The 55,380-nt window shown below is 66.6% G+C and carries 52 protein-coding genes, 3 tRNA genes and 2 riboswitches (1 of these 57 only partly in view); of the genes, 30 read left to right on the plus strand and 25 right to left on the minus strand.

All coding sequences use genetic code 11. The features are described 5' to 3' along the window. The first annotated feature begins 260 nt into the window (after positions 1–260). From J2T21_RS00005 to J2T21_RS00015, 3 genes are all read left to right on the plus strand, one after another. Positions 261–761: an SRPBCC domain-containing protein gene (locus J2T21_RS00005; protein WP_307577200.1), complete on the plus strand. Its 501-nt coding sequence runs from the start codon at positions 261–263 to the stop codon at positions 759–761. Between the two features lie 73 nt (positions 762–834). Beyond that, the gene (locus J2T21_RS00010; RefSeq protein WP_307577203.1) at positions 835–2,217 is read left to right on the plus strand and encodes an FAD-binding oxidoreductase; all 1,383 of its coding nucleotides are present in this window, start codon (positions 835–837) and stop codon (positions 2,215–2,217) included. A 71-nt stretch (positions 2,218–2,288) separates the two neighbouring features. Further along, a tRNA-Pro gene (locus J2T21_RS00015) sits at positions 2,289–2,365 on the plus strand. Between the two features lie 152 nt (positions 2,366–2,517). On the opposite strand, the gene J2T21_RS00020 is transcribed toward J2T21_RS00015, so the two are convergent. Then, complete coding sequence (locus J2T21_RS00020; RefSeq protein ID WP_444939665.1) at positions 2,518–3,552, minus strand: ABC transporter substrate-binding protein; 1,035 nt, start codon at positions 3,550–3,552, stop codon at positions 2,518–2,520. 103 nt (positions 3,553–3,655) lie between these two features. On the opposite strand from J2T21_RS00020, the gene J2T21_RS00025 reads away from it, so the two are divergent. Together J2T21_RS00025 and J2T21_RS00030 are read left to right on the plus strand one after the other, a co-directional pair. Next, positions 3,656–4,768, plus strand: a complete 1,113-nt coding sequence (locus J2T21_RS00025) for an iron chelate uptake ABC transporter family permease subunit (RefSeq protein ID WP_307577205.1) — start codon at positions 3,656–3,658, stop codon at positions 4,766–4,768. Then, entirely contained in the window at positions 4,765–5,817 is a 1,053-nt protein-coding gene (locus J2T21_RS00030; RefSeq protein ID WP_307577207.1) for a FecCD family ABC transporter permease, read from the plus strand. Before J2T21_RS00025 ends, J2T21_RS00030 begins: the two co-directional genes overlap by 4 nt. On the opposite strand, the gene J2T21_RS00035 is transcribed toward J2T21_RS00030, so the two are convergent. The 3 genes from J2T21_RS00035 to J2T21_RS00045 all read right to left on the minus strand — a co-directional run bounded on the left by J2T21_RS00035 (position 5,814) and on the right by J2T21_RS00045 (position 10,456). Continuing rightward, positions 5,814–7,568, minus strand: a complete 1,755-nt coding sequence (locus J2T21_RS00035) for a glycoside hydrolase family 13 protein (protein ID WP_307577209.1) — start codon at positions 7,566–7,568, stop codon at positions 5,814–5,816. The two genes, J2T21_RS00030 and J2T21_RS00035, sit on opposite strands and share 4 nt — an antisense overlap. Before the next feature lie 63 nt (positions 7,569–7,631). Continuing rightward, positions 7,632–8,657 (minus strand): LacI family DNA-binding transcriptional regulator, encoded by a 1,026-nt coding sequence (locus J2T21_RS00040; protein WP_307577211.1) that lies wholly within the window; start codon positions 8,655–8,657, stop codon positions 7,632–7,634. Positions 8,658–8,701: 44 nt separating this feature from the next. Next, a complete protein-coding gene (locus tag J2T21_RS00045; RefSeq protein ID WP_307577213.1) occupies positions 8,702–10,456 on the minus strand; it encodes a glycoside hydrolase family 13 protein in 1,755 nt (584 codons plus the stop codon). Between the two features lie 279 nt (positions 10,457–10,735). Between J2T21_RS00045 and J2T21_RS00050 the strand changes: the two genes are divergently transcribed. The 4 genes from J2T21_RS00050 (at position 10,736) to J2T21_RS00065 (ending at position 16,611) form a co-directional block, all read left to right on the plus strand. Next, on the plus strand, positions 10,736–12,052 hold the full coding sequence (locus J2T21_RS00050; RefSeq protein WP_307577215.1) for a sugar ABC transporter substrate-binding protein: 1,317 nt from the start codon (positions 10,736–10,738) through the stop codon (positions 12,050–12,052). Between the two features lie 123 nt (positions 12,053–12,175). Beyond that, on the plus strand, positions 12,176–13,792 hold the full coding sequence (locus tag J2T21_RS00055; RefSeq protein WP_307577217.1) for an ABC transporter permease subunit: 1,617 nt from the start codon (positions 12,176–12,178) through the stop codon (positions 13,790–13,792). Then, positions 13,789–14,697 (plus strand): sugar ABC transporter permease, encoded by a 909-nt coding sequence (locus J2T21_RS00060; RefSeq protein ID WP_307577219.1) that lies wholly within the window; start codon positions 13,789–13,791, stop codon positions 14,695–14,697. Before J2T21_RS00055 ends, J2T21_RS00060 begins: the two co-directional genes overlap by 4 nt. A gap of 6 nt (positions 14,698–14,703) precedes the next feature. Continuing rightward, positions 14,704–16,611: a glycoside hydrolase family 13 protein gene (locus tag J2T21_RS00065; RefSeq protein WP_307577221.1), complete on the plus strand. Its 1,908-nt coding sequence runs from the start codon at positions 14,704–14,706 to the stop codon at positions 16,609–16,611. Here the strand turns inward: J2T21_RS00065 and J2T21_RS00070 are convergent. The 5 genes from J2T21_RS00070 to J2T21_RS00090 form a co-directional block, all read right to left on the minus strand. After that, a complete protein-coding gene (locus J2T21_RS00070) occupies positions 16,608–16,817 on the minus strand; it encodes a hypothetical protein (protein ID WP_307577223.1) in 210 nt (69 codons plus the stop codon). The two genes, J2T21_RS00065 and J2T21_RS00070, sit on opposite strands and share 4 nt — an antisense overlap. A 47-nt stretch (positions 16,818–16,864) precedes the next feature. Beyond that, positions 16,865–18,196: a DUF4032 domain-containing protein gene (locus J2T21_RS00075; RefSeq protein ID WP_307577226.1), complete on the minus strand. Its 1,332-nt coding sequence runs from the start codon at positions 18,194–18,196 to the stop codon at positions 16,865–16,867. A gap of 132 nt (positions 18,197–18,328) precedes the next feature. Beyond that, positions 18,329–19,453 (minus strand): ABC transporter ATP-binding protein, encoded by a 1,125-nt coding sequence (locus tag J2T21_RS00080; RefSeq protein ID WP_307577228.1) that lies wholly within the window; start codon positions 19,451–19,453, stop codon positions 18,329–18,331. Between the two features lie 56 nt (positions 19,454–19,509). After that, a complete protein-coding gene (otsB, locus tag J2T21_RS00085) occupies positions 19,510–20,292 on the minus strand; it encodes a trehalose-phosphatase (protein ID WP_307577230.1) in 783 nt (260 codons plus the stop codon). Positions 20,293–20,453: 161 nt separating this feature from the next. After that, positions 20,454–21,929 carry an alpha,alpha-trehalose-phosphate synthase (UDP-forming) gene (locus J2T21_RS00090; RefSeq protein WP_307577232.1) on the minus strand — a complete coding sequence of 492 codons (1,476 nt, stop codon included), beginning with the start codon at positions 21,927–21,929 and terminating at the stop codon, positions 20,454–20,456. A gap of 153 nt (positions 21,930–22,082) precedes the next feature. Here J2T21_RS00090 and J2T21_RS00095 point away from each other — a divergent pair, with 153 nt between their 5' ends. Further along, on the plus strand, positions 22,083–22,946 hold the full coding sequence (locus J2T21_RS00095) for a DsbA family protein (RefSeq protein ID WP_307577235.1): 864 nt from the start codon (positions 22,083–22,085) through the stop codon (positions 22,944–22,946). A 167-nt stretch (positions 22,947–23,113) separates the two neighbouring features. Further along, positions 23,114–23,190 (plus strand) — tRNA-Thr (locus J2T21_RS00100). Positions 23,191–23,322: 132 nt separating this feature from the next. Here the strand turns inward: J2T21_RS00100 and J2T21_RS00105 are convergent. The 3 genes from J2T21_RS00105 to J2T21_RS00115 all read right to left on the minus strand — a co-directional run bounded on the left by J2T21_RS00105 (position 23,323) and on the right by J2T21_RS00115 (position 24,940). Then, positions 23,323–23,625, minus strand: coding sequence for a hypothetical protein (locus J2T21_RS00105; RefSeq protein WP_307577237.1), 303 nt, complete (start codon positions 23,623–23,625; stop codon positions 23,323–23,325). Between the two features lie 164 nt (positions 23,626–23,789). Then, positions 23,790–23,915, minus strand: coding sequence for a hypothetical protein (locus J2T21_RS00110; RefSeq protein WP_307577238.1), 126 nt, complete (start codon positions 23,913–23,915; stop codon positions 23,790–23,792). A gap of 116 nt (positions 23,916–24,031) precedes the next feature. Continuing rightward, entirely contained in the window at positions 24,032–24,940 is a 909-nt protein-coding gene (locus J2T21_RS00115; protein ID WP_307577240.1) for a dihydrodipicolinate synthase family protein, read from the minus strand. Between the two features lie 73 nt (positions 24,941–25,013). Between J2T21_RS00115 and J2T21_RS00120 the strand changes: the two genes are divergently transcribed. Next, positions 25,014–25,559: an RDD family protein gene (locus J2T21_RS00120; RefSeq protein WP_307577242.1), complete on the plus strand. Its 546-nt coding sequence runs from the start codon at positions 25,014–25,016 to the stop codon at positions 25,557–25,559. Positions 25,560–25,568: 9 nt separating this feature from the next. On the opposite strand, the gene J2T21_RS00125 is transcribed toward J2T21_RS00120, so the two are convergent. Continuing rightward, complete coding sequence (locus J2T21_RS00125; protein WP_307577244.1) at positions 25,569–26,612, minus strand: LacI family DNA-binding transcriptional regulator; 1,044 nt, start codon at positions 26,610–26,612, stop codon at positions 25,569–25,571. Positions 26,613–26,806: 194 nt separating this feature from the next. Between J2T21_RS00125 and uriH the strand changes: the two genes are divergently transcribed. The 3 genes from uriH to J2T21_RS00140 are packed head-to-tail and all read left to right on the plus strand — an operon-like array spanning position 26,807 to position 30,177. Continuing rightward, positions 26,807–27,787 (plus strand): uridine-preferring nucleoside hydrolase UriH, encoded by a 981-nt coding sequence (uriH, locus tag J2T21_RS00130; RefSeq protein WP_307577246.1) that lies wholly within the window; start codon positions 26,807–26,809, stop codon positions 27,785–27,787. After that, the gene (gene uriT, locus J2T21_RS00135) at positions 27,784–29,205 is read left to right on the plus strand and encodes a uridine transporter UriT (RefSeq protein ID WP_307577248.1); all 1,422 of its coding nucleotides are present in this window, start codon (positions 27,784–27,786) and stop codon (positions 29,203–29,205) included. The genes uriH and uriT overlap by 4 nt, the downstream gene beginning before the upstream one ends. Further along, positions 29,206–30,177, plus strand: coding sequence for a ribokinase (locus tag J2T21_RS00140; protein ID WP_307577251.1), 972 nt, complete (start codon positions 29,206–29,208; stop codon positions 30,175–30,177). A 129-nt stretch (positions 30,178–30,306) separates the two neighbouring features. Here the strand turns inward: J2T21_RS00140 and J2T21_RS00145 are convergent, their stop codons facing one another. Both J2T21_RS00145 and J2T21_RS00150 read right to left on the minus strand, forming a co-directional pair. Next, entirely contained in the window at positions 30,307–30,738 is a 432-nt protein-coding gene (locus tag J2T21_RS00145) for a hypothetical protein (RefSeq protein ID WP_307577253.1), read from the minus strand. A gap of 27 nt (positions 30,739–30,765) precedes the next feature. Continuing rightward, entirely contained in the window at positions 30,766–31,383 is a 618-nt protein-coding gene (locus tag J2T21_RS00150) for a hypothetical protein (RefSeq protein ID WP_307577256.1), read from the minus strand. Between the two features lie 147 nt (positions 31,384–31,530). On the opposite strand from J2T21_RS00150, the gene J2T21_RS00155 reads away from it, so the two are divergent. From J2T21_RS00155 to J2T21_RS00165, 3 genes are all read left to right on the plus strand, one after another. After that, a complete protein-coding gene (locus tag J2T21_RS00155) occupies positions 31,531–32,811 on the plus strand; it encodes a glycosyltransferase (protein ID WP_307577258.1) in 1,281 nt (426 codons plus the stop codon). A gap of 589 nt (positions 32,812–33,400) precedes the next feature. After that, a complete protein-coding gene (locus J2T21_RS00160; protein WP_307577259.1) occupies positions 33,401–33,541 on the plus strand; it encodes a hypothetical protein in 141 nt (46 codons plus the stop codon). Between the two features lie 237 nt (positions 33,542–33,778). Beyond that, on the plus strand, positions 33,779–34,336 hold the full coding sequence (locus J2T21_RS00165; RefSeq protein WP_307577260.1) for a GNAT family N-acetyltransferase: 558 nt from the start codon (positions 33,779–33,781) through the stop codon (positions 34,334–34,336). 39 nt (positions 34,337–34,375) lie between these two features. On the opposite strand, the gene J2T21_RS00170 is transcribed toward J2T21_RS00165, so the two are convergent. Further along, positions 34,376–35,110, minus strand: a complete 735-nt coding sequence (locus tag J2T21_RS00170) for a transglutaminase-like domain-containing protein (RefSeq protein WP_307577261.1) — start codon at positions 35,108–35,110, stop codon at positions 34,376–34,378. A 321-nt stretch (positions 35,111–35,431) separates the two neighbouring features. Between J2T21_RS00170 and J2T21_RS00175 the strand changes: the two genes are divergently transcribed. Then, the gene (locus J2T21_RS00175; RefSeq protein ID WP_307577262.1) at positions 35,432–36,958 is read left to right on the plus strand and encodes an acetyl-CoA hydrolase/transferase family protein; all 1,527 of its coding nucleotides are present in this window, start codon (positions 35,432–35,434) and stop codon (positions 36,956–36,958) included. Positions 36,959–36,989: 31 nt separating this feature from the next. Here J2T21_RS00175 and J2T21_RS00180 read toward each other — a convergent pair whose 3' ends face one another. Further along, entirely contained in the window at positions 36,990–37,574 is a 585-nt protein-coding gene (locus J2T21_RS00180) for a GNAT family N-acetyltransferase (RefSeq protein ID WP_307577263.1), read from the minus strand. A 474-nt stretch (positions 37,575–38,048) separates the two neighbouring features. Between J2T21_RS00180 and J2T21_RS00185 the strand changes: the two genes are divergently transcribed. Continuing rightward, positions 38,049–38,125 (plus strand) — tRNA-Val (locus J2T21_RS00185). Positions 38,126–38,206: 81 nt separating this feature from the next. Here J2T21_RS00185 and J2T21_RS00190 read toward each other — a convergent pair. Then, the gene (locus J2T21_RS00190; protein WP_307577264.1) at positions 38,207–39,265 is read right to left on the minus strand and encodes an LLM class flavin-dependent oxidoreductase; all 1,059 of its coding nucleotides are present in this window, start codon (positions 39,263–39,265) and stop codon (positions 38,207–38,209) included. A gap of 200 nt (positions 39,266–39,465) precedes the next feature. On the opposite strand from J2T21_RS00190, the gene J2T21_RS00195 reads away from it, so the two are divergent. Continuing rightward, positions 39,466–41,265, plus strand: a complete 1,800-nt coding sequence (locus J2T21_RS00195) for a threonine/serine exporter family protein (RefSeq protein WP_307577265.1) — start codon at positions 39,466–39,468, stop codon at positions 41,263–41,265. On the opposite strand, the gene J2T21_RS00200 is transcribed toward J2T21_RS00195, so the two are convergent. Next, positions 41,262–42,035, minus strand: a complete 774-nt coding sequence (locus J2T21_RS00200; protein ID WP_307577266.1) for a uracil-DNA glycosylase — start codon at positions 42,033–42,035, stop codon at positions 41,262–41,264. The two genes, J2T21_RS00195 and J2T21_RS00200, sit on opposite strands and share 4 nt — an antisense overlap. Before the next feature lie 135 nt (positions 42,036–42,170). On the opposite strand from J2T21_RS00200, the gene J2T21_RS00205 reads away from it, so the two are divergent. The 4 genes from J2T21_RS00205 to J2T21_RS00220 all read left to right on the plus strand — a co-directional run bounded on the left by J2T21_RS00205 (position 42,171) and on the right by J2T21_RS00220 (position 46,108). Beyond that, positions 42,171–42,467: a DUF3263 domain-containing protein gene (locus tag J2T21_RS00205; protein ID WP_307577267.1), complete on the plus strand. Its 297-nt coding sequence runs from the start codon at positions 42,171–42,173 to the stop codon at positions 42,465–42,467. Between the two features lie 94 nt (positions 42,468–42,561). After that, positions 42,562–43,230 carry a LytR C-terminal domain-containing protein gene (locus J2T21_RS00210; RefSeq protein WP_307577269.1) on the plus strand — a complete coding sequence of 223 codons (669 nt, stop codon included), beginning with the start codon at positions 42,562–42,564 and terminating at the stop codon, positions 43,228–43,230. A gap of 280 nt (positions 43,231–43,510) precedes the next feature. Further along, complete coding sequence (groL, locus tag J2T21_RS00215) at positions 43,511–45,148, plus strand: chaperonin GroEL (RefSeq protein WP_307577271.1); 1,638 nt, start codon at positions 43,511–43,513, stop codon at positions 45,146–45,148. 204 nt (positions 45,149–45,352) lie between these two features. Further along, a complete protein-coding gene (locus J2T21_RS00220) occupies positions 45,353–46,108 on the plus strand; it encodes a phosphotransferase (protein ID WP_307577273.1) in 756 nt (251 codons plus the stop codon). Positions 46,109–46,134: 26 nt separating this feature from the next. Here the strand turns inward: J2T21_RS00220 and J2T21_RS00225 are convergent, their stop codons facing one another. From J2T21_RS00225 to J2T21_RS00245, 5 genes are all read right to left on the minus strand, one after another. Further along, complete coding sequence (locus J2T21_RS00225; RefSeq protein ID WP_307577275.1) at positions 46,135–47,031, minus strand: DUF4031 domain-containing protein; 897 nt, start codon at positions 47,029–47,031, stop codon at positions 46,135–46,137. Positions 47,032–47,088: 57 nt separating this feature from the next. Beyond that, positions 47,089–47,379, minus strand: a complete 291-nt coding sequence (locus tag J2T21_RS00230; RefSeq protein ID WP_071216367.1) for a WXG100 family type VII secretion target — start codon at positions 47,377–47,379, stop codon at positions 47,089–47,091. 190 nt (positions 47,380–47,569) lie between these two features. Continuing rightward, entirely contained in the window at positions 47,570–49,069 is a 1,500-nt protein-coding gene (locus J2T21_RS00235) for a sensor histidine kinase (protein ID WP_307577280.1), read from the minus strand. A gap of 22 nt (positions 49,070–49,091) precedes the next feature. Further along, positions 49,092–49,802, minus strand: coding sequence for a response regulator transcription factor (locus J2T21_RS00240; protein ID WP_071216365.1), 711 nt, complete (start codon positions 49,800–49,802; stop codon positions 49,092–49,094). Between the two features lie 135 nt (positions 49,803–49,937). Then, on the minus strand, positions 49,938–50,168 hold the full coding sequence (locus J2T21_RS00245; protein ID WP_071216364.1) for a hypothetical protein: 231 nt from the start codon (positions 50,166–50,168) through the stop codon (positions 49,938–49,940). Between the two features lie 248 nt (positions 50,169–50,416). Between J2T21_RS00245 and J2T21_RS00250 the strand changes: the two genes are divergently transcribed. Together J2T21_RS00250 and J2T21_RS00255 are read left to right on the plus strand one after the other, a co-directional pair. Beyond that, positions 50,417–50,800: a cold-shock protein gene (locus J2T21_RS00250; protein ID WP_071216363.1), complete on the plus strand. Its 384-nt coding sequence runs from the start codon at positions 50,417–50,419 to the stop codon at positions 50,798–50,800. Positions 50,801–50,804: 4 nt separating this feature from the next. Continuing rightward, positions 50,805–51,302: a DUF3027 domain-containing protein gene (locus J2T21_RS00255; RefSeq protein WP_307577283.1), complete on the plus strand. Its 498-nt coding sequence runs from the start codon at positions 50,805–50,807 to the stop codon at positions 51,300–51,302. A gap of 201 nt (positions 51,303–51,503) precedes the next feature. On the opposite strand, the gene serC is transcribed toward J2T21_RS00255, so the two are convergent. Continuing rightward, positions 51,504–52,625: a phosphoserine transaminase gene (gene serC / locus J2T21_RS00260; protein WP_071216361.1), complete on the minus strand. Its 1,122-nt coding sequence runs from the start codon at positions 52,623–52,625 to the stop codon at positions 51,504–51,506. Positions 52,626–52,820: 195 nt separating this feature from the next. Here serC and J2T21_RS00265 point away from each other — a divergent pair, with 195 nt between their 5' ends. The 3 genes from J2T21_RS00265 to J2T21_RS00275 form a co-directional block, all read left to right on the plus strand. Next, complete coding sequence (locus J2T21_RS00265) at positions 52,821–53,516, plus strand: metal-dependent transcriptional regulator (RefSeq protein ID WP_307577286.1); 696 nt, start codon at positions 52,821–52,823, stop codon at positions 53,514–53,516. An 84-nt stretch (positions 53,517–53,600) separates the two neighbouring features. Continuing rightward, positions 53,601–53,784: riboswitch (cyclic di-AMP (ydaO/yuaA leader) on the plus strand. Between the two features lie 75 nt (positions 53,785–53,859). Next, positions 53,860–54,795: a M23 family metallopeptidase gene (locus J2T21_RS00270; RefSeq protein ID WP_307577288.1), complete on the plus strand. Its 936-nt coding sequence runs from the start codon at positions 53,860–53,862 to the stop codon at positions 54,793–54,795. A 127-nt stretch (positions 54,796–54,922) separates the two neighbouring features. After that, positions 54,923–55,077: riboswitch (cyclic di-AMP (ydaO/yuaA leader) on the plus strand. Positions 55,078–55,082: 5 nt separating this feature from the next. Next, positions 55,083–55,380: the 5' end (the start) of a C40 family peptidase gene (locus J2T21_RS00275; protein WP_307577290.1), read on the plus strand. Its footprint extends 539 nt past the window's final position; only the first 298 of its 837 coding nucleotides appear in the window; the start codon lies at positions 55,083–55,085; its stop codon lies beyond the right edge, outside the window.

Genomic DNA, 55,380 nt, shown 5'->3' on the forward strand with positions numbered 1-55,380 from the left:
GGAAGCTAAGACCCACCGCGCCGATGGTACTGCACTCGGGAGGGTGTGGGAGAGTAGGTCACCGCCGGACAACTTGTCCCGGAACCCCCAAGCCACTGGCTTGGGGGTTTCGATGCTTAACGCCCGTTCCCGGCCCCCGGCACCCGCCGGGGGCCGCACCCGCTTCAGGCGTGCCCCGCCGGCCGGCCGGCCACCGGCACCGGCACCGGGCCGGATGTCTCGCAAGCCACCTTCATGGCCAAAGCCGTTAGGGTTGAGGGATGGACGGACTATTTTCACACGCGGCATCAGCCAACGAGCCAAGCTCCCAAGACGGTTACCATTTGCCGGAGCATCGGCATACGGTGAATGTTCCGGTATCAGCAGACCAGGCATTTGAAGGCTTCTCCGAGTACATCCACCTCTGGTGGCCCGTAGGCAAATTCTCGCAGTTCGGCCCGGGTAGCCATGTGACCTTCGAACGGGGGAGTCTGCTTGAGGAGTCTGAAGACGGAGACCAGCACCTCTGGGGAAAGGTCGTTCACCTCGAAGCACCAGATAGCATCGTCCTGGACTTCACCCTCGGCATGGAAACAGCCCCGCCCACCCATGTGAGCCTGGAATTCCATGAACAAGGCAGCGGAACCGAAGTGGTCTTGACACATGACGGTTGGGCTTCCGGGGAGATCGGCCAGCAGCAATACGATCAGTACACGGACTGGCCAGAGGTCCTCGAGTATTATGCTCGCTTCATGGGAGCCGGCGGCCAGGCCGAGCGCTAAGCCCCCTGACACAGAGGGCTGTGCCCCCCCCAGCGGCGGCTCAGCCATATCCAAGATGCTTCGAAAGGGCGGCATGAGCCAGCAAATCGCAGATGTGGCGTTGATTGAAGACCTGGTCCAGCACATCGGTGAGGGAGCGGTATCAACCGACCCCACGGTGCTTCAGTCCCACAGCCACGACTTCGGGAAGATCGTCGACCACCAGCTGCCCTTGGCCGTGGTCTTTGCCGAGCGCGTGGAAGACGTCCAGGCGGCCCTGCGGCTCGCTTCGGCGGCCGGGGTCAAGGTTGTGCCGCGCGGGGCCGGGACGGGCGTCTCAGGCGGTGCCCATGCAGTGGCGCGCTGCATCGTGCTCTCACTCGAACGCATGAATCGGATCCTGGAGATCCGCGCGGAAGACGAAGTGGCCGTGGTGCAGCCCGGAGTCATCAATGCGGTACTGAACAGGGCCGTCGCCAAGCACGGTCTCATGTATGCGCCAGACCCGGCCAGCTACAGGGAATCGACCATCGGCGGAAACGTGGCCACCAACGCCGGGGGGCTGCGTTGCGCCAAATACGGGGTCACCACCGACTCGGTCCTTGGTCTGGAGGTCGTGCTGGCCGACGGCACCTTGATCAGCACCGGGCGAAACACCTTCAAGGGTGTCGCCGGTTACGATCTGACCTCGCTGTTGGTTGGTTCGGAAGGGACCCTGGCGGTGGTCGTCTCCGTGACCGTTCGCCTGCGTTACCTCAGTGAAAGTCCCTGCTCCATCGCCGCGGTGTTCACGGATGTCGTCCAGGCTGCGGCCGGGGTGGTGGCGATCGCCCGGGTGCGCGTGCAGCCGGCGATCCTGGAGTTGCTGGATATCGGGACCATGCGTGTGCTGGATGCGGCCTACGGCTCGGACCTCAGCGCCCGCGGCGGCGCGCTGCTGCTGGTTCGCACGGACGGCCACGGAGCGGAGATCGAGGCGGGTATCGTGCGCTCGGCGCTGGAGAGCCTCGGGGCCCAGGTGAGCGAACCCGACGACGAGGAAGCCGTGCGGTTGATCGAGATGCGCCGCGCCAGCCGCGGCGATGGCCAGGACGACCAGTACCGGGTTGGCGAGGACATCGCGGTGCCCCGGTCGGCCATGGTCGACTACATGGGGACCCTGGACAGGATTGCGGCCAGGAACAATGTCATGGTGCGCATCGTTGCCCACGCCGGTGACGGAAACCTGCATCCCACCTTCTGGGTGGACCCCGACGACGGAACCGAGGGCGTGGCCCGGCTCGATGCAGCCCTTGACGAGTCCATCCGCGCTGCGTTGGAGGTGGGCGGAACCATCACCGGCGAGCACGGCGTGGGCACCGTGAAGCGTGAATGGCTGGCGTGGGAGCAATCCGAGGAAGTGCTGGAACTGCAGCGAAAGATCAAGGCCGTTTTTGACCCGCAGGGCATCCTGAACCCCGGCAAGGCGATCCTGTGACGCAGGGCCCACTGCCTCGATTAGGTGTTGGAGTGAAAAGTCGGTAAACTTTTTATTCGTTGGTACAACACCGGGATATGGCGCAGCTTGGTAGCGCGCGTCGTTCGGGACGACGAGGTCGCAGGTTCAAATCCTGTTATCCCGACCAATGTGAGCCCCGCAAGAAACTTCGGTTTCCTGCGGGGCTCGTCCCATTTAACGGCCGTTTCGGTCGGGGTCCAGGCCTGACGGCTAAATGGCTGTGGGGCCCGGCATCGGCCGGGCCCCACACAAAGCAGGAATCAATCAGGAAGTGCGAAGCTACTTCACCAGGTAGCCGCGCAGGTCGTCGAGCACGATCGAGGCGCCTGTCGGGCCCAGGCCCAGGAACCAGACGTCGTCGTTCACGCGCTGCACGTTCCCGGCCTTGACGGCCTCGAGCTTGTCCCAGATCGGGCCCTCGAGCGCGGCCTTCTCGCCGGTGGCCTCCGGGGTGCCGTAGGAGGTATAGAAGATCCAGTCCGAATCGGCCTCGGCCAGGTTCTCGGCGGAAATCTCCTTGGCCAGGTCATCGATGTCCTGGTTGGCCGGACGGGAGAACCCTGCGTCGTCCAGGATGACGCCGATCAGCGAGGCATTGCCGTACAGCCGGATCTTCTCGGGCATGAAGCGCAGCAACGAGATCTTCGGATCGCCCGTCACGTCCTCGCCCAGGGCGGTGGCCTTGTCCTGGTAGCCGTTGAGCACCTCGACAGCCTTGGTCTCCTCACCAAGTGCGGCGGCGGCAAGGCGGAAGTTTTCCTTCCACGGGAAACCCGGGCGGATCGAGAAGACGGTCGGGGCGATCTGCGAAAGCTGCGGGTAGAGCTTGTCGGCGCGCAGCTGCGAGCCGATGATCAGATCCGGCTTCAGCGCGGCAACGGCCTCGAGGTTCAGTTCCTGGATGGTGCCCACGGTCTTGGCGCCCTTGACCGCGTCGGCCAGGTAGCTGGGGATCGAGTTGGCGCCCTCGGTGGAGGGGATGCCGACCGGGGTGATTCCCAGGGACAGCACGGCGTCGAGTTCGCCGGTGTCCAGCACCACGACGCGCTCGGGCTTCTTGGCGATCTCGGTGGTGCCGTTGGCATGGGTCAGCGTGCGCGGGAAGACGCCCGGGGCCGTGTTGGCGCCGAACTTGGCGGTGGCCTCGTCCGCGGTGGAGAAGCGCTCCCCGCCGACGGCGACGTCGGAGTTGCCCGGCGCGGTGTCGGTGGAGCCGCCGGCTGCACAGCCCGCGGTCAGCGCGATCAGGAACAGGGCGGCTGCTGCCTTGGCGGCGCCGAAACGGGGCCGAAGGCTCGAAGAAATCAATTTCACTACGCAAATGTATCGTATTGAAGTTGCCCGTGCCTAAGCGGTGTTGTTCGAGGGGGACGTCGACGCGGTAGTGTTGAACGGTTCGAAGCTAAGGAGACGATGCGTGGCCAGTCCCACCCCCGCTGCGGTGAACCCCGAAAACACCCAAGCCAGCACCGATAAAGCAGCCAGTGGCTGCTCGACGACGACCATGGGACCGCTGCTGCCCGCGAAGATTCCGGGCGCGCTCGCGCATCGCTCGGGCCTTTTGCTGTGTTTCGCATTGTTGCTGGCGCTGCTGGCGCTCTTCTCCCTGGCCGTGGGGTCCAAGCACATCGAGTTCCCGGTGGTCTTGGATGCCCTGCTGAACCCCAACGACTCCGCCGACCACGCCATCATCCGCGACTCCCGCCTCCCGCGCGCCGTTTTGGGCGTCCTGGCCGGAAGCGCGCTGGGCATCGCCGGGGCGCTGGTCCAATCCATGACCCGCAACGCCCTGGCCGAACCCGGGATCCTGGGCGTGAACGCCGGCGCCTCGCTGGCCATCGTCATTGCCGTGGGCACCTTCGGGATCAACGGGTTCAACGGCTACGTCTGGTTCGCCTTCGGCGGTGCGGTGCTGGCCACCGGCGCCGTGTACCTGGTCGGGATGGCCGGGGCCCGATCCAACGACCCGGTCCGGCTGGTGCTGGCCGGGGTGGCCCTGGGCGCGGTGCTCTCCGGGATCGGAACCGCGCTGGCACTGGTGCACCCCTCGGCCTTCGACCAGCTGCGGGCCTGGACCATCGGCTCCCTGGAAGGCCGCTCCGCGGACGTGCTGGCCCCGCTGGGAATCGCCGTGCTGGTGGGTGTCGTGCTGGCGGCCTTCACCGGCCGCTCGCTCAACGCCCTGGCCCTGGGGGACGACACCGCCCTGGCCCTGGGCTACAAGGTGGGACGGGCCCGCGTGCTGATCCTGCTGGCCGTCACGGTGCTGGCCGGTGCGGCCACCGCAGCGGTGGGCGCGATCAGCTTCCTGGGTTTGATGGCACCGCACCTGGCCCGTCGCTTTTCCGGGCCCGACGCCCGCTGGATGCTGGCCTACACCGCGGTGCTCGCCCCGATCATCCTGCTGCTGGCCGACGTGCTGGGCCGGGTCGTCATCCCCGGGGAACTTGAGGCCGGGGTGGTCTGCGCGTTTGTGGGCGCCCCGGTGCTGATCCTGCTGGCCCGCCGCAAGAAGCCGGTCGCCGTATGAGCGCCGCGCCGGAAGCCCCGGCAGCCGCCCGGGTCCGCGTGCTGGGCCGGGCCCGGCGCCTGGGCCGCGAGACCGCGCTGTGCCTGCTGCTCTCGGCCCTGGCCGTGCTTTTCGCGCTGCTGGTCATCGGCAGCGGCGACTACCCCATGGGCCCGGGAAAGGTCGTCAACGTCATCCTCGGCGGAGGGGAGGGGCTGGATAGCACCATCGTGTTCCAGTGGCGTGCCCCGCGCGCCGTGGCCGCGCTGGCCTTCGGCGCCGCGCTGGGCGTGGCCGGCGCGGTGTTCCAGTCGCTGACCCGCAACCCGCTGGGCTCGCCCGACATCATCGGATTTTCCACCGGCGCCTACACCGGGGCGCTGCTGGCACTGACACTGGTGGGCGGCAGCTTCCTGGCCACCTCGCTCGGTGCGCTGGCCGGGGGCCTGCTCACCGCCCTGGCGGTGTACTTCCTGGCCTGGCGGCGCGGTTCCCACGGCTTCCGGCTGATCCTGGTGGGCATCGGCATTTCCGCGATGCTTGCGGCCCTGAACCAGTGGCTGGTGCTGCGCGCGGAGATCGAGGTGGCCATGGCCGCGGCGGTGTGGGGAGCGGGAACCCTCAACGGGGTGGGCTGGCCGGTGCTCGTCCCGGCGCTGATCGCCATCGTCCCGATCCTGGGACTGGTCCTGGCCGGCGGGACAACGCTGAACATGCTGGAACTGGGGGATGACACGGCCACCGCGCTGGGCATACGCGTGGAACCGGCGCGACTGACCATGGTGGTGCTGGCCGTGCTGCTGACCGCCGCCACCACCGCGGTCGCCGGACCCATCGCCTTCGTGGCACTTGTCGCCCCGCAGCTGGCCAAGCGGCTGAACCGTGCCGCGGGCATGCGCCTTGCCCCGGCAGCCTGCATGGGAGCGCTGCTGCTGGTGGCCAGCGACCTGGTGGCCCAGCGGCTCTTCGCCCCGGTGCAGCTGCCGGTGGGCGTGGTGACCGTGAGCATCGGCGGCGTCTACCTGATCTGGCTGCTGGCCCGTGAGGGCAGGGCGGCCAACCGGATCTAGCCCCCGGTGGCGCGCAGCCAGGCCGCCGAGTTGGCACCCAGCAGGCCCCGGGCGGCCAGCGCCGGCCCGTCGGCGGCGGAAAAGATCAGCGGCTCGCCCGCGGGCAGCGGCACCGGGGCCCCGGAAAGGTTCAGCACGTTGACGGTGGACCCGTTGCGGATGGCCAGCACCTCGGGCAGCTGCGGGTTCGCGTAAAAGGCCAGCGAGCCCAGCCCCAGGTCCAGCTCGCTGCGCAGCGACAGGGCCCTGCGGTACAGGTTCAGCGTGGAATCCGGGTCCTCTTCCTGCAGGTCGCGGGAGAACTCCGCCCAGTTTTCCGGTTGCGGCAGCCAGGTTTCCCCGCTGGGGGAGAACCCGCAGGCCGGGGCGTCGTGCACCCAGGGGATCGGCACGCGGCAGCCGTCGCGGCCGATGCGCTCGCCGCCCGAACGCAGGAAGGTGGGGTCCTGGCGGTAGGCGTCTTCCAGCGTGGTGTTGTCGCCCAGCCCCAGTTCCTCGCCCTGGTACAGGTAGGCACCCCCGGGCAGCCCGAGCATGAACACCGTGGCGGCTCGCGCCCGGGCGCGACCCAGCACGGTGTCCGGCTGCGGGTCGCGCGGTCCGATCCCGTCGCCCAGGTCCATGGCACGGCCGTCGTACCCGAAGCGGGTGGCGTGGCGGGAGACGTCGTGGTTGGACAGCACCCAGGTGGTCGGCGCATCCACGGCGTCGAAGGCGGCCAGCGAGTCACCGATGACCTCGGCCAGGGCGTCGCGGTCCCACAGGGTGCGCAGGAAATCGAAGTTGAAACTCTGGTGCATCTGGCCCGGGGCGACCCAGTCGGCCAGCCGGGTCAGCGGGCGCACGTTGGCCTCCGAGCAGAGCACCGGCTCCCCGGGGTACTGATCGCAGATCTCCCGCCAGCGGGCGAAGACCTGGTGCAGCTCGGGCTGCCCGAACATGGGGGCGTCGGCGAAGGGGAAACCGGGCCGCGGGGTGCCGTCCGGTGCCCCGCCCCAGTCGGGCATGCCCTCCTTCTTGAACATCGCGTGGGCGACGTCGATCCGGAAGCCCCCGGCCCCGGCATCCAGCCAAAAGCGCAGCGTCTTCTCGAACTCCTCCTGCACCGCGGGGTTGCGCCAGTTGAAGTCCGGTTGGGTCGCGTCGAAGAGATGGAAGTAGTACTGGCCTTGGGTTCCGTCGGGGTTCGGAACGCGGGTCCAGCCCGAGCCGCCGAAGAGGGATTGCCAGTTGTTCGGCGGGGTGTTCCCACCCTCGCCCAGCCCGTCGGCAAAGTGGAACATGGCCCGCTCGGGGGAGCCGGGCGCGGCGGCCAGGGCCGCGGTGAACAGGGCGTGCTCGTTGGAGCAGTGGTTGGGGACGATGTCGATGATGATCTTGATGCCGAAGGACGCGGCGGCGCTGATCAGCGTCTTGGCATCCTCGATGGTGCCGAAGAGCTTATCCACGCCGCGGTAGTCGGACACGTCGTAGCCGGCGTCCCTTTGCGGGGAGGGGAAGAAGGGGGAGAGCCAGATGGCATCCACGCCCAGGGTCGCGATCTTGGGCAGCTCGGCGGTGATGCCGGCCAGGTCGCCCATGCCGGAGCCGGTGGAATCCTTGAAGGAGCGCGGGTAGATCTGGTAGATCACCGCGCGGCGCCACCACTGGTCGCCGGCCGATGGCTCGTGCAACACCGGCTGCAACGCATAGGGCGAAAAGGCTTCGTTCTGGGCATCCGACGCGCTGGCGGCGTCCACGGGTAGCGACATGGTTCCAGCCTATCTACTTGTGGGGCCCGGGATCCTGCGCAGGCCCGGGGTGTTGGCCAGCGGTCAGGCCGGGGGCGCGGTGGAGGTGCGCAGCACGAACTCGGTGGGGAAGAATTCGTCGGCAGGGGGCGTGCCGGCGGGCTCGTCGGCGCCGTCCTCACCGAGCAGCTCCATGATGCGGGCCACCGCTGCCTCGCCCTGGGCTGCGGGGTGCTGGGCGATAGTGGTCAGCCCGTACAGTTCGCCGAGCTCGTGCCCGTCGATGCCGATCACCGAGAAGTCCCCGGGCAGCGACAATCCCAGGTCGCGGGCGGCCATGATCGCGCCGAAGGCCATCTCGTCGGAGGCGCAGAGCAGCGCGGTGGGCCTCCCGCGCGGGTTGGACAGCAGGCTGCGGACCTTTTGGTAGGCCCCGGCGGTGGTGAAGTCCGCGTCCAGCAGCCACTGCGGGTTCACCGCGATCTCGGCCTGGTCCAGGGCGTACTCGAAGCCGTCCAGCCGGGCGGCGGGCAGGTTGAAGTCCACGTTGAACACGTCGGTGCCGCCCAGGAACGCGATCTTCGTGTGCCCCAGGGAGAGCAGGTGCTCGGTGGCCAGCGAGGCGATGTTGAAGTCGTCGACGCGGATGGTCGACACCTCCGGCAGCAGCCCGCCCAGGGCCACCAGCGGCTTGCCGACCGCGCGCAGCTGGTGCAGCTCGGGTGCGGTGAGCTTGAGCGTGACGGTGATGACCGCGTCCAGGCGCTGGCGCATCAACAGGTCCTGGAAGACCGCGTCGCGGTGCCGCTGTTCCCCGCTGGTGTTGTACAGGGTCAGGTCGTAGCCGCGTTCGTTGAGTTCCTGCGTGGCGCCCTGGAGTACGTTGGCGAAGTACCAGCGCGAGATGGTGGGCACCACGATGCCGATGTTCCGGCTGCGCCCCGAGGCCAGCGAGGAGGCGTTGTAGGACAGCACGTAGCCCAGGTCCCTGGCCGCCCGGGCGACGGACTCGCGGGAGGCCGCGGAGACCTTTCCCTTCCCGGACAGGGCACGGGAGACTGTGGCGACCGAGACCCCGGCACGCAGTGCGACGTCCTTGATGCTTGCCATGTTGTTCGGCTTCCTTGTCCTGGGGTGGCGGGTGTGCGCGGGTGCTAGGCGGTGCGCGGGCGCAGCCAGAGGGCCGCGTCCGGGTTCAGCACCAGGGATCCGGTGCCTGCCGGTGCCACCCCGAGCGCCGTGGCCGAGCTGGCCAGCAGCACCTCACCGGCGGGCACGTCCACGGGGGTCGGGCCCAGGTTCAGCAGCACCAGCACCCCGGAGTTCCCGAAGCCCAGCAGCTGCCCGCCAGCGGTGTCTTCAAGCCAGTTTAGGTTGCCCAGCCCCAGGTCGTGGGTTCGGCGCAGCGCAAGCGCCTTGCGGTAGAGGTTCAGCGTGGAATCCGGGTCGGACTCCTGGGCCTGCCGGGTCAGCGATTCCCAGCCCCCGGGCTGGGGGAGCCACCCGGTGTCGGCATCGCTGAAACCCAGTGAACGGGTCGAATCGTTCCAGGGCAGCGGGACCCGGCAGCCGTCGCGGCCCAGGCGCTCGCCGTCGGTACGCGCGTAGGTGGGGTCCTGGCGGTATTCGTGGGGGAGTTCGGTGTGGTCGCCCAGCCCCAGTTCCTCGCCCTGGTAGAGGTAGGCGCCTCCGGGCAGTCCCAGCATGAACAGCGTCGCTGCACGCGCCCGCGCCAGTCCGAGCACCGGATCGGGCTGCGCGTCCTCCGGGCCCAGGCCGTCGCCCGGGCGCAATGCCGGGGTGGGCGCGCCGAGCCGGGTCGCGTGGCGGGGCACGTCGTGGTTGGACAGCACCCAGGTGCTCGGCGCCCCGACCGCGTCAAAGGCCTTCAGTGACCGGGTGATGATGGCCTTGAGTGCCGCGGCGTCCCAGTCGGTGTGCAGGAAGGGGAAATTGAAGGACTGGTGCATCTCGTCCGGGCGCACCCAGTCGGCCATGGCCTCGATCGGATGGACGTTGGCCTCGGCGCACAGCACGCGCTCGTCGGGGTACTCCTCGCAGATCGCCCGCCAGCGGCGGAAGACCTCGTGCACGGCGGGCTGGCCGAACATCGGGGCGTCGGCGAACGGGTAGCCGGGGGTGTCGGCGCCGTCGGCCCGTCCGTGCCAGTCGGGCAGCCCGGAGGCCTTGACCAGGGCGTGGGCGACGTCCACGCGGAATCCGCCGGCTCCGCGGTCCAGCCAGAAGCGCAGGACCGAGGCGAATTCGTCGCCCACCGCCGGGTTGTCCCAGTTGAAGTCGGGCTGGGAGGAGTCAAAGAGGTGCAGGTAGTACTGCCCTCCGGTGCCGTCGGGTTCGGGGACGCGGGTCCAGGCGGAGCCGCCGAAGTGGGACTGCCAGTTGTTGGGAGGCAACTGGCCACCGTCCCCGAGCCCGTCGCGGAAGATGAACATGTCCCGGGCCGCCGAGCCGGCGGGGGACGCGAGCGCCTCGCGGAACAGGGCATGTTGGTCCGAGCAGTGGTTGGGCACGATGTCGACCAGGATCTTGACCTCGAGCCGGTTGGCCTCGGCGATGAGCTCGTCGAAGTCCTCCAGCGTCCCGAAGAGCGGGTCGACGGCGCGGTAGTCGGAGACGTCGTAGCCGGCGTCCTTTTGCGGGGAGGCAAAGAACGGGGAGAGCCAGATGGCGTCCACGCCCAGTGATGCGATGTGGTGCAGCTCGGTGGTGATGCCGCGCAGGTCGCCGATCCCGTTGCCCGTGGTGTCGCGGAAGGAACGCGGGTAGATCTGGTAAATGACCGAGCGGCGCCACCACTGGGTGCTGCCCGAAGGCGCGTGGGTGGCCTCCTCGAACCGGGCCGGGGCGGCGGGCTGGGGGATCGCGGGGAGCTCTTCGGTCTGTGACATGCGCCCCATCATAACGGTCAAAGCACCAAAAGTGGAAGCGTTTCCATTCGATCCTGGGAAAGTGGGAGAAGGTCCGGTCGTTGCCAAATAGTTACCAATTGCCTCCGTGAAGCCGATATTGCCAGTGAATCAGCGGATTTTCGGACGCCAGCGACGGCCGGGCGAGCGAGCGTCCTGTCTTGTGACCTAGACGACATGAGTGGAAGCGTTTACACTAAATCTCACGCCACCGGCGCCGAACGATCCACCGGGCGCCCAACACTCGAAAGAGGAACCATCATGACGGGAATCACGACCCCCGGTGCACGCCTGACGCGCCGCACCTTCACCCTGGGCGCCGTCGGGGCACTTTCCGCCCTTGCGCTCACCGCCTGCGGAGGCTCCGGCACCCCGGCAGCCAGCTCGAGCCCGGCGGCCACCGCCGCCGCGACCAGCGCCCCGGCCACCGGCACCAGCCTGACCATGTGGGTCGATGCCGAGCGCTCGCCGGCACTGAAGAACATCGTTGCCAAGTTCAAGGCCGAGAAGGGCATCGACGTCAAGCTCGTGGTCAAGGACTTCGCCGCGGTGCGCGACGACTTCATCACCCAGGCACCCACCGGCAAGGGCCCGGACGTGCTGGTCGGCCCGCATGACTGGCTGGGCAAGCTCGTGCAGAACGGCGTCGTGGCCCCGGTGCAGCTCGGCGACAAGGCCAAGGACTTCGCCGAGAGCTCCATCAAGGCAGTGACCTACGACGGCCAGACCTATGCGGTTCCGTACGCCATCGAGAACGTTGCCCTGATCCGCAACACCAAGCTCGCCCCCGAGGCCAAGACCACGCTGGACGAGGTCCTTGCCGAGGGCAAGAAGGTCGTGGCCGCCGGGGACGCCAAGTTCCCCTTCCTGGTCGGGCTCGATCCCAAGCAAGCGGACCCGTACCACCTCTACCCGCTGCAGACCTCCATGGGGGCACCGGTCTTCGCGCAAAACGCCGACGGCAGCTACGACGCCAGCCAACTGACCCTGGGCAACGAGGGCGGCAAGAAGTTCGCACAGCTGCTCACCGACCTGGGCGACAAGGGCTCCAAGGTCCTGAACTCCAACATCACCGGCGACATCGCCAAGGAGAAGTTCCTGGCCGGGGAATCCCCGTACTTCCTCACCGGCCCGTGGAACGTCCCGGACATCGCCGCCAAGGGCATCAAGTTCGCCGTCGACCCGCTGCCCACCGCCGGGGACAAGCCCGCCCAGCCCTTCATCGGCGTGAACGGATTCTTCATCTCCGCCAAGTCCACCAACGCCCTGGCCGCCAACGAATTCGTGGTCAACTACCTCAGCCAGCCCGAGGCCCAGGACGAATTGTTCAAGGTCGGCGGACGCCCGCCGGCGCTGACCGCCTCCTTCGAGAAGGCCGCCAGCGACCCGGTTGTCAAGGCCTTCGGCGAGATCGGCGCCAACGGCGTCCCGATGCCGGCGGTTCCGGCCATGGACGCCGTCTGGGCCGACTGGGGCGGCACCGAGCTGAACCTCATCAAGGGCAAGGAAGCCGACCCGGCGGCAGCCTGGACGAAGATGGCAGCCAACATCGAAAAGAAGATCGCCGGCAGCAAGTAGCCGCACGCAACACCATTGGTCCCCCGGGGCCCGGTGCGCGGCAGCCGCGCACCGGGCCCCTTGGGGGACCCCCACACCATCGCCGCCCGAGCGGTTGAGCGCACCAGGAAAGATAGCCGGACCATGGTAGAAATCGAAGAAAAGCCCGAGGTGTCCACGGCGCGGCCGGGCGGGCGGAAACCGTCGAAGAACGGCCGCGGACCCGATTCCCTCGGCGGCATCCTCGCCAAGATCATCCTGCTGGGCATCACCGACGCCGTGGCGGCCTTCGTGCTCTTCCAGCTGGCGCTTTCCGCCGAATGGCTGGTCTTCGGCATCTCCTTGCTCACCACCCTGGCCATCAACTGGATCTACCTGCGCCGAGGCGGCCTTCCGGCCAAGTACCTGGCCCCCGGGGTCATCTTCCTGATGGTCTTCCAGGTCTTCGTGATGATCTTCTCCACCTACATCGCTTTCACCAACTACGGCGACGGGCACAACTCCTCCAAGGAAGACGCGATCGCCTCGATCCAGCTCTCGGCCTCCGAACGCGTCCCGGACTCCCCGCAGTTCCCCACCTCCGTGCTGGAAAAGAACGGCAGCTACTTCCTGCTGGTCACCACCCCGGAAGGCGAGGCGAAACTCGGCGGCGCAGAGGAGCCGCTGCACACCGTCACCCCCTCCACCACGGGCCCCACCGGGGCGGCCACCGGGGTGGAAGGCTACGGTACCCTGGACTTCGCCACGCTGCTGCAGCACCAGGCGGAGATCACCTCGCTGAGCGTGCCGATCAGCGCCAACCCCGAGGACGGATCGCTGAAGACCGCGGACGGCTCGACCTCCTACGTCTACACGCCCAAGCTCAAGTACGACGCGAACGCCGACACCTTCACCGACACGGCCACCGGCACCGTCTACTCCGATGACGGGCGCGGCTCCTTCGTTGCCTCCGACGGCACCCGCCTGAACACCGGGTGGAAGGTCAACGTGGGGCTGGAAAACTTCGAGCGCGCGTTCACCGACCCCAACCTGCAGGGCCCGCTGCTGAAGGTCATCGCCTGGACCTTCGGGTTCGCGATACTCTCGGTGGCCACCACCTTCGCCCTCGGGCTCTTCCTGGCCATCACCTTCAACAAGGCGGACTTGAAGGGCAAGAAGTTCTACCGGATCCTGATGATACTTCCCTACGCCTTCCCCGCCTTCCTCTCCGGACTGGTGTGGTCCGGCCTGCTGAACCCCGAATTCGGGTTCATCAACAACGCACTGCTGGGAGGGGCCCAGATACCCTGGCTCACCGATCCGGTGCTCTCCAAGGTCTCGGTGCTCATGGTGAACCTGTGGCTGGGCTACCCGTACATGTTCCTGGTGTGCACCGGGGCCCTGCAGTCACTGCCCGAGGACGTCGACGAGGCGGCCCGCATGGACGGGGCCGGGGCATGGAAGATCTTCACCGCCATCAAGCTGCCGTTGCTGCTGGTGTCCCTGGCGCCCCTGTTGATTGCCTCCTTCGCCTTCAACTTCAACAACTTCAACGTCATCTTCATGCTCACCGGCGGCGGCCCGCGCTTTGACGGCACGACCTTCGACATCGGTTCCACCGACATCCTGATCACCATGGTCTACAAGATCGCCTTCGGCACCGGAACGGGCCGCGACTACGGACTGGCCAGCGCCCTGGCGATCCTGATCTTCATCATCGTCGCCGCAGTGTCGGCACTGAGCTTCAAGAAGACCAAGGCCCTGGAGGACTTGAACCAATGAGCACCCTGACAACCAAGGCAACCGCAACAACGGTGCCGGCCAACAAAGCCTCCTTCGGCCAATGGTTCAAGGCCAAGGGCTGGCGCCACCTGGTCGCCATTGCCGCCACCGTCTTCTCCGTCTTCCCGCTGCTCTACGTGCTCTCGGCGGCGCTGAACCCCACCGGCACCATGGCCGGGGCCAGCAGCCTGTTCACCGAGTTCGGCACCGGGAACTTCGAGGAGCTCTTCGCCAACCAGGAACGGCCCTTTGGCCGCTGGTTCGTCAACACCCTGGTCATCGGGACCGTCACCTCCGCCGCCACGGTGTTCCTGGGTGCCATGGCCGCCTACGCGTTTTCCCGCATGCGCTTCACCGGCCGCCGCGTCGGGTTGCTGACCCTGTTGCTGCTGCAGATGTTTCCGCAACTGCTCACCGTGGTGGCGATCTTCCTGCTGCTGAACTTCATCGGCGACATCATTCCGGCCCTTGGTCTGGGCTCGCAGCTCGGGCTGATCATGGTGTACCTCGGCGGGGCACTGGGCGTGAACACCTACCTGATGTACGGGTTCTTCAACACGGTGCCGACCTCGCTGGACGAATCCGCGCGCATCGACGGGGCCAGCCACGTGCAGGTGTTCTTCAAGATCATCATGCCGCTGGTCACCCCGATCCTCGCGGTCGTGGGACTGCTGGCCTTCATTGGGATCTCCTCCGAGTTCGTGATCGCCTCCGTGGTGCTCACCGACCCCGATTCTCAGACCCTGGCCGTGGGACTGTATTCCTACGTCGCCCAGCAGCGCAGTGAGAACTGGGGCGTCTTTGCCGCCGGCGCGGTGCTTGCAGCGATCCCGGTGATGACACTCTTCCTGTTCCTGCAGCGCTACATCACCTCCGGCCTGACCGCCGGCGGCGTGAAGGGCTAACGCACCATGCACGGCGACCGGATGCACGGGATCGATGCAGACCTGGCCCTGCAGCCGCACCACGACGGATCACCGGCCTACGTGTTGGGTCCCGCAGCACCTCGCCTGGGCGGGGTGCCGCGGGTGCGGCTCCGGGTTCCCGCGGGTGCCGGGGCGCCGGCGGCCGTGTGGCTGCGCAGCCTGCGCGACGGCGAACCGCACCTGGAACCGGCCAGCGAGGCCGGCGGCGATGGCACCCACTGCTTCTTCGAGGCCCCGCTGCCGCTGGTGAACCCGGTGCAGCGCTACCGCTGGTACCTCCAATACACGAACGCTGCGGGGGAGGCGGGTTACCGATGGTTCAACGCAGCCGGGCTGCACCGGCGCGATGTCCCCGATGCCTTTGACTTCCGGATCCACACCGGATCCCCGACCCCGGACTGGATCAAGTCATCGGTCATGTACCAGGTGTTCCCCGACAGGTTCGCGAACTCGGGCGCCGTCAAGCCCCGGGCCGGATGGATGGTGTCCTGCGACTGGGACACCGCGGTCCAGGGCACCGGGGAAGAGGCCAGCCGCCAGTTCTACGGCGGGGACCTTCCCGGCATCCAGGCGCACCTTGGGCACCTGGTGGACCTGGGCGCCACCATCCTCTACCTGACACCCATCTTCCCGGCAGCCTCCAACCACCGCTACGACGCCTCCTCGTTCGACGAGGTCGATCCGCTGCTCGGCGGGGACGCTGCGCTGGTCTCCCTGGTCGCGGCGGCCCATGCCCGCGGCCTGCGCGTGGTCGGGGACCTGACCACCAACCACACCGGGGCGGGGCACCACTGGTTCGTTGACGCGTACCGGAACCCCGGGGCGTCCACGGGGCAGTACTACTACTTCAACGCGGAGCACACCGAGTACGAGGCCTGGCTGGGCGTGCCCTCGCTGCCGAAGCTGAACTGGAATTCCGCGGCCCTGCGCGAGCGCTTCATCCTGGCCGAAGACTCGGTGGCCGTGCGCTGGCTGAAGGCCCCGTTCAACCTTGATGGTTGGCGCATCGACGTGGGCAACATGACCGGGCGGCGCGGGAGCGATGACCTGAACCACGAGGTCGCCCGGATGCTGCGCCAACGCATCGAGGAAGTGAAGCCCGGGGCCATGCTGCTGGCCGAATCGACCTCCGACGCCGCCCCCGACGTGCCCGGCGACGGCTGGCAGGGCGTGGTGAGCTACAGCAATTTCACCCGCCCGTTGTGGCAATGGCTGGCCAAGGAGGAAGCGCCGGAACAAAACGGATGGTTCTTCGGGCTGCCGCAGCCGGGACCGGCGCGCATCGACGCGGCCGACTTCGTGGCGACCCATCGGGAAATGTCTGCCGGCTTCAGTTGGGAGGTGCGGCTTGCCAACGCCAACGCCCTGGACACCCACGACACGGCTCGGGCCGCCAGCCACATGATCGCCGGCGGGCAGCAGATCGCCGCGTGCGTGCAATTCGCCTTCCCGGGGATCCCGCTGGTCTTTGCCGGGGACGAGTTCGGGCTTCACGGGTTCAACGGTGAGGATTCGCGCACCCCGATGCCCTGGGACGCACCCGAAAAGTGGGGCAAGGACCTGCGTCCGCTCTACGCCGATCTGGCCGCCCTGCGCGCCGGCCACCGCGCGCTGATTGACGGTTCGTTGCGTTGGATTGCCGCGGAAGGGAACCTGCTGGTCTGGGTTCGTGAACACTCCACCGGCTCGGTGCTCTGCGTGGGGGCCCGCGGTGCGGTCGCGGAAACCAACCTGGGCAACGCGGTCCAACTGGCCGGTGAACCGGGAAGCGCACTGCTGGCGCTCGGCAACGCCGTGGACGTGACAGTGGATGAAACCGGGGAGGTCATCGTCAAGGCCAGCGGTCCAGGGGTTTCATTTCACCTGGCCAAGGAAGCGGATGCATGGAGCTAACGGGTGGACGCCGAATCCCGGAAGCGAACCAAGCCACGCTCGGTCGTTGGGCTTCCCGCGGCGAACACCAGGATCGCGACGAAGATCGGCAGGAATCCACTGAATCCGTCATTATCCGGAAGCCGGGGATGCAACAGAGCAAAGACCGCCACCGGATAGGCGGGCAGAATTATGTTGACAAAGCATCTGGTGGGAATATCACCCATATCTTGATTGTCCGGTCGCCGGAAACCAGCCCAACGATTCAGGCCGGCTATGCGCCCGTTGACTGCTCGTCCGGGCCCAATACCAGCCGGGCCTCGTCCCTGCGGTGGCGCAGCACCGCTTCCACGTAGGATGCAACGGCCTCCTCCATGGGCACGTTGGAACCGCGGGCCTCGGAAATGTACCACCGGTGCTCAAGGACCTCGTGCACGATCTGCGCCGGTTCCAGCTTGCCGTGGAACTCGCGGGGGATCGCGCCGGTGATCCGGTCAAAGACATCGGTGACCCAATGGGCCGCAGTGAGCTCCTCATCCAGGTCAGGGTGCTTCTTGGCCCGGTAGGCATCCATGTCGTTGAGCAGCCTGCGGGCCTGGCCCTCCTCCACATCCAACCCGGTGAGCCGCAAGAGCCGGCGGGTGTGGTGCCCGGCGTCTACGACCTTGGGCTGGATGACCAGCTGGCCGCCGTCGGGCGAGGTCTTGAGGCTGATTTCCTCCACGTCGAAGCCCAATTCGTTGAGCCGGCGAATGCGCTCGTCTACCCTCCAGCGTTCGGACAGGTCGAAGGATTCCTTGTCGTTCAGCTCGGCCCAGAGTCCGCGGTAGGAATGCAGGATGTCCTCGCTGGTGGCCACCGGATCCACGGTGTCCTCGATCAACCCGGCCTCCATGAGGTCCATGAGTTCACCGGCAATGTTGACCCGGGCGATTTCCAGGTCGTACTCGCGCTGCCCCGAGGACAGCTCCGGGTACAGCTCGCCGGTTTCGGCGTCCACCAGGTATGCGGCGAAAGAACCGGCGTCGCGGCGGAAGAGAGTGTTGGACAGGGACACGTCACCCCAGTAGAAGCCGATCAGGTGCAGGCGGACCAGCAGCAGCGCCTGCGCATCGATGAGCCGGGTGAGGGTGTCGCGACGCAGCTTCTGCGAGAACAGGGCGCGGTAGGGCAGGGAGTACCTCAGGTGCCGGGTGACCAGCACCGGATCCAGGTCGTTGCCCTCGGTGTCCTTGCGCCCGGTGATCACCGCGACCGGTTCCACGCAGGGGGCAGACAGCCGGCGCAGCTTGCGCAGCATGTGGTACTCGTGCCGGGCCACGTGTTCGCCGGTTTCCTTGATGGCAATGACCGCTCCGCCCATCATGGCGAAGCGCACCACATGCCGGGAGATGCCGCGCGGCAGCGGGGCGAGGGTGTCGGCCGGCCAGTCCTCCAGCGGGAGCTGCCACGGCAAATCCAGCAGGCCGGGGTCGGCGGTGGCCGCGGTGATCGATAGCGAGCCGGACACAGCCGGGGTCGAGGCCGGGGAAGTCTCGCGCGGCAGCTTGCCGGACTGGGCATGGTTGGTGGGTTCGTCGTGCCAATTGGCGGTGTGGCGAATCATGGCGTGGATGCCGTTTCTTGCTGCGGTGGGGAGGGGGAAATGATGGATATGCAAAGGCGGCCGTACCCAGCGCTGGCTGAATACGGCCGCCATTGGCCTATGTCGCAAGACCCACGACGACAGGCAAGCGGCCTAGACCTCGCTGGCCACCTGTGCGTGTGTCCCGCTGTTGGCCGGCTCGGCCAGGCGTTCGCCGGAGGCGGTGTCGAAGAGGTGGACGTGTCCGACCTTCGGCAGCACGTGGATGGTTTCACCCTTGAACGGGGGCTTGCGGCCGTCGACGCGCACGACCATCTGGTATTCGGTGCCGCCCACGAAGGTGTGTCCGTAGACGTAGGCGTCGGCGCCGAGTTCCTCAACGACGTCGACCTCGACCGAGAGGCCTTCGTCAGCACCGACCTGGTCCAGGTCTTCGGGACGCACGCCCAGGGTCACCGAGTTGCCGGTTGCGGCCTGCAGCGTTGCCGAAGCCACCGGGTAGATGGTGCCGCCGAAGGCGACACCGCCGTCGGCCACCGGAAGTTCCAGCAGGTTCATGGCAGGAGAGCCGATGAAGCCGGCGACGAAGACGTTCTGCGGCGTGTCGTAGAGTTCGCGCGGGGTGCCGACCTGCTGCAGCAGGCCGTCCTTGAGAACTGCCACGCGGTCGCCCATGGTCAGTGCCTCGACCTGGTCGTGGGTCACATATACCGTGGTGACGCCCAGGCGGCGGGTCAGCGACGCGATCTGCGTGCGGGTCTGCACACGGAGCTTGGCATCGAGGTTCGACAGTGGCTCATCCATGAGGAAGACCTGCGGGCTGCGCACGATGGCCCGGCCCATGGCAACACGCTGGCGCTGGCCGCCGGAGAGAGCCTTCGGCTTGCGGTCCAGGTAGTCCTCGAGGTCAAGAAGCTTTGCCGCTTCCTGCACGCGGCGTGCGCGCTCTTCCTTGTCGATGCCCGCGATCTTCAGGGCAAAGCCCATGTTGTCGCCCACGGTCATGTGCGGGTAGAGCGCGTAGTTCTGGAAGACCATGGCGATGTCGCGATCCTTGGGCGGAACGTTGGTGACATCGCGGTCGCCAATGAGGATGCGTCCGGAGTTGATGTCTTCCAGGCCGGCGAGCATGCGCAGGGTCGTGGACTTTCCGCAGCCGGAGGGTCCGACAAGAACCAGGAATTCGCCGTCGGCGATCTCCAGGGAAATCTTGTCAACGCTGGGCTTGGTGGCACCCGGGTAGATTCGGGTGGCTTGGTCAAAAGTTACTGATGCCATGGGGCAGCAATCCTTTCACGGGCAGGTACGTGCCCGACGATCCGTAGTGAATGGAATCACAAGCTTCTCATATCAAGGATGGATTCCAAAAGGGCAGGCAATTCCCCGGGCCCATTAAGACGGAATTGTGCCCTGGATTTCCCCGACCCGATTTTTACCCCGATATCCCCGGGCCGCAATGCGGCAAAGGCGTCCTCGTCCGTGATGTCGTCCCCGGCAAAGAGCACCGTGGAGGCGTCGGCGACCTCGCGCAGCCAGTTCAGGCCGTCGCCCTTGGTGCCCACCAGCACACTGGCCTCCAGCACGGCCTTGCCGTCCAGCGCCTGCAGGTTCTCGATACCGTCAAGCTGATCATGGGCGGAGCGCAGCGCCGCGGTGGCAACCTCGGGTGCGGCCTGCCGCACGTGCAGGACGATCGAGGCGGGCTTGTATTCAAGGGTGGTGCCCGGATTGGCTGCGCTGATGGCTTCCAGGATCCCGGTGGCCTTGGCCAGGGCAGCGGTCTGCGAGCCGCTGAGATCGATGTTTTCGTCCTCGGCTCCGAAGATTTCCGGTGCCCAGCGTTCGGTGCCGTGGCTGCCAACCAACAAGGTTTGTTCGGGCGGTCTGCCCACGGCACGCAGCGAGGCCAGGTCGCGGCCGGAGATCAGCGCGGTGACGGTGTTCTCCAGGGTGGCCAGCCTGGCCAGGGCCTCGGAGGCGGCAGGCAACGGACGCGCGTCCTCGGGACGGTCGACCAAGGGTGCCAAGGTTCCGTCGAAATCCAGGGCAATGAGCAGGATCGGGGTGTCGACCAGGGATTCGATGGCATCGGCGAGGTCGGGAGTGATGGGACCCATAGTTAACCAGCTGATCCTTTCAGGCAGTTGAAGCGGGCATGGAACGAACACCCGGGCCGGGGCAGGTTTCCCGGCTTGGCCCATGGCAATGGGTGCAAATGCAATGCGCGGGTGCTACGGGAAGAATTCCCGCTCTGCACCCGCGCAAGACATCTTCAAGCCTAGACCAGCGTGTCCACCGGCAGCGGCAACGCCAGCGAAGAGAGGAACGTCTGGGACCAGCGGGCCACGTCGTGGTCGCGCAGGTGCCGGCGCATGCGGCGCATCCGACGCGCCGAGTCCTGGGGATCCATGAGCAGGGCGCGCATGATCCCGGACTTCATGCCGTCGATATCGTGCGGGTTCACCAATACGGACTGGGTCAGCTGGTCCGCAGCTCCGGTGAATTCGGAGAGCACCAGCATGCCGGTGTCATCGGTGTGGGCCGCCACGAACTCCTTGGCCACCAGGTTCATGCCGTCTCGCAGCGAGGTCACGAGCATGATGTCGGCGGCCAGGTACAGGGCAATCATTTCGCGCATCGGGTACGAATGGTGCAGGTAGCGGATGGCCGTGTGCTCCATGGTGTCGTGCTCGCCGTTGAGGTTGCCGACCATGAGCTCGACCTGGTCCTTGAGCTGTTGGTAGCGCTCGACATTCTCGCGGCTGGGGCTGGCAACCTGCACTAGGCAAGCCTCGCCGACCGTGATGTCCCCGTCGGCCAACAGCTCGCCGTAGGCCTTGAGCCGGTGGCGGATGCCCTTGGTGTAATCGAGCCGGTCCACGCCCAGCAGGATGGTCTTCGGGTTGCCCAGTTCCTGGCGGATCTGCTTTGCCCGGGCGATGATCTCCGGATCGTGCGCGAGCTCCGCGACCTGCTGGGTGTCGATGGAGATCGGGTGCGCCTCGGCGCGGCAGATGTTGGGGCTGGAGCCACTGGCTTCGGGCGATGCCGGCGGGATCGCCAGCGAGCCCTTGACCGTGCGGTCCGTGTAGCGGCGCATGCAGCGCAGGAAGTTGCTGGCATCGGCGGTGCGTTGGAAACCCACGACATCGGCGCCGGCCAGCCCTTCGAGGATCTGCTTGCGCCAGGGCAGCTGGGAGAAAATCCCGGGGGACGGGAAGGGAATGTGGTTGAAGAAGCCGATGCGCAAGTCCGGGCGTGCCTCGCGCAGGAGCTTGGGCACGAGCTGCAGCTGGTAGTCCTGCACCCAGACCGTTGCGCCTTGGGCGGCAATCCTTGCCGTGGCGTCGGCGAAGCGCTTGTTGACCTTCTTGTAGTTGTCCCACCAGGTCCGGTGGAATTCTGGCGGCACGATCACGTCGTGATAGAGCGGCCAGAGGGTCGAGTTCGAGAATCCCTCGTAGTAGAGTTCCAGGTCCTCCTCGTCCAGCGGGACGGGGATGAGGTGGATCCGGTCGTTTTCGAATGGCTCGAGCTCCTCGTCGGTGGCTCCGTGCCAGCCGACCCAGGCGCCGTCCGATTCCTGCATGACCGGGGCAATGGCCGTTACCAGGCCTCCGGGGGAGCGTCGCCACGACAGCTCGCCGTCGTCGCCCTCTACCCGGTCCACTGGAAGTCGATTGGCCACCACGATGAAGTCGTAGCTTTGTTTCTCGCTACCGGATTCATATTCGGCCTTCTGATCCGTTTGCATGTTGACCCTCCGTTCTAATACTCAAGATTGATCTTGAGCTTAGGGTAACTACGTGATGTAAGCGACACGGCGGCGCTAAGCTACGCGACCCCCGTACCCTAAACTGGTTTGGTCGGGGGAGTACCATTCCAATTTTAAAGGACGTTTTGACCTATGGCATCGAATAGCCAGCGGCCGAGCAAGGCCGAGCGGACCGCAAGCGCGCGCGAGCAGGCACAGAAAATGCACGCGGCACAAGAAGCTGCTGACAAGCGCAAATCCCTGTTTATCAAGTTGGGCGTCCTGGTTGCGGTGCTTGCCGTGGTTGCGTTGGTCGTGGCCCTCGTCCTGCAGAAGAACTCGGGCACTGTTGCCGACACGGGTGCAGTGCCAAAGGGCGGCAACGCGGCCGGCGGTATTACGCTAACCTCCGACAAGACCCTTGCCGACACTTCGGGGCTCACCGTCGACATCAACAAGGTGGGCACGGCCCCGGCCGAAGGTGCGACGCCGACTCCGCGGGAATACAAGGCAGCGCCCAAGGGTGATCCGATCAACCTGCTGCTCTACGTCGATGTCAACTGCGTGCACTGCGCCGACTTTGAGACCGAGTACGCCGACCAGATCAGCACCTGGCTTGCCGCCGGCGACGTAACGGTTGAGTACCGGACCGTGGCCTTCCTGGATGGGGCATCGCCGACGAACTACTCCTCGCGCGGTGCCAATGCACTGGCCTGCGTGGCCGATGCGGCTCCGGCCTCGTACCTTCCGTTCTCCAAGGCGGTGTTTGCGCACTACCCCGAGGGTGAAATGAAGAACAAGCAGCTGATCCAGCTGGCCAAGGACAACGGCGCCGATGTTGCCAGCTGCATCAATGACGGAACCTTCCGCCCGTTCGCGAAGTTCACCGACGCGGCAGCCCGCGTCGATGCCATTGGCGGCACTCCGAGCGTGTTCGTCCAGGACAAGCCGTGGGACCCGAACGCCGAGCCCGACTTCGCTGCCGTCGTCGACGCAGCAATCAAGGCGAACAAGTAGCACCGTGGTTCCAGCATGAAGTTGGGTGGTTCGCGGTGTGCCGGTGAACCACCCGACTGATGGAGCCGGGGCCAGCGATCGTCACGCTGCCGGTTTCATCCTGCCGATGAATGTCGGTTACGCTAGTTCCTGCACTTGGGTCGTATTCACACGGACCCGGGCAGCACGCCTCCTTAGCTCAGTTGGCCAGAGCATCGCTCTTGTAAAGCGAGGGTCGCCGGTTCGAATCCGGCAGGGGGCTCCACACCGCAGGCCCTACTTCCTTTCACCTAAAGGGAGGTAGGGCTTTCTGAGTGTCCTTTGCAATATGAAGATGGCCTACCTTTTCCTTGTGCATCGAATTGCGGCCCAGAAGGCCCTTTTCGAAATTGCATGGTCAACTCAGATGGTTGATTGTGAGCACGGTGGACGTGGTTCGAAGCGTTGGGATGCCGTCGCGGCGAAGATCCAGGACAAAAACAGCTGGCTGGCCCACCGCTAACTGGTGGACAGCCAGTACCGTGATTGCCTCGGTGTCGCGGCGCAAGGGATTGGTCTCGGCACCATCCATGGACGGATGCACCGGAAGCTCCCCGGGCCTGCGGGTCAGGGTCGGCCCCTCGGGCCCGATCACCAAGTCGTAGACGCTGCCAGTCGCTGTCGTGATGCGGTATGTACCTGAAGACATTTCGGCGGCCATACAGCGATTATTCCACGGTCGATCGCACACCGGGGATGGATGCAACAGGTTGTGGACAATCTTGGCGGGTCCCCGTCGTACCTAGTGATCGCAGGGTTTTCCACCCAGAAGTCGGTGGGTCATCCCGAATTGGAAGAGCGATTTTCTGCCGTGCACGTACTCGGTTACTGCGCCAGGTAGAGGGCGGTGACCGCGGCGAGGGCCCACGCCGGTGCTGCCAGCCGAAGCCGGAACACCTTCTTGTCGGCCAGCACGCCGTTGGTTGGTGTAGTTCCGGATTCCCCGGTCATCACATTCCGCTCTTTTCCGGCGCCTCTCGGAACGGTTGCCGGTCATAGTTGTTGTATCTGTCATTGTGGCAAGGAGCCAGAGCCAAGCCGGGCCAGGACGCGGTTTTCCCGGTGGCCTACCCGAGGATCTTCATTTCTGCCAAGGCCCTTGCCACTGCAGCCCGCCCGTTGCCATCCAGTCCCCGGACCGGGGCGGGAAGGTTCCCCGCGGAGACCAAGCCAAGGTCTTCGGCCACGGCGGAGGCGACCCGGTAGCTTCCGTACCGGACCATGAGCTGCCACAAGGGTTCCATTTCCCTGGACAGGGAACGCGCCAATTCCGCATCTCCGGCCGTTGCCGCACGGGTGATCGCCAAGCACTGCCCGGGCAGGATGCCGGCCATGACGCTATACCAGGCATGGCAACCGGCAAGAAGTCCGGCCGCGGCGGCACCATCGCCGCTGACGCCGAGGGTGACATGCCCGGGAAGCCGGGACCGAAGCGAGGCGACGCGTTGAGCCGCTTCCGCCGGATCGGCCGGCACCGGGGGGATCTTGATCGACGCAACGCCGGGCAGTTCCGCAATCCGCGCGTGCAGCTCGTCGCCGAAGACCACGCGCGTGGTCGTCGGGTTGTCATATACGACCAGCGGCACCGAGAGGTTTGCCGTGACATCCTCGTATAGCCCGAAGACCTCGTCATCGGTCAGGGGCTGGTAGCTCATCGGGGCCAGCAGGATGGCGGATGCCCCGCGATCCTGGGCATCTTCGACGTGGCGCAGCACCTCGCGCGTGCGCAAGGCGCCCACGCCGGCGAGCACCGGGACGCTTCCGGCGCCGGCCACGGCCAGTTCCACGGCGCGGGCCCGTTCGGTCCGGTCCAGGTAGGCGTAGCTGCCGGTCGAGCCGAGGACACAGACGGAATCGACGCCCGCGGCTGCTACCCGTTCAACGAGACGTACGAAGGCGGGCTCGTCAATGCCGTCATCGGTGAGCGGGGTCAGCGGAAAGGCACTGAGACCGGTGAACATCGTCGATGTCTTCATGAATACCGAGGATATAGCAGTTCTTTCCGGAAATGCCGTTGGCACCGGGGTCTGCGCCCGTTAGGCTGGGCGGATGAGCGAGCGGACGCGGCGCTTGGCCGCCCTGGGACTGGACTACCTGGTCATCCTGGCATGGATGATCGTCCTGGGCCTGGTCACCGCGATCATTTTCCTGACCCGCGGCGAGCTGCCCGACACGCTGGGCATGTTCGGTCCGATCGGCAGCGAAATCCTGTATTTCCTGCTGCTGACCTTCGTGGTCGGCGTCTACCTCTACCGGACCGAGTCCGGCCCGCACCGCAGCACCTGGGGCAAGCGCCGGATGGGCCTGGAGGTCCTCGGAAATGACGGCTCGGTGCCGAAGCGGACGAAGATCCTGCTGCGCACCATCGTGAAGCTCCTGCCGTGGGAGACCGCCCACTTTTTCATCTGGCAGTTGATGGGCGTCGTCTACCGAGACGGCGCCGAAGCAGATCCCCGGGCCTGGATCTATGTGGGGATGAATGCGGCGACGGCGGCAGCCATCGTCTACATCGTGATGGTGCTGGCCACCGGGCGCGGTCCGCACGATCTGGCCGCCGGCACCAGGGTCCGCTTGCGTGCGGTGCCCGCTTCCTGAAGTCCCGGGTCAGGTCCCGAGCGTGGAACCGCGCACCATGAGCGTGCTCTCGAGGGTGACCTGCTGCGTTTGGAGTTCCTCGCCGTCAATCAGCCGCAGCAGCTGCTCGGCGGCCCTCCGGCCCAACAGCTCGCCGGGCAGGTTCACGCTGGTCAGGGACGGGGAGCTGGTTCTCGAGTAGGGCAGGTCGTCGAAGCCTGTCACGGCGAGTTCGCCGGGGATCGAGATCCCCGCGGCACGCGCCTCCTGCAGGATTCCGTAGGCGTGGGTATCGGTGGCGCAGACGACCGCGGTGACCCCTGCTTTCTTCCAGCGGGGCCAGGCCGCGGCAAACGCATCTGCGGCCAGCCCCACGTTGATGGTGGTGGCGGCCAGTGCGCCGGCGGGGATTTCCATGCCGAGTTCGGCGGCGGTTTCAAGGAATGCCGTGCGGCGCAGCTCGAAGGTGGCGGTGCCGGTGGTGCCGTCGAGGTACGCGACCTTCCGGTGGCCGGCCGCGGCCAGGTGCCCGGCCACCAGTCGCGCGCCGTGGGCGACATCGAGGTTCACCGCCGGGACCTCCGGGCCGAAGCCGGGGGCGTCGAGCAGCACCAGCGGGCCGGGGGCCGAAAGCTCCTCAAGGAACGAGAGTTCGGGAGCGTCGACCAGCAGGCCGGCCGGGCGCAGGCCCAGTAGCCGGCGGGTGTCATCGGCGCTGGGCAGCTGGCCGGCATCGGTGACGGAGAGCAGCAACTGGTACTTGGAACCCAGCGCGGAGCGCACCCCGGCAATGACCGTGGCAAAGAACGGGTTGGAGATGTCAGGCGCCACCATGATCACGGTGTTGCTCACGCCCCTGGCCAGCGAGCTTCCGATGCCGTCCACCACGTAGCCCAGCGCGCGGATGGCCTCGCGGACCTTGGCCTCGTTGGTGGTCGAGACCCGGCCACTGGCCTTGCCATTGGCCACCAGGGACACCGTCGCGGTGGAAACTCCCGCCCGCTCGGCCACCATGGCGGCCGTGACCCGTCGTCGGCTCGGTGGGGTGGGCCGCGGCTTTTGGGTCGAATGCATGGCTTTTATCTTAGTCGAGGACCGGGCTCCGTGACCCGCTTGGGGTCAAGCGTTTGACTAGGGTATTCCCGGGCGACTAGTTAAGCGTTTGACGTGCGGGTGGCAAAGGTGCCAGAATTCCGGTGAAACAGCATTTCCTGTCCACGGCCGCAAAACCGCGGGCAGGAGTATCCCCGAAGATGTGGAGAACGACAATGGGTGCACCCATCGCTACAACCGAGCCGCGGAAGATCATCCTGGACTGCGATCCGGGACATGACGACGCCGTTGCCATCCTGCTGGCGCACGGCAGCCCCGCCATCGAGCTGCTTGCAGTCACCACCGTGGTCGGCAACCAGACCCTGGCCAAGGTCACCAAGAACGCCCTGTCGGTGGGAACCATCGCCGGCATCACCGGCGTTCCCTTCGCCGCGGGCTGCGACCGCCCGCTGGTGCGCACCATCGAAAACGCCCCCGACATCCACGGCGAATCCGGCATGGACGGACCCGTGCAGCCCGAGTCCGCGATCGAGCTGGATCCACGCCACGCTGTCGACCTGATCATCGACACCATCATGGCCCACGAACCGGGCACCGTCACCCTGGTCCCCACCGGCGGGCTGACCAACATCGCGATGGCCGCCCGCAAGGAGCCGCGCATCGTCGAGCGCGTGAAGGAAGTCGTCCTCATGGGCGGCGGCTACCACGTCGGCAACTGGAGCGCCGTGGCCGAATTCAACATCATCATCGACCCCGAGGCCGCACACATCGTCTTCAACGAGAAGTGGCCGGTCGTCATGGTCGGGCTCGACCTGACGCACCAGGCGCTGGCCACCGACGAGGTTGTCGCGCAGATCGAGGCAGTGGGCACAGGCCCGGCCAGGTTCGTGCGCGAACTCATGGACTTCTTCAAGGCGACCTACAAGGACGCCCAGGGCTTCGACTTCCCGCCGGTCCACGACCCCTGCGCCGTGGCCTACGTGATCGACCCGACCATTGTCACCACCCGCAAGGTGCCGGTGAACATCGAACTGCAGGGCACCTTGACCCTGGGCATGACGGTGGCAGACTTCCGCGCCCCGGCCCCGGCCGACTGCCACACCTCCGTGGCCGTGGACCTTGACCACGAGCGTTTCTGGAACCTGGTGACCGATGCGCTGGTGCGCATCGGCGAAGTCGAGCTCGCCGCCGTATGAGCACGCTGACCGAAAAAGCCACCGGCACCCGCGGCGGCGCCGCGGCGTTGACCGCCGCCCTGCTCACCGCCTGCGTGGCGTTCCAGCTCAATGCCTCGATGCTCAGCCCCGCGCTGGTCACCATGGGCGAGGAACTGGGCACCGACCAGGCCGCCATCGGCCTGTCGCAGACCTGGTTCTTCACCACCGCGGCCCTGTTCTCGCTGTTCCTGCCCCGGCTTTCGGACGTCGTGGGCCGCAGGCGCATCCTGGTCATCATGATGCTGCTGACCGCCGTCGGCTCCGTCGTCGCGGCGCTGGCCCCGAACATCGGCTGGCTCTTCGCCGGACGCATCATCCAGGGAATCTCCGGGCCCACGGTCCCGCTGGCCCTGCTGATGCTGCGCAGTGCCGTGCCCAACCCGCGCCGCTACGGCACCCTCATGGGCCTGATTCTCGCCGTCAACGGCGGGGTCGCCGGCGTCGATTCCTTCCTCGGCGGCTACCTGGCCGAGAACCACGGCTTCCGCTCGATCTTCTGGTTCATGGTCGTCCTGGCGGTGCTTGCCGCCGCAGCGGTGGCACTGCTGACCCGCGAGTCCAAGCCGCAGGCCGGCACCAAGATGGACTGGCTCGGGGTGTTCTTCATCGTGGTGGCCGTCGGCGCGCTGCTCACGGCCCTGAACGAGGCCGCCAAGCTGGTCTCGGGCTTCGACCCGGCCACCGTCATCCTGTCGCTGGTCCTGCTGGCCGTGTCCGCCGCGGCGTTCTACGGCTTCTGGTCCACCGAGAAGCGCGTGGCCGAGCCCATGGTGCAGCTCGAGCACCTGCGCCAGCGCGCCACCTGGGCCCCGCTGCTGACCACCGTGCTGACCATGACCGGCATCTTCGCGGTCATCAACGGCATCGTCCCGGCCTACGTGCAGGCAGCCGGCCCCGGCTTCGGCGTCGGCCCCACACAGACCGCGCTGCTGATCCTGACCCCGTACGCGCTGCTGGGCTGGATCTTCGGACCCGTCAGCGGACGCCTGGCCCCGGTCTGGGGCTATACCTTGGTGCTGCGCATCGGCATGCTCGGCTCCGTGGCCGCGCTGCTGGTCATCGTGTTCTTCGGCATGGATTCACTGCCCCTGATGGTTGCCGGCACCGCGCTGCTGGGCATCATGTACGCCGGAACCGCCAACATCATGCTCAACGGCCTGGGCGTGGTGCTCTCGCCCAAGGGCAACCCCGGCTTCCTGCCGGGCATGAACGCCGGTGCCTTCAACCTGGGCGCCGGGCTGAGCTTCCTTGTGCTTCCGGCAGTGCTTGTGGGAACCTCGTCCCTGGGCGACCGCGCTTCCTACGTCACCGTGGTGGTGGTCGGCCTGCTCATCACCGTGGCCGCCTTCGCCGCCTCGTTGCTGATCCCCAAGCCCGTCGACGCAGAGGTGAAGTAGTTGGATACCCAAGCCCCGGACCACCAGCCCGGCAAGATCGTGGTGGTCGGCTCGCTGAACGCGGACCTGACCATCTACACCGAACGCCTGCCGGAGCCGGGGGAGACCCTGCATGGTGAGGGCTTCACGGTGAACCCCGGCGGCAAGAGCGCCAACCAGGCCGTTGCCGCCGGCAAGCTCGGGGCCGACGTCGCCCTGGTGGGTGCCGTGGGCCGGGACGCCAATGGCACCATGCTGCTCGAATCCTGCACTGAGGCCGGCGTGGACATGTCGCACGTGCGCCGGGTGCCGGGCGTGGAGACCGGTGTCGCGGTGGTGACCGTGGACTCCTCCGCGGAGAACACCATCGTGATTTCCGCCGGCGCCAACGGGACCCTGTCCCCGGAAGACGTCGCGGCCGCCGGCTCCGCCTTCGAGGGCGCCGCGGTGCTGTGCCTGTGCCTGGAGGTGGGACTGGACACCGTCGAGGCCGCGGCCCAGGCCGGAGCGGACGCCGGGGCCACGGTGCTGCTGAACCTCTCCCCGTACGCACCCATCAGCCCAGGCCTTGCGGCCCTTTCCGACGTCCTGCTGGTCAACGCGCACGAGGCCTCCCAGTTCCTGGACGGGGAGCAAATCCCTGGGCCCGAGGCCGAGGCCTCGGCCTGGGCACCGGTATTGGAGCACCTGGTGGCCCGCGGTCTGCCCAGCGCCGTGGTGACCCTCGGTGCCGAAGGTTCGGTGGTGCTGGATTCCAGGGCGGAAGCCGGGGCACGCATCGTGCGGATCGCCCCGACCCGCGTGGACGCGGTGGACACCACCGGTGCCGGCGATGCCTTCACCGGCGGGCTGGCCGCACGACTGGCCGCCGGCGTCCCGCTGGCCGAGGCCGCCGCCTTCGCCTCGGTGGGCGCCGCGCTGGCGGCCACCAAGAAGGGCACGCAGGCCGCCTACCCGGCTGCCGCCGAGGTGTTTGCCAAGCTCAACGCCTAGCCTGTTCCCGGCCCGATTGCCCGGCCCGTTCCCGATCCCCCGGGAGCGGGCCGGGCAAAAACCATGCGCCAGGTCCCTCCCGGTCCCTTCCCCGGGAGGGCCCTGGCGCTTGTGCGTTGCGGCAGGGGCTCAGTCCAGGACCATTGTCCTGGCGTCAGGGCCATCCGAGTAGTGCAGGGCCAGGGTGACCGGGCGCCGGGTGACGGATTCGGGCACTTCCAGCTCGTGCGTGGTCGGCGCCATGTCGGCGGTGCACGGACCGGACCCGCCGGAAGACTCCACGCGCAGCTCGATAGCGTCGGAACCCCTCGCATCCATCCGCGTCACCACCGCCGGGCAGGACGAACTGCCCCACGTGACCAGCGCTAAGCGGGATCCGGCCTGGAGCCAGAAGGCGGCCGGTTCGCCGAGTTCCAGGTTCTCGAGCTGGGCCTGGGTCAGTGAACCAGGAAACTCGGGAGCGGTGCGCTCCGCCACGCTCACCGGCGCCGCGCAGCCGGCCAGCAACAGGGCAACCAGCATGACGGAAACTATCCCGGGTCCGCGTAGTGCCTTCTTCATGGGGGTTCCACCTTTCACTGAGCCTGCTCAGCGCAGCGGCACCGCCGCGCCTTCCAGGGTGATGGTGCCGCGCCCGCGCACGCCCTTGAAGCCGTATTCGCCCCAGCGTACCGACTGCGACTGCTGATGGTCCACGGCGTTCCAGTCCCAGCCGAGTACCGCGGGGGAGTCATGGCCGCATTGCGGCGGATAGGACTCCATGACGGTCATGCAGTACACCGGACCGCTTCCGTTATCCAGCACCATGCCGGCGAACGCCCGCTCGGGCGCGGGCGAAAGCGCGATGAGCAGCGCGAGGACCGCAAGCACCAGCGCCACCGGCGTCATCACGTAGCGCTCCGGCTTGGACCGGGAGATCGCATTCATCGCCACCCCAAGGGCCAGGTAGGCGAACACGACCCAGATGCCGACCCGGGAGAACCCGGCGGGGAACAACTCGATGGCACCCGCCCGGTCCAGGGCGAGCAACGCGATGAACCCGTAGACCAGCACGGAGAACACCGAAGCGATCCGGAGGGGAAGCGGCAGCGAATCCGGATGCCGCCCGCCCCACGCAAACCGGCCCCACGGGGCACCAAACGCCAGTGCCAGCTGGAAGAGTGCCAGCAGTGCGAGCACTGCGGTGAATCCGACGGCGGTCCTCATGCACCGAAGCCTACTCGGCTCCGGCACTTGGGGATATCGCGAGGCAGCCTTCCGAAGTCCACGGGAGTGTGAACCACGCCCGGAACCGGGAAAAACGGGTACAGGCACGGATGTTGCACGCCGTACCCGCGGCGTACCGTGGCTGCCATGAGCGATCCAACAGCAGGGTCCCGGGGCGCAGGACCAACGCCGGAAGCGACCCGCCGGACCTATCTCTTCGCACTCAAGGACGCCGGCGGCACCGTTCCGCCGGAACTCGGCGTCGCCCGGCGGCTGGCCCGCCGCGGGCATGAGGTCGTGGTGCTCGCCGACGATTCCATGGAAGACCAGGCGGCTGCTGCCGGGGCCTTGTTCCGTTCCTGGACCGATGGCCACACCGGAGAGGTCCGTGACTGGGCGCTGCACAGCCCGATGGCCCTGGCCCGCGACATGTTCGAAAACATGATCGGGCACCCGGCCCCGCAGCAGGCCAGTGACACCGCGGAGGCCATCGACGAGGTGCGGCCGGACCTGGTGCTGGCCTCGTTCTTCGCCTTCGGCGCCATGGTGGGGGCCGAAGCCCGCGGGGTTCCCTTTGACGTGCTGATGTCCAACACCTACCCGCTGCCTGCCAAGGGCATGCCGCAGGTCGGCACCGGCTTCACCCCTGCGAAGGGGCCGCTGGGTGCACTGCGCGACCGCGTGACGTCCTTCGGCGGCGCCAGGCTGGCCGACAGGTTCGCGCTTGCCCCGTTGAACGAGCTGCGTGCCGCTCACGGGCTGGCCCCGGTGGCCAACACGTGGGCCCAGGTGCATCGTGCCAGGCGCCAGCTGATCCTCACCTCCTCGGCCTTTGACTTCCCCGCCGAGCTTCCGGCCAACGCCCGCTACGTGGGACCGATCCTCGATGACCCGGACTGGACCTCCAACGCCCCGTGGGCCCCGCCCGCAGGCGAGGAGCCGCTGGTCCTGGTGGCCATGTCCTCGACGTTCCAGAACCACGTGCAATGCATGCAACGCATCGTGGACGCGCTCGGGAGCCTGCCGGTGCGCGGGCTGGTGACCACCGGCCCCGCAGTCGACCCCGGACAGATCCATGCGCCGGCCAACGTGGCGGTGGTTGCCGCCGCACCCCACCACCAGGCCATGGCTCGGGCCAGCCTGGTCATCACCCATGGAGGGCACGGCACCGTGGTCAAGGCGCTGGCGGCGGGGGTGCCGCTGGTCATCCTGCATCACGGCCGCGACCAGTCCGGAAACGCCATCCGCGTCACCTCGCGGGGCGCCGGTGTCGCAGTGTCCCGCCGTGCCTCGGCCGGCACCATCGCCCGGGCCATCACCACGGTCTCGGGAAACGACGACTACCGCCTCCGTGCCCGGCGGCTCGGTATGGCCATCGCCCGCGATGCGGCCGACGAGTCGCTTCTGCTCGAGGAATTGGAATGGTGAATGCCTTTGGCCGGCCGGATGATTATGTCGCGTTCAACTGACCATCGATTTGTCTATTTAGTACAAATATGCGATAATTAAAGACCTCCTCAAGGGTTGCTAGAAGAGCGTGAGCCGTCGAATTGATTCGCACAGCCGCTCAAAATCCCATGCGGACCCAGGGGAGGTTTGGACGGTGGTCCCGGGATGCATTGGTCAAGGCCGGATGCAGCGCTGATGGCAATGCCAACTTATCCCGAGCTCCGCAAACGGCCGCCTGGATCGGGTAACCCCGGGGGTGTGCCGTGCGATTCGATGAGGCAAGCCTGCCGGAATTCATTGCCGGCACGTTTCGCTCGCGCATCGATGCGGGTCATCGAGGGCGCGCAGCGGCCAGGCAAGTTGCAGGCTTGGCCACATGACGAGGACTGTCCGAAACGCAGGAACGCCCCTCCAATGGTGTCGGGGCATGCAACAGAAACAAAGCAAGAAACGGAACGGGCCCAGGGCTTGACGCCTCCCGGCGACGAGCCCGGCACTTCCGGCGGTTGATAAGAGAAGGGGCAAGAGCCCGTCAAATCGCCGCACTGTCATGAAAGGACGAATCATAATGACACCAGGTCATGAAGCACTCATCATTACGGCCTTCACGATGATCGGACTACTGAGCGTACTGACCTTTTCGATGGTCGCTCGTTACCGCAAGGCGCACAACGAGCATGAAGAACCGGGCGCCGAGCAGGCCGCATAGGTTTGTGCTTGGCCCGGGAATGAACGGCCCGGGCCAATGCACGGTACAAACGGGTGTGTCCGCCACTGGATTGGCGGACACACCCGTTTTGTGTTGGGCCGGTCGTAGGTCCCGGCGGGATGCTCTTGAAGTGCTTGACCAGCTAGTGCTAGCTTGGCGGCGTGAGCTGAATCTGCAGGACTACCGCCAGCACGATCAATACTCGATCCACGCCATCCAACGATAGGCCCTGCCGTTATGTTCAAAATCCGTGAATACCTGCCGGCAGACGAACGCGGCTGGCTCGAATGCCGGCTGCTCAGCTTCCTGGACAGCAACTACTTCGACGACGTCCGCACCGACCGCAGCGACATCGAGGCCCCGAACCTGAGTCTGCTGGCGGAGGACGACGGCACAATCGTGGGCCTGCTCGACATCGAACTGGACGGAGATGCGGCAACCATTGATTCGATCGCAGTGCATCCAAGTGCCCGGCAGCAGGGGATTGCGTCGGCATTGCTGGCCGAGGCCCTGTCCCGCCTGCCCTTCGGCACCAAGACCCTGGATGCCTGGACCCGGGAAGATGTTGCGGCAAACGGCTGGTACCAGCGCAACGGCTTTGAAGAGGCCTACCGATACCTGCACGTGTACAAGGGATACAAGGATCCGAATGACGCGTTCCAAAGCCCGGAGGGGTTGTCCCGGCCGGTGCTGGCCTTCATGCATGCGGACATCCAGGACGAGGCAAGCATGCGCCGGGCCTTCAAACGGGTATATGTGTGCAGGCAATACGTGCGGCGGCTCGGACCTGCCTGATTCTTGTCCCGGCCAATGGCCGTGGGAATGGCCGGAAATCTAGCCCCTGGCCGCCCATCGGCCGAAAACGGGTTCGAGGACCACGCGGAGGATGCCCGGCAGGTTCTGGCCGTAACGGGCAAAGACCGCGTCCCGGTCCGCGAACCTGCCCAGCGACCGATCGATCTGGGCCAGCTCGGCAGGCATGCAGGAGCCCTCGGCGCAGCCGCTTGCCACCCAATGGGCGGAGCCGGTGGCGATGGCATCGAAAAGGGTCTCGGCTCCCTGGTTTGCGAAAGCCGGGGCCGGGTTCTTGGCATCCGCCACGAAGAGGTCCGAGAGGTTTAGCCACCCGGAATCGAGCCTGAAATCCGGCCAGACGATCAGGATGTGTTGGGGAACCGCACGGCGCAAATACCTGAACCGCGGATGCCAAAACGATCCATGGATCAGCAGGGCCTCCGAGCGGGTGGCGATTCCGGCCCCTCGAGCCAAGGCCTCCAGAAGGGCGATGCGCTGCGAACACGAACCCCGTCCCTTGGCCAAGGTGACGGAGGCCGGCTGGGTTTCGTTGAGCGAATACACGGGGCGGATCCGCTGCTGGATCCACCGGTGGGCCTCGCGCAGGAACTCCAGGTCACTGCCGGTGCCTGCCCGCAGCCTCGCGGCAGTCTCCAGCAACACCGGGTCGCCGCCGTCCAGGATGGGCGTGAAGTGGGTCGTGCCGACCGCCGGACTTCCGCAGAAGGCGTCTGCACGGCGCAACCGGGCTGTCGTGGTCAGGGGGCAGGTCATGGGACCGAGTCTGCCACGCCAACCGGTCAGGAATCGAGCAACAGCGCCAGACCACCGGATCCGACAAACACCCAACCGGCAACCACCAGCATTCCGATGGCGGACATGGTCCAGATCATTTTCTGCTTCTCGGTCATCCCGCAATGCTATCCGGCGACCGGCTTTCACCTGCCGGTCACCGCAAAATCGGGTCGGCTCACCGAGCGTTGGAACCGTTGGCGCCATGCGGGGACAAATCGGACCAAATGTGATGCAGTCAAGGGATAAAGTGGCGCAGATGACACGAAGCTGGTGTGTCGCAACTCCTCGGAAAGGGCAGCCATGCACGATCGGATCCACTACTCCAAGTTCCTTGACCTCCGCATGTCGGCCGAGCAAACCGCAGACCTGGTGAAGCCGGGCATGACGGTGGCGATGAGCGGGTTCACCGGTGCCGGGTACCCGAAGGCCGTCCCGGGCGCGCTCGCCACGCTCATGGAAAAGGAACAGGCCGCGGGGAACCCGTTCAAGATCAACGTGCTGACCGGCGCCTCCACCGCCCCGGAGCTTGACGGGGTGCTGGCCCGCGCCGGCGGCATGGAGCTGCGCCTGCCCTACATGTCGGATCCTGAGCTGCGTCGTCGCATCAACGACGGCGAGATGGAATACATGGATATACACCTCTCCCACGTGGCCCAGCACGCATGGTTCGGTTTCTACGGAAAGATCGACCTGGCCATCATCGAGGTTGTCGGCGTGACCGAGGACGGGCGGCTGATCCCCTCGACGTCCGTGGGGAACAACAAGACCTGGCTGGACATGGCCGACAAGGTCATCATCGAGGTCAACACCCAGCAGTCCGCCGCCTTGGAGGGAATGCACGACATCTATTACGGCACCGCGCTGCCCCCGCACCGCAAGCCGATCGAGATGACCACCGCCGACCAGCGGATCGGCGAGCCATACCTGCGGGTGGACCCGGCCAAGATCGTCGCCGTGGTGGAAACCGACGCCCCGGACCGGATGAGCCCCTTCGCCCCGGTCGATGAGACCTCGAAGCAGATCGCCGACCACCTGTTGGACTTCCTTGACCACGAGATCCGCGCCGGACGCCTGACCGACAAGCTGCTGCCGCTTCAGTCGGGTGTCGGCAACATCGCCAACGCAGTGCTCGCCGGGCTGGCCCGCGGCGGCTACAAGGGCCTGCAGGCCTACACCGAGGTCATCCAGGACGGCATGCTGTCCCTGCTCAAGGACGAGACGATCGGTTTCGCCTCGGCGACCTCCTTCTCGCTGTCTTCCGAGGGGATCGAGGAGTTCAACCGGCACGTCGACTTCTACCGCGAACGCATCCTGCTGCGCCCGCAGGAGATCTCCAACCACCCGGAGCTCGTGCGCCGGCTGGGCTGCATCGCCCTGAACGGCATGATCGAGGCGGACATCTACGGCAACGTGAACTCCACCCACGTCGTGGGCTCCCACGTCATGAACGGCATCGGTGGCTCGGGCGACTTCGCGCGCAACGGCTACCTCTCGGTGTTCATGTCGCCCTCGGTGGCCAAGGGCGGGAAGATCTCCGGGATCGTGCCGATGGCCAGCCACGTGGACCACACCGAGCACGACACCATGATCCTGATTACCGAGCGCGGCCTGGCCGACATGCGCGGGCTCTCGCCCAAGCAGCGCGCCCAGGTGGTCATCGACAAGTGCGCCCACCCGGAGTACCGCCCGATGCTGCAGGACTACTTCGACCGCGCCAAGGTTTCCAGCTACGGCAAGCACACCCCGCACCTTTTGGGGGAGTCGCTGTCCTGGCACCAGCGCTACATCGACACCGGCGACATGCGCCCCGGGGCCGCACGGGCATAGTCCCTTTCCATTGCCATCCGCCCGCTATTTCCTACGCGGGAACGGCGTTGTCCTGGCCCGGCCCGAGGGACAGTGGCCGCTGCGGGGACGCAGCGTGCGGCAGGACGGTGTTGGGCTGGGCCGGGACCAGCGGGTTCAGGCCCATGCCCGTGCGGTACCATGACGATTCGGTGGACACCCAGATGGTCATGGGCAGCCCGGTGACGTAGCCGGTGTACTCGCGTTCCGGCGTCCACCGGGCGGAGCGCTCGTAGTAGCCCCACGAGGCCTGGTTGCGGTTGTCGATGACGGTGATCGGGGTGCCGCCCATGGACAGGGCATAGGTCAGCCGGGCTTCGGCCATGTACTGGCGGATGCCCAGCCGGCGGTAGGCGGGGTGCACGAACATGCCGCCGAGCTCCATGGGGCTGGGCACCATGGTCGGTGCGGTCACTGAGGTGTGCACGATCCCAACACCCACCCGCGTGCCCTCGTGCAGCGCGGTGGCCACGAACCTTGCATGGTCCATGCGTTCGTGCCAGCGGGCATCGGGATTCAGGGTGAGTGCGGACAGGGCATCACGTTCGGTGCCGGTGGGCGCGCAATAGGACAGGGAATACTCAATGACGGGAAGCACTGGGAGCGGTCCTCTAGGAAAAATAGAGCGAACAAAAGAAGTGGTTCCCGGAATTACGCCGGGCCGGTTCTTTGGCCGGCAGGGGACCGCTGCCGGCGGCTCCCGGCAGCTTCCTTGTAGGGCCCAGTTTGGGCGTCGAAGAATTCGACAGTGAAATTATTACCCGCCGGAAGCCCCGTTGTAAACACGGCTTTCGAGCGACTCGCCGGGCACCCGGAAACGTCCCTCGCGCGGAACCGGGGCCGGGGCCAAAATAGCCCGGAATACCGCGGTTTTTTGCGACGTCGCGGGGGTGTGGATTCACCAACAATTAACCTTTGGGTTTCATGCCCGGGCGTGGCCGCAAACAAGGGTGCGGCGGGCGCCGGTTCCGGGGCCAGTGTGAAGCCCGGTCAAGGGATCTGTGCATTCGATTTGGTGTGTGCCGCAGTGCTCGGCTAATCTTGCTAGGTACTCCTTCGGGAGTTGCGTGACGGTTCTTTAGCTCAGTTGGTTAGAGCGCTCGCTTCACACGCGAGAGGTCAGCAGTTCGAGTCTGCTAAGAACCACCAAACGAAAAGAGCCCCGGGTTCCGGGGCTCTTTTCGTTAATCGGGCCTGCTTGCCGCCGAAGTCACTGCCGTCGGGGCGCGGCTACTTGTCGCTGAGCATTTCCAGGACCAACGGCTTGACCTTGGTGCCGAGCAGCTCGATGCTTCGCATCATGGTCTCGTGCGGCAGCGAGCCGGCCGAATACTTGATGTCGACGCGCGAGAGTCCCAGCCCCTGCGCGAAGCGGGCGATCTTCCCGGCCACCGTCTCGGGGCTGCCGGCAAGCATCGATCCATCGGGTCCTGTGGATGCCTCGAAGCGCATGCGGCTTGCCGGCGGCCAGCCGCGCTCGGCACCCAACCGGTCCATGGTGGTCTTGTAGTGCGGCCACAACAGGTCCATGGCTTCCTTGTCGGTGTCGGCGACCAGACCGTGGAAGTGCGCGCCGATCTTCTGCGGCTGGTGGCCGAACTCCTCCAGCGAGCGCTTGTAGAGCCGGGTCAGCGGCTCGAAGGCCATGGGCTGTCCGCCGATGATGGCCAGAAACAGCGGCAGTCCGTGCTTGGCCGCCCGCACCACCGACTCGGGGCTTCCGCCCACACCCACCCAGGCATCCAGCGTGCCCCGCTCGATGGGCGGGTAGACCGCCTGGTTGCGCAGTGCCGAGCGGGTCTGGCCGGACCAGCTGACCGGTTCGCCCTTGCGCAGCTTTGCGAACAGGGCGAGCTTCTCCTCGAAGAGCAGCTCGTAGTCGGTGAGCTCGTAGCCGAAGAGCGGGAAGGACTCGATGAAGGAGCCGCGTCCCAGGATGGCTTCGGCCCGGCCGTTGGACAGGCCGTCGAGGGTGGCGAAACGTTCGTAGACGCGCACCGGGTCATCCGAGCTCAACACCGTCACCGCGGTGCCGAGGCGGATCTTCTCGGTCACCGAGGCGATGGCTCCCAGCACCACCTCTGGTGCCGAGATCGAGTAGTCGTCGCGGTGGTGTTCGCCCACCCCGAAGAAGTCGAGCCCTGCGGCTTCGGCGGCCCGGGCCTCGGCGACCACGTTGCGCAACACCTGTGCCGCGTGCAGCGGCACGCCGTTGGCGTCGACGGTGATGTCGCCGAAGGTCTCGATCCCGATCTCAAGTGGCTGAACGTTGCCAGTGGAAATACTCATGGTCTCCCGTGTTTCTTCCGACAGAATTTATATGCGTTTGCATTCAAAGTAGCTCAACGCCGGAGGTCCTGCGGTTATTCCCGCGGCTGTATTGCCGGCATCAAACACAGCCGCAATTGCCGGGCGCGCGGCGGGTGGATCGCAGGGCAATAAAGCGGCTGTATGGTGGGTGGGAACAAGCGCAATTGACAGGAGAAAGCGTGTCTTCAGGTAAGGGACCGGACACCACCACGCCGGCGTCCCCGGGCGAGGATCCCAACCCGCAGGTCTCGAGCATTCGACGCGTCCAGACGCGGGAAATGGTCAACATTACCCAGGCCTTGAAGGACGCTGCCGCGCACGCGCAAAGCGCCCCCGGAATCCCGCACGCCGCCATGCCGAAGGACGCGGCAGTGCCCGCGAAGCCCTCCGCCGCGTCCGCGGACGGATCCGGGGGGAAGCCGGCCGCCAAGCGCCCGGGAAGCCCGCGGCCGCCGCGGCCCGCAAAGCCGGCTCGGCCCGCCCGCAGGCCGCGGCCCACCACGCTGGCCCAGGACGCCATCAACGCCAAGACCGGACAGGTGGGCGTCACCTTCACCGGTGCCCCGTCGTTGCCTCCACGGGCCAACCCGGCGGCCCGGCGCATGATTTCGCGACTGCTGGCCTCCGACACCCCACCCACCCAGGCGTTCAACATCGTGGAGCGGCTCAAGGGAACCCCCTATGCCAACCCGAAGGTCAATGCAGCCCAGGACGCCTCGGCGCGCAAGACCCTCGAATTCGCCCTGGACCTGGCCGAGACCATGTTCCGCTACGGGGCAGGGGCCCTGGAGGTGGAAACCAGCGTCATCGCGGTGACCGCTGCCCTGGGGCTGAGCCACACCGACGTGGACATCACCAACCAGTCCATCCACCTGAATTTCTCCCCACCCGAGGGCGAGTCGTACTCGATGCTGCGCGTGGTGCGCTCCTGGACCAGCAACTTTGCCGGCCTGGCGCAGGTGCACCGGCTGGTTTCGGACATCGTTGCCGGCGGCGTGACCAGGCAGCAGTCGGTGGACCGGCTGCGGGAGGTCTCGCGCAAGCCCAAGCCGTTCCCGCGCTGGATGATCGCCTCGGCGGCCGGAGCCTTTGCCGCTTTCTTCGTGGTCTTCATCGGCGGCTCGCTGATGGGCGCCACCCTGGCCTTCGTCTCCTCGGTGGCCGTCGGGCAGATCCTCAAGTACGCCGCCCGCTGGCGGATCCCAGAGTTCTTCTCGGTCGCCACCGCCACGTTCGTGATCACGGCCATCGCCGTGCTTTTCCATGCGCTGCATGCACCCATCGACGCGGCGCTGGTGGTCGCCGGCGGCATCCTGCTGCTGTTGCCCTCCTCCCGGTTTGTCTCGGCCCTGCAGGATGCGATCAACGGGTTCCCCGTCACCGCCGCCGGGCGCTTCTTCTCCGCGGGGCTGACCTATGCCGCGATCCTGACCGGGATCATGGCCGCGCTGGTCTCCGGGCAGCTGCTGGGCGCCCCGATGCTGGATGTCAGCGCCATCGACCCGATCGCCTACCCCGGATGGCTGCTGGCCGTCCTGGTGGTGGTGGCCGTCATCGCCGGTGCGATCACCGAGCAGTCCGAGCCCAAGCTCCTGCTGCCCACCGGGGCCATTGCCCTGCTGGGCTACCTGATCCTGCTGGGCATCCAGGCCCTGGGCGTGGGGGAGCGGGCGTCACCGGCCGTCGCGGCGACCTTCGTCGGCATGGCCGGGCGCTGGGTGGCCTACAAGATGCGCGCCCCGCAGCTGGTGCTCGCGGCCCCCGCGATCGTGTTCCTGCTGCCCGGCCTGATGATCTTCCGCTCCATGTACGGGATCGTTTTTGACGTCGCGGACATGTCCTCGGCCATGGTGGAGATGTTTTCCGCCTTCACCATCATGATGGCGATTGCCGGCGGGGTGGTCTTCGGCGACACGCTCGCGCGCCCGCTGATCGGCGCCGAGGCGCTCGCCGAGCGCCGCAACATCCGCCGCCGCTAGGATCGGGGCGCCGCCATCGGTAGGGCCCAGTCGATGGGCGCCCCTCCGGCTTCCACCAGCAGCGCGTTGGCCCGGGTGAAGGGCTTGGACCCGAAGAACCCGCGCCGCGCCGACAACGGCGAGGGATGCGCCGAGGCGATGATCGGGATCGGGGCCAGCGCCTGGGCCAGGGCCTGGGCGTCCTTGCCCCACAGGATCGCCACCAACGGACCGCCGCGCGCGGCCAGCGCGGCCATCGCCGCATCGGTCACCGCCTCCCAACCCAGCTTCCGGTGCGACCCGGCCGCTGAGGCACCCACGGTCAGCACCCGGTTCAGCAGCACCACGCCCTGGCCTGCCCAGGCGGAAAGATCCCCGTGCGACGGGATCGGCAAGCCGGTGTCCTCGTGCAGCTCGAGGTAGATGTTCTTCAGGCTGCGCGGCAACGGGTGCACCTGCGGCAGCGCGGCAAAGCTCAGCCCCATCGAATGCCCCGGCGTGGGATAGGGGTCCTGGCCCATGACCAGCACCCGGGCTTCGGCCAGCGGGCGCTTGAAGGCCCGCAGGATGTTCCCCGGAGCCGGCAGGATGCGCTCGCCGGAGGCGCGCCTGGTCTCCAGCACCCGGGCGATTCCAACCAGCGTGCCCTCCACCGGGGCCAGCGCCTGCGCCCAGTCCTCGGCCACGAATCCTCCGGCCACGGCGGGTGCAAGCCCGGCGGCAAAGGGGAAGGGGTCGGTGTCGACGGCCGGGGCGGGGAGCTCGAACAGGGGTGTTTCGTGCGTGTCCATGGGATCCATTGTGGGCAGATGGCGGCCCGGTTGGACAGCCGAAGTGTCGGGCAGACGCGTTAGAATAATTACAGTTGAGGCAGATTGCCCGGTCGTTCGCCGTGTACCGGGAACTGGATTGTTGAGGGAAGTGCAATGTCATCCGAGGCACTTGGGCTCGAGTTTGAGCTTGATGAATCCAGCGAGCTGGATGAGCGTTCCCAGCGGATTCTCGCGCTGGAACGCCAGTGGTGGAAGTATGCCGGCGCCAAGGAACAAGCCATCGCAGAGATGTTTTCCATCTCGCCAACCAACTACTACCAGTTGTTGAATACGCTGGTCGACACGGACGCGGCGCTGGCCCATGACCCCATGCTGGTCAAGCGATTGCGTAGACTACGAACGACGAGGCATCGCGCTCGGTCGGCGAAACGGCTCGAATCCGAGGCATGAATGCAACGCACGTCGGGCGTTTCGGGGCCCGGAGGCGCTTGTGTTCCTGCACCCGCGCATGCCCACATTGCACGACACATCACCGAGGACGGGCATGACCAACTATCCGCGCGATGAATTTGATCGCGTCCCTGAGTTCAGCAACCGTAGCGGCTCGCACCGCGAAAACGGCTGGGCTGCCGCCGCATCCGTGGGCGGAGCCCGATCCGGGTTGCGCTGGCTGATGGTCTTCGGGGCGCTTGCCCTGGTGGTGGGACTCTTCTCCTTCATGGTCCTGCCCAAGCTCATGGGCACCTCGAACGACCCCGCACCGGTGGCCGCGAGCTCCTCGGACTCGACTTCGGCCCCGGTTTCCCCCGACGCCTCCGAATCGCCATCCGCCACCGAGGAACCCAGCGAAACGCCCTCCGAAAGCGGCTCCCCGGACCCCGGAGAGCCGACCGAGGCCTCCGAATCCACCGATGCCAGCGCAAGCGGGCTGCCGGAGGACGTCGACACGACCATGGTCATGGGTGTCTACAACGGGGCGAAGGTCGGCGGCCTTGCCGGCCAGGCCCGCACCGAACTCTTGAACGCCGGGTTCAGCAATGTCTCGGCATCGAACTGGACCAAGAAGGTCACCTACTCCACGGTCTACTACCGCTCCGAGGCCCAGCGGGCCACGGCGGAGGCGGCGGCCGGGGAACTGGGCATCACCTCGATCATGCAGAGTACAAACATCCCGGGCAATATCGCCATCGTGCTGGGAAGCAACTACAGCTAGGCCGAAGCGTGGCGAACTACGCTGTCGGCAAAGACCCACAGCTTGCACTCCGGGTGGTTGAGTGCCAAGATTTGTATTAGCACTCACACGTCCCGACTGCTAATTCGATCGAAGTTTCGACCGGATCCGTGCGGTTTCGGGATGTTGTTTGAGTGAGTCCTTGACCAAGGCAACGAGAAGCTTTTGCGATCGTCCCATGACATCGTGGATTCTTCGTCCGTCGCGGGCGTTGCCTCAGGTCGTAGATACGCATGAACGTCCCGAAAGGACATAAGCCGCTATGGCCAAAATCATTGCATTTGACGAGGAAGCACGCCGAGGCCTTGAGCGCGGCCTGAACATCCTGGCCGACGCCGTCAAGGTCACCCTTGGCCCGCGTGGTCGCAACGTCGTTCTGGAAAAGAAGTGGGGCGCCCCCACGATCACCAACGACGGTGTCTCCATTGCCAAGGAGATCGAGCTCGAGGACCCGTACGAGAAGATCGGTGCCGAGCTCGTCAAGGAAGTTGCCAAGAAGACCGATGACGTCGCAGGCGACGGCACCACCACCGCAACCGTCCTGGCCCAGGCCCTGGTCAAGGAAGGCCTGCGCAACGTTGCTGCCGGCGCCGACCCGCTGTCCCTGAAGCGCGGCATCGAGAAGGCAGTCGACGCGGTCACCGCAGAGCTGCTGGCCTCCGCCAAGGAAATCGAAACCAAGGAGCAGATCGCTGCCACCGCATCGATCTCCGCCGGCGACAACGAAATCGGCGCCCTGATCGCCGAGGCACTGGACAAGGTCGGCAAGGAAGGTGTCATCACCGTCGAGGAGTCGAACACCTTCGGCCTCGAGCTTGAGCTCACCGAGGGCATGCGCTTCGACAAGGGCTACATCTCGGCCTACTTCGTCACCGACAACGAGCGCCAGGAAACGGTCCTTGAGGATCCGTACATCCTGATCGCCAACTCGAAGATCACCAATGTCAAGGACATGGTTTCGATCCTTGAGAAGGTCATGCAGTCGAACAAGCCGCTGCTGATCATCGCCGAGGACATCGAGGGCGAAGCCCTTGCAACCTTGATCGTGAACAAGATCCGCGGCCTGTTCAAGTCCGTTGCCGTCAAGGCACCGGGCTTCGGCGACCGCCGCAAGGCCATGCTGGCCGACATTGCCATCCTCACCGGTGGCCAGGTCATCTCCGAGGAAATCGGCCTGAAGCTCGAAAACGCCACCATCGACCTGCTGGGCTCCGCCCGCAAGGTTGTTGTCACCAAGGACGAGACCACCATCGTCGAGGGTGCGGGCGACGCCGAGGAGATCGCCGGTCGCGTGAACCAGATTCGCGCCGAGATCGAGAACTCCGATTCGGACTACGACCGCGAGAAGCTGCAGGAGCGCCTGGCCAAGCTGGCCGGCGGCGTTGCAGTCATCAAGGCCGGTGCCGCAACCGAGGTTGAGCTCAAGGAGCGCAAGCACCGCATCGAAGACGCAGTGCGCAACGCCAAGGCAGCAGTCGAGGAAGGCATCGTCGCCGGTGGCGGCGTGGCCCTCATCCAGGCCGGTGCCATCGCATTCGCCAAGCTGAACCTCGAAGGCGACGAGGCAACCGGTGCAAACATCGTGCGCGTTGCCATCGAAGCCCCGCTGAAGCAGATCGCCTTCAACGCCGGCCTGGAGCCGGGCGTCGTTGCCGACAAGGTCAAGGGCCTGCCCGCAGGCCACGGCCTGAATGCAGCAACCGGCGAATACGTCGACCTGCTGGCAGCCGGCGTGAACGACCCGGTCAAGGTGACCCGTTCTGCACTGCAGAACGCCGCCTCGATCGCCGGCCTGTTCCTCACCACCGAAGCCGTTGTCGCTGACAAGCCGGTTCCGGCCGGCGCAGCAGCACCGGGTGGCGACGACATGGGTGGCATGGGTGGCATGGGCGGATTCTAATCCCCCTGGCACACACCGCGCCTAGCGCGTAGGCTTCACCAGCCAAAACCAGGGCCGCCTTCCCGGCGGTGGACCTCATCCCTTGCGGAGGAGGTTCGCCGCACGGGAGGGCGGCCCACGGCGTTAACAAGGACATGAGGTGGAAGCGAGCGCCACGAAAATTCCTTGCTCCCAGGGCGCGGTGCGCCGCCATAGGATGGGGCCATGCCGGAAATCCAAGAGCCGCTGGTCGGCGGGAACGCCTCGGGCGAAGTGCTGCGCATCGGCATGACGGTGCGCAAGCCCTGGCTTGAAAGCACGCCCTCGGTACAGAGGTTCATGGCCCACCTCCGCGAACAGGGTCTCACCGTCCCGCAGCCTTTGGGCAAAGACGCGCAGGGCCGACAGGTGACGGAATTTGTTCCCGGGACACCTGCACCCCATGATCGGCCGCTGCCGTTGGAGGTCTTGGAAGAGGTTGGGCGCCTGATCCGGCGGATCCACGATGCCGCCGAAAGCGTCGATCGGTCCCCGGACGATGCCTGGTCCACCTTGATCCCGGTGCCCCACGCGAACCTGATCTGCCACAACGACCTCGCCCCGTGGAACCTGGTTGCCGGGGAGCACCTGGCCTTCATCGACTGGGACGGCGCGGGTCCGAGCACCCGGTTGTGGGATCTGGCCTATGCGGCACAGTCGTTTGCCTTCCTCGTCGCCGACGAGGATCCCGGGAGGGCGGCGGCGCGACTGCGGGCGCTTGTTCTCGACGGCTACCGGGCCGCCGCCGATCTGCGCGCCCAGCTGCCCGGTGCCATGGCAGCGCGTACGCAAGCCATGCATGGCTTCCTGCGCGAATCCCATCGCGGCGACGTCCAGCCCTGGGGGCGGATGTTCGAGGACGGGCACGGGCAACATTGGGCGCGGGCCACGCGGTTCGTGAAGGAACATGAAACCCTTTGGGCCCAAGCACTGCGTGCGTAGCCCGGTTCCGGTATTTCGGCCCGAGCCTATCGAGCCATGGGCTCCAGCTCCGCAAGCTCGGATTCCAGGTTGGCCCGGGCCCGTTCCTCCCACAGCTCCCGGCCGCGGTCGCTGGAGTACAGCGACCCGCCCGCCAACAACCCACGCAGGATCGCGGCACGTCCACGAGCAAAATCGGCGTCCGGGACGTGGGCGTACTCGCGGCGCACCGCCGCGGTGTAACGGCGGTAGGCCGATTCGCTGCGTGACAGCACCTCCAGGTCCGCGTCGCAGAGCAGCGCCCCGGCATGGTCCCCGGGCGCCGGCTTGTGGGTCGTAGTCAGCAGGACCAGCCGAACCACCTCGTCCACCACCTCTGCGGCAACGCCAACGCCCGGCAGCAGTTCCGCGGCCAGCGCGGCGGAATCCAGCTCGTCGGTTGCGGTGCCCCGGTACACGGCGTCGTGGAACCAGGCGGCCAGGTAAACGGGCAGGTGACCGGCCTCCTGCCGGTGTGGACCGGCCAGGGTGTCCAGGGACACGAGCACCGCCACCAGGTGTGCACGGTCGTGGTAGACCCGCTGCGGCTCGGACCAGCGAGCCAGCAGTTCCCGTCCCAGTCCCGGCGCGCCCAGACCCAGCGACTCCCAGCGGGCCAGCAGCACCGCGTCAAGGCGCTCGGGGCGCTCCCTGGCGCGCACCCGCAGCCCGGAGGCAATCAGCCGGCGCACCAGCTCGGTGGCCGGGAGCGGGAGCGCACCGGCCGCGACCAGGTCGGCGTAGCGACTTTGCGGCACGTCGTAGTGGTCGCGGTCGAAGGCGCGCTCCGGCAGGTCCTGGGCCAGGGCAAAGCCATGGAGCTCGCCGAGGGACGCATCGGAGACCAGATGCGAAAAGAAGGTTCCGTGGGCCGGCCACGACGGGGGATCAATGAGGATGGACACGTCCCCAGAGTAATACGCGCCCGGGCCACGCACCGGCTCCGGCACCCGGGGGGGGCTTCAGTAGGTGAACAGCGAGGCGTTGGCGGCCTCGGCCTCGTCGTATTGCACCGAGGCGCGGTTCAGTGCGGTGCCGATGGATGACAGCGATTCCTCCACGCGTGCCTGGGTGTTGCGCCAGTCGGCGACCACGGACTGGAAATTTGCCGAGGCCGCACCCTGCCAGGTGCCCTGCAGGTCCTGCAGCGAGGAGGTCAACGAATTCACCTCCGCCCGGACGCGCTCGATGGTGGCATGCAGGTTCGTGGACCGGGCCTGCATCTCGTTGGTGTTGGCGGCAAACGTGCTCATGTTCCTTTTCACTCCCGTGCAATGGGTTCCGTGGCGCCGGGCCGTGCAAACGGGGTTCGCCCCCGTGCGGTTCCCGGCGGGAAGCGCGCCGGTGTATTCGTTGCGTGCTTCCGTCTTCAGGCTAGAAGCGGCACACCCCGCTGCGGGCAAGGCCGCAACGGGGTGTGGATAACGCGTGGGGAGCGTGGACCTAGTCCACCTCGTCGTCCTCGGGGTCGTCCTCGGGAGCAACGTAGGGCAGGTGGATCGACATGGTCGCCCCGCCGCCTGGGGTGTCGCTGAGCCTGATGGACCCGTCGTGCTGCGCGGCGATCGCCGCGACGATGGCCAGGCCCAGCCCGGTGCCGCCGGTCTCGCGCTGGCGGGAGGAATCGGCGCGGTAGAAGCGCTCGAACACCCGTCCGGCGTCCTCTTCCGAGATGCCAGGCCCGTGGTCGCGGATCTCCAGCACCGCATCGGACCGTCCGTCGATGACGGGCTTGACGCCGACGGCGATCTCGATGTCGCTGCCCTCCGGGGTGTAGCGCAGGGCGTTGGTCATCAGGTTGGCCACGATCTGGCGCAGCCGGGCCTCGTCCCCGGAAGTGGGCGCCGGTTGCGGGGCCCCGCCGTCCAGGCCGATCAGCCGCACCTTGCGGTCCACGGCGTTGACCCGGGTGTCCTCGGCGGCGTCACCGGCCAGCAGCAGCAGGTCGATGGGCTTGCGCTCCAGCGGGCGCTGCTCGTCGAGCCGCGCCAGGGTCAGCAGGTCCTCGACCAGCTGGGCCATGCGCTTGGACTCGGCCTCGATGCGTCCCATGGCGGTGCGCAGCATTTCCGGGTCGTTCAGCCCGCCCTGCCGGTAGAACTCCGAGTAGCCCTGGATGGTCACCAGCGGGGTGCGCAGCTCGTGGGAGGCGTCCTGGATGAAGCGTCGCATCTTGCGTTCCGAGGCGGCCCGTCCGCGGAAGGCGTGCTCGATGTGCGCCAGCATCGCGTTCAGCGAGCGCGAGAGCCGCCCGACCTCGGTCTCCGGCGGGTACTCCTCCACGCGCCGGGAGAGGTCTCCGGCGGCAATGGCAGCGGCGGTGCGTTCGACACGCAGCAGCGGCAGCAGGGCCCGGGTGGTGATGCCGTAGGCGATCATCGACATCAGCAGCGTGGCGAGCATGCCGGTGGACATCACCAGCATCGTGGCCTTGGTGACGGTGTCCTGCACCGAGGTCATCGGCAGCGCATAGACCAGGTCGTAGTCGGTGCGCGGCAGATCCACGATGCGCACCCGCCAGCCGGCCGATCCGAGGTTGCTGCCGCGCACCGTCAGCGATGCGGCGGGATCCTCGCGCAGCCGGTCGAGGGCCTGGGTGTCGACGTCCGGGGCGTCCAGCGGCTTGTTGTCCGAGGCCGCCTTGCGCGGCATGGTGTAGAGGATGGCCCCGGACTCGTTGCGCAAGTCCCCATAGAACCGGGCAAGCCCGTTGGACTTGGGGTTGATGGAGGCGATGCCCGCATAGTCGTTGAGCATCGTGGCGGTGATCGAGGAGGTGTTGGACTTCAGATCCGTGTCCAGCTGCGCGGTCAGCATCAGCCGCAGGGACTGGGCCGAACCGACGGCCGTGACCACGATTCCCAGGATCATCAGCGAACTCATCAGCGCTACGAGCTTGGTGCGCAGCGACACCTGTCGCCAGAACCTGCGGGCGCTTTCCACGTGGGGGAACCGGTCTTTCGTCTTAGCGGCGGTCGGCGGTTCGCATCAGGTAGCCGACACCGCGCTTGGTCTGGATGAGCGAGGGCCACTCGGGGCGCGAATCGATCTTGCGGCGCAGGTAGGAAATGTAGGACTCCACGATCGAGGCGTCCCCATTGAAGTCGTATTCCCAGACGTGGTCAAGGATCTGCGCCTTGGAGAGCACCCGGTTGGGGTTCATCATCAGGTAGCGCAGCAGCTTGAACTCGGTGGGGGAGAGCTCGATGACCTCGCCGGAGCGGCGCACCTCGTGCGCGTCGTCGTCCAGCTCGAGGTCGTCGACGCGGATGACCGCGCTGTCCTCCTCGGCCGGCTGGGTGCGGCGCAGCACGGCGCGGATGCGGGCCACGACCTCGTCGAGGCTGAACGGCTTGGTGACGTAGTCGTCCCCGCCCACGGTCAGCCCGGTGACCTTGTCCTCGGTGTCGTCGCGTGCGGTGAGGAACAGCACGGGGAAGTGCTTGCCGGCGGCGCGCAGGCGGCGGGTGATGGTGAAGCCGTCCATGTCCGGGAGCATCACATCGAGCACCGCAAGGTCCGGGGTCTCAGCCTCCACGGCAGCCAGGGCCTCGCGGCCGTTTGCCGCCGCCACCACCTCGAAGCCTGCAAAGCGCAGGGAGGTGGAAAGCAATTCGCGGATGTTTGGTTCGTCGTCGACGACCAGGAGCTTTGCTTCGGGGGTTTTGGCATTCATGGGTACCAGTCTGCAACCGCTATCTGTAAGAACCCTGTGTGTTCGTTGTGCATGCAAGGCCTCTTGGCAGCACGAACGCCGCCAAGGTGCCCGGAACTTGCCGGAGACGGACCCCGGGAAGCGACCGCGGGGAGGCTAGCGGGAGCGGCGGCGCTCGCGGAAGTTCAGGACCAGGACCACCATGAGCAGGATGAAGGCCAACGGCAAGCCGTAGAGCGCAACGGCGAGCAATGCGGGGGCCGGGGCTGCCTGCACCATGTACTGGATCAGGATGACGGCCAGGGCGGCCAGCGAAACGATGGCGATGCCTCCGGCCAGGAAGGTCAGGATGCGCTGGGAAGCCGGGGTCGGGGCGGTGGTGTTCACCCCTTAAAACTACCGCGCACCGGGCAAAGAGCCACATCGGGAACCGGCCCCGGGACATGGAAGGGGGCAAGCCGCTGATGTCGTACCCTAGAAGATATAGACTTCCCCGGACGCAAGAGCCCGCCCACAAGCCCCATCGGGGCCGGGCTGTGTGGTTTCGCGCCGGGAGATCGCCAGAAATGGGAACGCGGAACGGTTTTCGACCCCCGTGGTTGGCCCATTGTGACGCAAGGACGAGGTAGCTAGACGTGCCAACCGGCAAAGTGAAATGGTACGAACCCTCCAAGGGGTTCGGGTTCCTGGTAACCGACGAGGGCCAGGAAGTGTATTTGAACGCCTCGGCGCTGCCCGCGGGCGTGACCGAGCTGCGCGCAGGCACACGCATGGAATTCGGCATTGCCGAGGGACGCAAGGGCGCGCAGGCACTTAGCGTGCGCATCCTTGACGATGCACCCTCGGTGGCCCGTGCCAAGCGCAAGCCGGCCGTTGACACCGCAGTGCTGATCGAGGACCTCATCAAGGTGCTCGATTCGGTCTCCAACGGGTTGCGCCACGGCCGCTACCCGGAAAAAGCCCATGGCGCCAAGATCGCAGCCGTGCTGCGCGCCGTAGCCGACGACTTGGACGCCTGATCACATGGCACGCAAACCGATACTGGACACAACCCTGGCCAAGGCCGTTGACCAGGCACGCGCCGCGCTGCTGGAGATCACCGACGAATCGATGATCGGCGAACACCTCGAGGCCGTCAACGACGGCGAACGCCTGGTGACCCACCGCTTCGAGGCACTGCGCACCGGCTACGAGGGCTGGTGCTGGTTCGCGACGCTGACCCGCATCCCGCGCGCCCAGGCCAAGGACATCACGGTGTGCGAGGTCGGGATCCTTCCCGGCGAGGACGCACTGCTGGCCCCGGCCTGGGTACCCTGGGCCGAACGCGTCCGCCCGGAGGAAATGGACGCCGAGCGTCGCGCCGCCGAAGAGGCCGCTGCCGCGGAAGCCGGCGTCGAGGCCCCTGGCGAAGAACCCGGCGTGGCCGATGCCGGGGCTCCCACGGACGGCGAGGCAGCCGACGAGGCGGCAACGCCCGAGGGCACCGAAGCGCAGGATTCCGAAGACCCGGACGCCAAATAGTCGAATAGGCACATGGGGGACTAGTCCCCCGGAATGTCGAAGGGGGCTGGCGGTGACCGAATGGTCACCGCCAGCCCCCTTTCCCGTGTCCGGCGGGCCTTGCCCGGTTTGCCCGTTGGCAATGCGGTCCACGGCAAGGCGGCGCCCCGGCACGTGGTGTTGGCCCGTGCCGGGGCGCCGCCCGGTTGCCTTGCGAAGTCGCTAGCTGTTCTTCAGCACGTACTCGATGCACTTGAGCAGCGAAGAGACGTCCTCGGGCTCGATGGCCACGAACGTCGCCACGCGCAGCTGGTTGCGACCCAGCTTGCGGTACGGCTCCACGTCGACCACGCCGTTGGCGCGCAGCGTCTTGGCCACCGCGGCGGCATCGATCGAATCGTCGAAGTCGATGGTGGCGATGACGTTGGAGCGGTCCCCGGGTGCGGCGACGTACGGGGTGGCGACCTCGGAGGCCTCGGCCCAGTCGTAGATGCGGGAAGCCGAGTCGGCCGTGCGGGCTGCGGCGAACTTCAGGCCGCCATTGGCATTGAGCCACTGCACCTGGGCGTTGAGCGAAACCAGGGTGGACAGGGCCGGGGTGTTGTAGGTCTGGTTCAGGCGCGAGTTGTCGATCGCCGTCTTCAGGTTCAGGAAGTCGGGGATCCAGCGTCCCGAGGCGGCAATTTCCTCGGCGCGGGCAATGGCCGCCGGGGAGAAGAGCGCAATCCACAGGCCGCCGTCGGAGGCGAAGTTCTTCTGCGGGGCAAAGTAGTAGACATCGGCCTGCGAGACGTCCACGTCCAGTCCGCCGGCGGCGGAGGTCGCGTCGATGACGACCAGGGCGCCCTCGTCGGCACCCTCAACGCGGTGCACCGGGGCGGCAACGCCCGTGGAGGTCTCATTTTGTGGCCAAGCGTATACGTCCACGCCAACCTCGGCCACGGGAACCGGGCGGGAACCGGGCTCGGAGGTGATGATCGAAGAGGGCTCCAGGAACGGGGCCTTGTTGGTCGCGGCGGCGAACTTCGAGCCGAACTCGCCGAAGGACAGGTGCTGGGCCTTGGTGCGGACCAGGCCGAAGGCCGCGATGTCCCAGAACGCGGTGGATCCGCCTACGCCAAGGACCACTTCGTAGTCGGCCGGGGCGTTGAAGAAGGACTTGAGGCCCTCCTGGATCTCGCGGACCAGGTTCTTCACGGGAGCCTGGCGGTGCGAGGTGCCCAGAAGCTGCGTGCCTGCGTCGAGCAGTGCCTGGACCTGCTCGGGGCGGACCTTGGAAGGTCCGGCACCGAATCGGCCGTCCACGGGCAAGAGGTCTTGGGGAATAGTCAGGCCGGTGCTCATGTTGCTCCTCATAAGGGGGTTTTACGCTTTGACACCCTCGCATCCGCTGTCTGATGCGATTCGGGGATGCCCAGTTGTTCAATAATCCCGCACTCGGACGCCCAATGCGTAATAGCGAGTCGGAAATGTGAACGCAGGTAGAGTGGGAAGCGTAGTGATCTCTTGTAAAAATCAACCCATGCGGGAGCTGCAAACGTGTCAGACCTGATCGATACCACCGAAATGTACCTGCGCACCATCCTGGAACTCCAGGAGGAGGGCATCATTGCCCTGCGCGCACGTATTGCCGAGCGCCTGGGGCACTCCGGGCCCACGGTTTCGCAAACGGTGGCCCGCATGGAGCGCGACGGGCTGGTCGTGGTCACCACCGACCGGCACCTCGAACTGACAGAACATGGCGCGGAAGTCGCCACCGGTGTGATGCGCAAGCATCGCCTGGCCGAGCGCCTGCTGGCCGACGTGATCGGCCTGGAGTGGGAGTACGTCCATGAGGAAGCCTGCCGCTGGGAGCACGTGATGAGCGAACGCGTGGAGCAGCGGCTGTACAAGTTGCTGGGCCAGCCGGCGGCTTCCCCGTACGGCAACCCGATCCCGGGGCTCGAGGCGCTGGGCGGGCCCGGACTGACCGAGATCTCCGTGAGTGTCCAAAATCTCGATTCGGCACTTCTGGACGGAAACGTGGGCCCGGTCCGCATCGAACGCCTGGCCGAAACCATCCAGGTGGAACCCGAGCTGCTGGTGCAGCTCGATGAGGGCGGCATCCGCCCGGGGGCCCTAGTCACGCTCGAAAGGGCCGGGGAGTACGTGGTGGTGCGGGTCGAGGGCATCGAGGGCGCGCTGGAGCTTCCGACCGAAGTCAGCGCCCATGTGTTTGTCCGCCGCATGGATTGATAACGGAATTGTAACTTTGGCATAAACCCCGGTAGGGTTTCTCGTTGGGTTGCACTTAGGCAATCCAGTCCTGATCCGGTTCGCATAACCCTACCGGCGGATCCAGGAGCAAGAATGCCCGGTAGGGGCGGAGGACCCATTTCAACCGTTCCTGGCCATTGGCCACGGATCTTGGGGTGAAGTTGAGTCCGCCTAGGTGGGCTCGGCCGAGTTGATCTCATGACTCGAATCCGACAGCTAACTTCGCAGGCGATATATGAGAGGTTGACATTTGACTCAGCAGCACACCTCCGGCCGCCGTCGTGCGTCCGGACCCGTTGATGCTTTGCCTGCTGAAGGCTCCTTGGAGCAGATCGTAGACACCGCCCTGAGCGGTGAAAACACTTCCCGACGTCCCGGCCGACGCGCACTGAGCGTGGTCCCGGAAGCCGTCGAGGCAACTGGTTCCCTGCAGTACATCGGCCGACGCTTCGATGCGGGCCTGCGGTACGGCGCATCCCCGGACGCAGCAGCCATTGCCGCCACCGAGATCCCCGTGGCCCTGGCCGCACCTGCGGCACCGGTGGCCGCCCCGGCCGAAGCAGACGAGCTGGACAACGTCCTCAAGTTCGCTCCCCGGCCGCAGCGCTCCCGCATGGGGTTCACCCACAAGATTGCCGCGGTCGCCGCCGTTTCGGGCCTGGCCTTCGCCGCCGCATCCCCCGGGCAGGAGCCCGAGAGCGCCGTCGCCGACGCCCAGCGCGTCGCCCAGTCGGTCGTTGTGGATGTCCAGGCCCCGACCGGTGACGGGGTCAAGATCGAACGGGCTTCGCTGACCAGCGAATTCACCAAGGAAGACAAGCTGGCCACGATCATGACGGCCGCCGGCGGCGATGTCACCAAGATCGCCACGAGCGGCGTACTGGCCCAGCCGGTCGACAGCATTCGATTGACTTCGCGCTTTGGCCACCGCAAGAATCCGACCGGCCCCGGCTTTATGAACCACAACGGGCTGGACTACGCGGTTCCAATGGGTACGCCGATCAAGGCCGCCGCCGCCGGCACCGTCGTGCAGGCAGCCTGGGCGGGCCACTCCGGCTTCCGCGTGGAGATCGACCACGGGAACGGCTTGCACACCAGCTACAACCACAACTCGTCCTTGAAGGTCACCGTGGGGCAAAAGGTCAAGCGCGGGGAAGTTGTCTCGCTCAGTGGCAGCACGGGCAACTCAACCGGCCCGCACCTGCACCTCGAGGTCATCGTCAACGGCAAGTGGGTAAACCCCGAAGGCTGGTTATAACGACAATTGTCACCGTTCCGTGACCGGAACGTGACTTTTGGATTCGCTTCATATATTCTAAGTAAGTGCTCAGGGACCAACCCTGATCACCGCCGCGGGAAGTGCCGAGCACTGCCAGCCCACGGTGTCCGTTCAAGTACTCGTTTGGCAGTGGCGGGGGACCCACTTTCGGCTTCCACACCAGGAAGCCTTGGGGTTAAGTAGTTCGGCCTGGCGGCCGGATTGCCGAGTGACTCCCACTCGAACCCGACAGCTCACCTCGCAGGCATCAGGAGAGGCATTACTACGTGACTACACGTCAAGCATTGGGCCGCCACCGCGCGACCCCGGTTCGGACCAACCCGCTAGAATCCATCTCGAAGGCCGTCGCCTCGAACGCTGGATCGGTTGGCCGCCAGGCCGCAGTCATTGCAGCCGCATCAGGTCTCGTTTTGACCTTGGGCGTTCCCGCAGCCCAGGGCAACGTATCCCGCGAAGCAAGCGCCGTCCCCGTTGAGGGCCTTTCCGCAGAGCGCGTAGCCGTCAAGGCCGTCTCGGTCTCGGCCGAACGTGCCAAGGACCTGAATATCGAGCGCGCAGCGTTCA

The organism is Paeniglutamicibacter psychrophenolicus, from assembly GCF_030812255.1.
In the GTDB taxonomy this organism is placed as follows: Bacteria; Actinomycetota; Actinomycetes; order Actinomycetales; family Micrococcaceae; genus Paeniglutamicibacter; species Paeniglutamicibacter psychrophenolicus_A.

Excerpts from the sequence above, each read along its gene's own strand:
- J2T21_RS00005 (WP_307577200.1), top strand. The coding sequence starts at position 261 with ATGGACGGACTATTTTCACACGCGGCATCAGCCAACGAGCCAAGCTCC.
- J2T21_RS00010 (WP_307577203.1), top strand. The coding sequence starts at position 835 with ATGAGCCAGCAAATCGCAGATGTGGCGTTGATTGAAGACCTGGTCCAG.
- J2T21_RS00030 (WP_307577207.1), top strand. The coding sequence starts at position 4,765 with ATGAGCGCCGCGCCGGAAGCCCCGGCAGCCGCCCGGGTCCGCGTGCTG.
- J2T21_RS00035 (WP_307577209.1), bottom strand. The coding sequence starts at position 7,568 with ATGTCGCTACCCGTGGACGCCGCCAGCGCGTCGGATGCCCAGAACGAA.
- J2T21_RS00040 (WP_307577211.1), bottom strand. The coding sequence starts at position 8,657 with ATGGCAAGCATCAAGGACGTCGCACTGCGTGCCGGGGTCTCGGTCGCC.
- J2T21_RS00045 (WP_307577213.1), bottom strand. The coding sequence starts at position 10,456 with ATGTCACAGACCGAAGAGCTCCCCGCGATCCCCCAGCCCGCCGCCCCG.
- J2T21_RS00050 (WP_307577215.1), top strand. The coding sequence starts at position 10,736 with ATGACGGGAATCACGACCCCCGGTGCACGCCTGACGCGCCGCACCTTC.
- J2T21_RS00055 (WP_307577217.1), top strand. The coding sequence starts at position 12,176 with ATGGTAGAAATCGAAGAAAAGCCCGAGGTGTCCACGGCGCGGCCGGGC.
- J2T21_RS00060 (WP_307577219.1), top strand. The coding sequence starts at position 13,789 with ATGAGCACCCTGACAACCAAGGCAACCGCAACAACGGTGCCGGCCAAC.
- J2T21_RS00065 (WP_307577221.1), top strand. The coding sequence starts at position 14,704 with ATGCACGGCGACCGGATGCACGGGATCGATGCAGACCTGGCCCTGCAG.
- J2T21_RS00070 (WP_307577223.1), bottom strand. The coding sequence starts at position 16,817 with ATGGGTGATATTCCCACCAGATGCTTTGTCAACATAATTCTGCCCGCC.
- J2T21_RS00075 (WP_307577226.1), bottom strand. The coding sequence starts at position 18,196 with ATGATTCGCCACACCGCCAATTGGCACGACGAACCCACCAACCATGCC.
- J2T21_RS00080 (WP_307577228.1), bottom strand. The coding sequence starts at position 19,453 with ATGGCATCAGTAACTTTTGACCAAGCCACCCGAATCTACCCGGGTGCC.
- otsB (WP_307577230.1), bottom strand. The coding sequence starts at position 20,292 with ATGGGTCCCATCACTCCCGACCTCGCCGATGCCATCGAATCCCTGGTC.
- J2T21_RS00090 (WP_307577232.1), bottom strand. The coding sequence starts at position 21,929 with ATGCAAACGGATCAGAAGGCCGAATATGAATCCGGTAGCGAGAAACAA.
- J2T21_RS00095 (WP_307577235.1), top strand. The coding sequence starts at position 22,083 with ATGGCATCGAATAGCCAGCGGCCGAGCAAGGCCGAGCGGACCGCAAGC.
- J2T21_RS00105 (WP_307577237.1), bottom strand. The coding sequence starts at position 23,625 with ATGGCCGCCGAAATGTCTTCAGGTACATACCGCATCACGACAGCGACT.
- J2T21_RS00110 (WP_307577238.1), bottom strand. The coding sequence starts at position 23,915 with ATGACCGGGGAATCCGGAACTACACCAACCAACGGCGTGCTGGCCGAC.
- J2T21_RS00115 (WP_307577240.1), bottom strand. The coding sequence starts at position 24,940 with ATGAAGACATCGACGATGTTCACCGGTCTCAGTGCCTTTCCGCTGACC.
- J2T21_RS00120 (WP_307577242.1), top strand. The coding sequence starts at position 25,014 with ATGAGCGAGCGGACGCGGCGCTTGGCCGCCCTGGGACTGGACTACCTG.
- J2T21_RS00125 (WP_307577244.1), bottom strand. The coding sequence starts at position 26,612 with ATGCATTCGACCCAAAAGCCGCGGCCCACCCCACCGAGCCGACGACGG.
- uriH (WP_307577246.1), top strand. The coding sequence starts at position 26,807 with ATGGGTGCACCCATCGCTACAACCGAGCCGCGGAAGATCATCCTGGAC.
- uriT (WP_307577248.1), top strand. The coding sequence starts at position 27,784 with ATGAGCACGCTGACCGAAAAAGCCACCGGCACCCGCGGCGGCGCCGCG.
- J2T21_RS00145 (WP_307577253.1), bottom strand. The coding sequence starts at position 30,738 with ATGAAGAAGGCACTACGCGGACCCGGGATAGTTTCCGTCATGCTGGTT.
- J2T21_RS00150 (WP_307577256.1), bottom strand. The coding sequence starts at position 31,383 with ATGAGGACCGCCGTCGGATTCACCGCAGTGCTCGCACTGCTGGCACTC.
- J2T21_RS00155 (WP_307577258.1), top strand. The coding sequence starts at position 31,531 with ATGAGCGATCCAACAGCAGGGTCCCGGGGCGCAGGACCAACGCCGGAA.
- J2T21_RS00160 (WP_307577259.1), top strand. The coding sequence starts at position 33,401 with ATGACACCAGGTCATGAAGCACTCATCATTACGGCCTTCACGATGATC.
- J2T21_RS00165 (WP_307577260.1), top strand. The coding sequence starts at position 33,779 with ATGTTCAAAATCCGTGAATACCTGCCGGCAGACGAACGCGGCTGGCTC.
- J2T21_RS00170 (WP_307577261.1), bottom strand. The coding sequence starts at position 35,110 with ATGACCTGCCCCCTGACCACGACAGCCCGGTTGCGCCGTGCAGACGCC.
- J2T21_RS00175 (WP_307577262.1), top strand. The coding sequence starts at position 35,432 with ATGCACGATCGGATCCACTACTCCAAGTTCCTTGACCTCCGCATGTCG.
- J2T21_RS00190 (WP_307577264.1), bottom strand. The coding sequence starts at position 39,265 with ATGAGTATTTCCACTGGCAACGTTCAGCCACTTGAGATCGGGATCGAG.
- J2T21_RS00200 (WP_307577266.1), bottom strand. The coding sequence starts at position 42,035 with ATGGACACGCACGAAACACCCCTGTTCGAGCTCCCCGCCCCGGCCGTC.
- J2T21_RS00205 (WP_307577267.1), top strand. The coding sequence starts at position 42,171 with ATGTCATCCGAGGCACTTGGGCTCGAGTTTGAGCTTGATGAATCCAGC.
- J2T21_RS00210 (WP_307577269.1), top strand. The coding sequence starts at position 42,562 with ATGACCAACTATCCGCGCGATGAATTTGATCGCGTCCCTGAGTTCAGC.
- groL (WP_307577271.1), top strand. The coding sequence starts at position 43,511 with ATGGCCAAAATCATTGCATTTGACGAGGAAGCACGCCGAGGCCTTGAG.
- J2T21_RS00220 (WP_307577273.1), top strand. The coding sequence starts at position 45,353 with ATGCCGGAAATCCAAGAGCCGCTGGTCGGCGGGAACGCCTCGGGCGAA.
- J2T21_RS00230 (WP_071216367.1), bottom strand. The coding sequence starts at position 47,379 with ATGAGCACGTTTGCCGCCAACACCAACGAGATGCAGGCCCGGTCCACG.
- J2T21_RS00240 (WP_071216365.1), bottom strand. The coding sequence starts at position 49,802 with ATGAATGCCAAAACCCCCGAAGCAAAGCTCCTGGTCGTCGACGACGAA.
- J2T21_RS00255 (WP_307577283.1), top strand. The coding sequence starts at position 50,805 with ATGGCACGCAAACCGATACTGGACACAACCCTGGCCAAGGCCGTTGAC.
- serC (WP_071216361.1), bottom strand. The coding sequence starts at position 52,625 with ATGAGCACCGGCCTGACTATTCCCCAAGACCTCTTGCCCGTGGACGGC.